Below are 54,775 nucleotides of genomic sequence, written 5' to 3'. Positions count from 1 at the left end.
GTTCCTCAAGGCCGGGTTCGAGCGCAAGTTCTACGACCTGGGCAAGGTCGACTACTGGGGCCCGCAGTCGAAGAAGAAGGTGGACTTCCACTTCGACCGCACTCGCAAGCGCGCACCCGTCGACCAGGTGGAGTGGCAGACCACGCACAACCGCAAGAAGAAGGGCCAGGCGGCCGCGGAGGCGATGGCCTGCGGCGGCGGCAAGGAGCAGATGGAGGACGAGGGTCCCAAGCCCATCCCCGCCAAGGTCATGGCCTGCGGCGGCGGAACGCAGCAGATGACCGAGGCCGACATGGCCGCCATCGCCGCCCGGACCCCGACGGCGCCGGAGGCCCGGCCGCCTGCCTGAGGCGGCATCCGGCGACGCAAGACTGTTTCAGTCCGCACTGGGCGGGATCCGCGTCGTCGCTGGATTCCCTTCCCCCTGCGCGCCTTCGGCGCTGCGGCCGGGGATGACGCCCGGTGTCGGGCCGAAGGAGCGTCATCACGGCGTGTGGAAGAAGGCGCCGCCCCCTCCACCCGTCATCCCCGGCGGCGCGTAGCGCCGGGAAGGGGATCCAGAGCAACCGTTCCGCTGGCGAGCGCGGGACGGTGCCGCGGCATCAGGCCGGCCCGCTCACTCGCCAGGCTTGATGCCTGCCGCCTTCGCGATCTCGGTCCAGACCTCGATCTCCTTCACCTGGTAGGCGCGGAAGGCGTCGGGCTCGATGATCTGGACGGTGAAGCCGATCTTGTCGAGCGCGGCCAGCGTCTCCGGCTTCTTCAGCGCGGCGATGATCTCGCGCGACAGGCGGTCGCGGGCCGCCGGCGGAATGCCGGCCGGGGCGAAGAAGGCGGTCCACGAGGAGGCGTCGGCGCCCATCACGCCCTGCTCCTGCAGCGTCGGGACGTTCGGCAACTTCGGGTTGCGCTGGGCGCTGCCGATGGCGACGCCCTTCAGGTCGCCGGACTGGATCTGCGCGATGACGCTGGAGAGCGTCGAGTTGGCGATGTCGATCCGCCCGCCCATCATGTCCTGCACCAGCGGCGCCGCGCCGCGGTAGGGGACGTGCGTCATCTTCGTGCCGGTGCGGGCCATGAAGAGCTCGGTGGACAGGTGCGAGCCCGAGCCGAGGCCCGTCGACCCGTAGTTGAGCTCGCCCGGCTTCTCCTTCGCCAGCTTGATGACGTCCTGGATGCCGTTCACGGGCAGGTCCTTGCGCGTGACGAACACGTGCTCGAACGCGCCGGTGCCGGCGAGCGGGGCGAAGTCCTTCACCGCGTCGTAGCCCGGCTCCTTCAGCATGAACATGTTGTTGCCATGCGTCTGGTTGTTGCCGAACGTGATGGTGTGCCCGTCGGGCTCTGCCTTGGCGACCTGCCGCGTGCCGAGCGCGCCGGCCGCGCCCGCGACGTTCTCCACGACGACGTTCTGCCCGAGCGGGCCGGAGATTTCCTGCGCGACGACGCGGGCGATGACATCGGTGGGTCCGCCGGCCGGATAGGCCACCACGAGGCGGATCGGCTTCGTCGGCGCCCAGGGCGTCTGCGCCTTCACCCGCCCCGGCAGCGCCAGCGCTGCCGTCGTCACGCCAAGGCCCGCCAACACGTCGCGGCGCGTCGTACCCATTGCATTCCCTCCCGGATTTGGTTCTCCATGATGGCCGAGGGGCGCCCCGGCCCGCAAGGGCCGCGGGCCGCCCCGACCGGCGTTGCGCGCCATCACGGCGTGCAGGCGAACCCTGGAGCATCGGGATGCGACGCCTTCCCTTCGGCCTCGTCCTTCTTGCAGCAGTCCTGGCCATGGCCCCGGCGCGCGCCCATTCGGAGCCGCCGAAGGCCCTGACCCAGGCTGCATGGGTGGTGGAGGACATCGGTGGAAAGGGCATCGTCGACAGGTCGCGTCCCACCATCGCCTTCTCGGCGGAGGGCGCGGTGTCCGGCAGCGGCTCCTGCAACCGCTTCATGGGGGGCTTCGCGCTGCATGACGCGAACCTCAGCTTCACGCCGCTCGCCTCCACCCAGATGGCGTGCCCGGAGGCGCTGATGAAGCAGGAGCAGGCGTACTTCGCCCTGCTCTCGGCCGTCACCCGCTACGAGATCGACGCCACCGGCGCGCTCCGCCTCTTCACCGCCGACGGCCAGAGCATCACGGCTCGCCGCTGACGGGCGCTCAGCTGAACCCGGTGTAGCGCCCCGGACGGTGGTTGAGGGTGATCACGAGGTTCAGCATCAGCGCAGCCAGGGCCGACAGCGCGCCGCGCTCCGGCCCCACCATCCAGACCGCCGCGGCGAGGATGGCGACGTCGATGCCCAACTGCACGTTGCCCGCGCGCCACCCGTGCCGCTCCTGGGCGTAGAGCGCGAGAATGTTGACGCCGCCGAGGCTCGTGCGGTGGCGAAAGAGGATCAGCAGCCCCAGCCCCGCCAGCGTGCCGCCGGCGACGGCGGCGAAGAGCGGATCGATGGCGGACACCGTCATCCACTGCGGCACGAACCGCGCGAACGCCGACACCAGCGTCACCGCGATGACCGTGCGCAGCGTCAGGGTCCACCCCATGCGCGCCACCGAGAGCGCATAGAACGGCAGGTTCAGCAGGAAGAAGACGACGGAGAAGGGGGCTCCGGTGGCGTAGCCCGCCAGCAGCGCGAGCCCCGCCGTGCCGCCGGTGATCAACCCGCCCTTCGCGAGCAGCGTGATGCCGACGGCAACCACCAGCGTGCCGGTGAGCACGGCCGCAATGTCCTCGTAGGGACGGTGGGCATGCGGGGAGGGGGTGTCGCCGGCCAAGACCTGCTCCGGGCTTCGCGGGCCCGGTGGCCGCGTCCGCCACGGCCTTGCCGTACGCGGGCTGGCGATGCAAGGCCCGGCGCCTGCTCCGTCAGCGGGCGACCAGGAGGCCGGGAACCTCGGTCCCCGTCTCGCCGAACATCCGCCGGGCCGTCTCGCAGGCTTCCGTCCGCCGGCCCGCGAGGCGTCCCGCGTCGGCGGCGGCCTGCCACCGCGCAGCGCGCATGGCGTGGCTGTTGGAGGGGCCGATCCGGTAGGTCGCGGAAAGCGCGAGCATGCGGTCGACGTCCATCCGGTAGTCCGGACACTGCTGGACCAGCGCCAAGGCATCGGCAATGGCCTTGATCGCGAACGCCTGTTCTGCCGTCTGGGCCGGTGCGGCCGTGCAGCATGCCGCCAGGGCCATTCCGGCCAACCACGATCGCATCCTGAGAAATCCATGCTGAAACGACAGCAGGACGACACGGGGGCCGGGCTGTTTCAACCGATCGGAAGTTGAACCATTTCCGTGCTCGCTACGTAGAATATGCGGCGAAACAACGCAGGCGGCGGGGATGAAGACCCAGATCGTGGTGGTGGGGGGAGGCGCGGGCGGGCTCGAGCTCGTGCGGCGGCTGGGCGACGCGCTGGGGCGCGACGACTTCGACGTCATCCTCGTCGAGCGCAACCGGACCCATATCTGGAAACCGCTGCTGCACGAGGTGGCCGCCGGCTCCCTCGACGCGAACATGGACGAGGTCGGCTACCGCAGCCACGGCTTCCGCTGGTGCTACCGCTTCTTCTACGGCTCTCTGGAGACCATCGACCGCGCCGCTCGCCAGGTCGTCATCGCGCCCGTGGTGGACGAGGACGGCACGGAGGTGCTGGCCCGCCACCGCATCCGCTACGACTACCTCGTGCTGGCGGTCGGCGCCGTGTCGAACGACTTCGGCACGCCGGGAGCCCGCGAGCACTGCATCTTCCTCGACGACCGGGAGCAGGCCGACCGCTTCCGGCAGAAGCTGCTGAACCAGTGCCTGCGCGTCTCGCGGGTCATGAGCCAGGACCCGCGGGAGGATGCCTACGTCAACATCGCCATCGTCGGCGGCGGGGCGACGGGCGTGGAACTGGCGGCCGAGCTCTACAATGCCGCTGCCGGGCTGCGGCACTACGGACTCGAGGTGTTCGACGAGAGCCGGCTCAAGGTGACGCTCGTCGAGGCGGGTCCGCGCATCCTGCCGGCGCTGCCGGAGAAGCTGGCCGAGGCCGCCCATGCGGAGCTGGAGGCGCTGGGCGTGCGCGTGCTGACGGGAACGGCGATCACCAAGGTCACCCGTGAGGCCATGGTCACGGCGGCTGGCGAGGAGATCCCCGCCGATCTCAAGGTATGGGCCGCCGGCGTCCGCGGGCCCGACCTCCTGCGCGACCTCGACGGGCTCGAGGTCACCCGCAGCAACCAGCTCGTCGTGCGGCCGACCCTGCAGACCACCCTCGACGACCGCGTCTTCGCCATCGGCGACTGCTGCTTCTACAAGCCCGAGGGTGCCGAGCGTCCCATCCCGCCGCGGGCGCAGGCAGCGCACCAGATGGCGTGGACGGCATTCCGCAACATCCTCGCGCTCATCGGCAACAAGCCGCTGGAGCCTTTCGTCTACGAAGACCGCGGCTCGCTGGTGTCGCTGAGCCGCTTCTCGACCGTCGGCAGCCTGATGGGCAACCTCGTGGGCGGGCGCATGGCCATCGAGGGGCGGCTCGCCCGGATGGTCTACATCTCGCTCTACCGCATGCACCTCATCGGCATCCACGGCTGGCTGAAGGGGATCGCGCTCATCGTCGTCGGCCACGTCAACCAGGTCATCCGGCCCCGGCTCAAGCTGCACTAACCGGGTGTCCGTCCGGGACGCGCGTCAGTGCCGGCGCGCCGGCACATGCGCGACACTGCGTATTGCGGTCCGTCGCCGTCCTCATGACGTTGTAGGGGAACCTCGCTCGTGCCGGGAGGGCCCCATGTTCCGCAGTCACCCCTTGGCCTGCCGTCCCTCGGCCCGCATGGCCACGGCCGCGGTGGCCGGCCTGCTGGCCGCATCGCCCCTCTCGGCCCAGCCTGCCGGAGACCCGGTGCAGGGCCGGCGGATCGCCGATCAATCGTGCATGGATTGCCACGGCGCCTCCGTCCTGCCCCGCATGGCAGCGACCTTCGAGGCCATCGCGGCGTTGCCGTCCACGACGGAACTCGCCGTCACGGTCTTCCTGCGTACGTCGCACCCGTCGATGCCGAACCTGATCCTCTCGCCCGCCGAGCAGGCGGACGTGGCGGCCTACATCCTGAGCCTTCGGAAGTGACCCGCTGCATCAGCGCGTCGACATGGCCAGCGTTGCGTTGGCGCTCTCCACGACCACGAGCCGCGTGACCTCGCCCCTCAGGAAGGCGTTGAGGAAGGCATCGTAGTCCCTGAACGACACGCAGCCGTTGGAATCGCCGCGCGGACCCAGCATGTAGCTGTGCGCCAGCATGCCGTCGCGGCCATGCATCTTGCGCTCGTCCTCCGGGATCAGGCGGATCGCGCGGACGCCGTGGAACAGCCGCTCCCGCATCCGCAGGGTGTAGACGTTCGGCGGCGTGACGCCGCGGTTCTTCACCTTCACCGAGCGCACGTCATCCATCAGCTCGCCCAGGCCCGAATGCGCCTCGAGGCGGCGGCCGTCCGGCATCGTGACGGTCTTCGCGCTGATGTCGTAGACGGCGGTGGTCCCGGTCGGCCGGTCGCGCTGCGGCGCCGGTGCCGGCGGAGCCAGGCCCGGCATGCCGCGCAGGCCGCCATCGTCGGAGGGCGCGTAGGCGAGGGCCGGGCCCTTCTCGGCCTCGGACGGCCCGAACAGCCGACGCAGCAGGCCGACAGGGCCGCTTTCCGTCGCCGGAGCCGCGGCGGCCGTGACCGGGCGAGCGGAGACGGACGCGGAAGAACCACTCGCCCTCGTCCGCGCCATCACCTGCGGGCGTGCGGGCGGCACCGGCGCAGCAACCGGCTCGTTTGCCGGCGTGCCGAGGCTGGCAGTCACCTCCGGCGATGCCTGGTGAGGCGCTGGCCGCTCGACAGGCGCCGGCTCGGACGAACCGGCGCGCAGCACGAAGTGCGGGCCGAGGACGGGTGCGAAGGCGGCCGACGCTCCGGGGGCGGCCAGCACGACGGGATCGGTCAGGAGGCTGGCGAGGACGGGATCGGCCTGCACCGCCGGCCGATCCGGCGGGACCGCAGGCATGATGGAGGGCGGGACGGCAGCAAGCGCTGGCGGTGGGGAGGGGGGCGCCGGCGGGACGATGCGTGTGGCGACGACCTCATCCGGCGAACGGAACTCGGGCGTCCATCCGTTCAGCGCCGCGATGATCCCCGCGGTGGCCAATCCTGCGACGAGGACGCCGACGAGGCGCACGCCGATCCCCGCTCCGCGCAAACGGAACGCCTTCACGCCACCCGCACCCGACACAACGCCCACCTGCAACACTGACACCACGCACGCGCCGGCGGCGGGCTCGAGACCCGGGTTCCGTCAGCAACTCGTTCACCATGATGGGCGCGGCGTGGTTAACGGTTTGCCACCTAGGGTGTGCCGGATCGGACCGTTCTCGCCTCATTCAACCGGGATGATCGGAATGCCCGGAGCCGTGAAGACGGGAAGGGGCACGCGCTTCCTTCACCGGCCTGCGTCGTGCGCGATACCCGCTGCGCGACGCCTCACCCAGGGGAGGTCGCCGCGGCGACAGTGCCGAGGACTGGGCCTCCTGCAACCCGTTCAGTCGCGCGGGTGTCCCTCAAACCCATCCTAATGCGCTGAGCGGGGCAGAGCCTTGAGAGACGCAGGGGCGTCCTGTGCGCCCTGGCGTGCGGGCCGGTATTCCTGTGTGCCGACAGGATGTTGCGCGCGAACGCTCCTGAACCGATTCCGGCGAGGGCTGGCTGCCGGGTTGATTCAGGAAGCGTCAGGAAGTCCCTGACCGGGAATCGAAAAGCGGTGTCCGTCCGGCCGTGCGAGGCCGGGTGCCTACCGTTCCGGCGCGGCGTGTGACGCGCAGTGTTTCGGGTCTGCGAAGGGAGCCCTGTCGACTGGCCCAGGAACAGCCCGGTGCGCCCGGCTTGTCCTGGCGGGTCCGCCCTTTGACGGCGCGGCGTCGCCCGCGCATCGTGGCGGGAGCGGAGCCGTCTTCCGGTCAGGTGCGGCTTGGATCGCGACTGGTCCGGGGGCGCGGTCGGGAGAGTGTCCGGGCGGCCCGGACGACGAGGGAGACCGCATGCCCAATCACGTGATCCTCGTGGCGGTGGTCGTGCTGCTCCTGCCGATGTTCTACCTGCTCATCGCCTCGCCCGCCTTCCTGCTGGTGAAGCTCGATGTGCACCCGGTCGGCTGGCTGCTGCGCACCCAGTTCTACGGCTACTTCGCCGCGCTCATCGCGATCAGTGCGGTCGGCGCCGCGGCCATCGCCGTCGAGGGTCATGTGGTGCAGGCCGAGGTCCTCGCCGCCATCGCCGCGGTTGCGCTCGTCTGGCGGTCCTTCCTGCTGCGCCGCCTGGACGCCGCGCTCGCCGACGGCGACGCCGGCATCCCCGGCACCGGCGAGCGCCTGCGCCGCCTGCACGTCATCGGGATGGCCGCCAACGCGGTCCTGCTGGTCACGGTGGTGGCCTTCGTGCCGCGGATGATCGGCACGTGACCGCGAACGGAATGCGACGCCGGGGCCGGGAGGGCGGTGCGGGCTTCGCCTTTTCCGGGCGGGTGCTGCCTCAACTCGCCGTTGCTCTCGCCTTCACCCGTCGCGGCCCGTTCGGCGCGCGCGAACGGCGCTTCCGTCACAAGCTCTTTGGGTCAATCCAGTTGCTGCGATCGAGCTGAAGGAAGTTGATCATCTCGTAGGCGGCACCCGCGTCGAGCGTCATGTTGAGGCGATCGACGATCGGCCTGTTGATGACCCGTTTCGTCCACGCGAGCGCATAGGAAGGACGCTTCAGGAGCTGGGTGACGAGTTCGTCCACCTTGGCGTCAAGCGCTTCAGGTTTCACCGCGTAGTTGATGATCTTGTGTTCGGCGAGCTCGGCCGCAGTCCAGCGCTTCGCCAACATGAGGAATTCCTTGGCGATTGCGGGCGTCATGAAGAGCGGGACGAGTGACGCACCTCCGTCGCCCGGAACGATGCCATAGGCGGGGCCACCCTCCGGGACTTCCCCCATGCCCAGGTGCATGTCCACCACGGGCGCATCCTCGACGGCGACGATGAGGTCGCAAGCGAACACGAGACTGGAGCCAAAGCCGATCGCCGGCCCGTTCACCTTGGCGATAATCGGCTTTTCGAGTTCGGCCATGGCCTGGTGGGTGCGGATCAGTCCGGTAAAGGTCTGCCATGCACCCTTCGGGTTCATGAGGTAGGCGCGCGCGGCCTCGCTCTCATAGAACTCCTTTTCCCGCGGCTTGTAGAACTGCCCGTCCTGACCCGTCAGGATGACGATGCGCACGTCGGTGTTGCCCCGAAGCATGCTGAAGGCTTCGCCAAGTTCCCAATGCAGATCAGCGGTTCCGCGGGTCAACCGGCCGGGGGCCAGAATGGTCACCGTGGCGACTGCCCCATCGATGGTGACTTCGCAGGCCTTGAATTCCTTCATGGTTCATCCGTCCGGGTTGGAGAGCGGGTCAGATCAGAACGACGCGGACTTGAGGGTCAGCCCGCCATCGACGGCAATCACCTGTCCGGTGACATAGGCCGCATCGTCCGAGGCCAGGAACAGGGCCACTTTCGCGACGTCCCAGGCGTCGCCCATGCGGCCGGAGGGGCAAGCCGCGTCACGGCGCCGGATCATGGCTTCCATCTCTTCCGCCGGCAGGCCGGCACCAAGCGTCTTCTCCACCATCGGCGTCCGCATCAGCCCTGGCATGATCGCGTTGGCCCGGATCCCCTGGCCCGCATACTGGATCGCGATGGCCCGCGTGAACTGGTTCACCGCGGCCTTGCTGGAGCTGTACGAGATGTAATGCGGACCCACCGACGTGATCGCCACGACCGAGGACACGTTCACGATCGCCCCGGATTGTCTCGCCGTCATGATCGGCAGGACATATTTCGCGGTCAGGAACATGCTGGTGACGTTGATGGTCATCACCCGGTTCCAGCTTTCCAGGGACGCTTCGACGGGGCCGCCGAGTTCGAGGGTTCCGACATTGTTGTGAAGAATGTCGATCCAGCCGAAGTGCCGGGCGGCCCGAACCACGGACGCTTCGACCGACTCGGCGTTCGTCACGTCACCCTGGATGGCGAGCGCTTCGGCGCCTTCCTGTCTCACCAGAGCAGCCGTTTCTTCGGCAGCGTCGGCGTTGATGTCACAGCAGACGACCTTGGCGCCTTCGCGTGCGAACAGCACCGCGGCGGCCTTGCCATTGCCCCAGCCCGGCCCGATGGAGCCGGCACCGGTGACGAATGCCACCCGTCCTTCGAGTCTTCCCATGGCCTCAGCTCCCCTTGCCGTTGGCGTAGGTCATGGGCGGCCGGTGATGCGCCCATGGCCGCGCTGCTTCGAACGCGGCGGCGAGCCGGAAGATCAGGTGCTCGCCGAGATGCTTCCCGACGATCTGGAGGCCGACCGGAAGCTTCGCTCCGGTAAAGCCGGCGGGGATCGAGGCTGCAGGGAGCCCGGTGAGGTTGAAGGGATAGGTGTAGAAGATCCAGGCGAGGATGTTGTCGTCGTCTGCGAGCCCTGCCGGATAGTCGCGCTCGGCATCGAAAGCCGCTACCGGCAGCGTCGGGGTCAGGAGCGCGTCATACTTCTCGAAGAAGGCGCAGAGCTTGGTGCGCAGGTCGTAGCGCTGAAAGACGGTCGCGTAGTAGCCGTTCATCGTCTGGGACAGGGCCTTGTCCAGCGTCCTGGCCACGGCCGGGTCGAGGAGCTCCCGGCGCTCGAGCAGGACGCTGCGAAGCCTCGTTCCCGCGCCGGCGAAGAATTCGGCCATGAACTGTTCGACGGGATCGTCGAAGACGTGCTCGACGAGTTCGATCTCGCATCCGAAGCTTTCGAACACGCGGGCGGCATTCTCGACGATGGACAGGACTTCGGGATCCGGCCTCGCGTACCCCAGGGTCGGGCTCCAGGCGAGCCTCAGCCCTCTCGGGGACATGTCGCATTCGACCAGGAAGTCAGGGACGGGCTGCGCCACGCTGCCGGGGTCTCGGGGATCGTAGCCGGATATCACCTGAAGCAGGAGGGCTGCATCCCTGACGGTCCGCGCCATCGGGCCAACGTGAGCCAAGGTCGGCGTTGCGCTGGTGGGAAACACGGGGACGCGCCCGAAATGCCCCTTGATGCCGAACAGTCCCGTGAGTGAGGAGGGGAGGCGGATCGAACCGCCACCATCGGTCCCGAGCCCGAACGGTGTGACACCCGCCGCGATGCTGGCCGCAGCCCCGCAACTCGACCCCCCGGGCGTCTTCGAGAGATCCCACGGGTTCCGCGTGATGCCGGTCAGGGGCGAGGAGCCGACACCCTTGCAGCCGAACTCGCTCGTCGTCGTCTTTCCGATGATGGCCCCCTGGTCGAGCCGCACGCGTGCCACCGAGGGAGCGTCAATGCTTGCGACGTTGTCAGCCATGGCTCGCGAGCCGAAGGTGAGCCGTGCGTCCTTGACCGCGATCAGGTCCTTGACGGAAAGCGGCAGGCCCGCGATCCGGCCGACCGGTTCGCCCGCCATGAGCCGTTTCTCGACCTCGCGTGCCGCTCCCCTGGCCTGCTCGTGCGTGACTTCCACGAAGGCGTTGATGTCTCCCTCGACCGCGCCCAGTCGCGCGAGCGACGCCTCGACGACCTCCACGGGGGAGACTTGACGTGTCTCGATGAGCTTTCGCAGGTCCAGCGCGGACGCCCAGTTGAGATCGGACATGACTTCGCTCCAGCAAGAAAGGGGAGCGGCCGGTCCGGACAGACCGGCCGCAGCGCTGCTCTCTGTTCAGACGATCGCGAAGGCGCGGACCGGAGAACCCGAGCCCTTCTTGATCTTCAGCGGAACGCCGGAGAAGAAGAACTCGCCCTTTCCGATGAGTTCCTCGAGGTTCACGAGCCACTCCCAGTGGAAGATCCCACGGTCGCGGCAGACCCGGTGGCTCGGAAATTCTCCCCAGTTCGGACGGTCGGTCGACGGGCCCTCGACGCCATGTGCCTTGGACCCACGGTCCGCGAGCCAGTGCGTGGCCTTGGCAGTCAGCCCCCAGTTGGTCTGGCAGGCCTCGCGGCCGGGATAGTGCTTCTTGGTCAGACCCGAGCACATCAGGACGATCTTGCCGTCGATCTTCACGCCGGCGGCGCGCTCGGCCGCCTCCAGATCTCCGACGTCCACGTCCGCCAGGTCCGGAATGTGGCGCAGGTCCAGACACACCGCCGTACCCATGAAGAGGTCGAGAGGCATCTCGTCCACGCTCGCACCCTTCGGGTTGATGTGGATGTAGGCATCCACGTGCGTGCCGACGTGATCGAGCGTGCTGAGGAAATTCGTCTGGAACGTCATCGGATCGCCCGGCACGCCCAGGTTGTAGCTCGTCGTTTCGCTGTGGAGCTTGTGAGGCACGATGATCGGCGACTGGAACATCTTGTGCGCCGTCATGTTGTCCTCGAGCGTCAGCGTGAGGTCGACGATACGTCCTTGCGGGATGGCAGCCATGGTTCTCTCCTGTGGCGCGTGGTGAACGACAAGGTCTTGGAAGAACTCACATCATGCTGGGCAGCAGGGTCGCGATGCCGGGGACGAGCACGATGAGCACGGCCAGAAGGAACAGCATGATCCAGTAGGGAACCGCCGCCCTGAAAATGGCCCCGAGCGAAACCTGAGGATCATTGATCGTCGACTTGACCGTGAAGACGCTGATGCCGAAGGGCGGCGTGACGAGGCCGGCCTCGATCGCAAGGATGCCGACGATCGCGAAGGCGATCGGATCGATCCCCAGCGCGACGGCGATCGGATGGAAGATCGGCACCGTGAGCAGGATCGTCGACACCGAGTCGATGAACATGCCGAGGATGAACCAGATCAGGAACATCACGGCGAGGACGCCGAACGCACCCAGACCAAGTCCAAGAAGGGTGTCGTGAATGCTGTCGACTATTCCGCCGAAGGCGAGGAGGCGCGAGTAGAGCTGCGCCATGATGAGCAGGAACAGGATCGGCGCCGAGGTCCGGCCCGTCTGCCACACCGCGTCCGCGACCTGGGACCAACTCATCCCCTTGTACAGGGCGAGAGCCAGGGCCATCAGGGCTCCAATGCCCGCCGCTTCGGTGGGCGTGAAGAACCCGAACCAGATCCCGCCAAGGACGAGCACGATGAGGACGGCAACGCCGATGGATCCGCTCACCTGCTCGCGGGTCAGACGCGGGAGCGCATCGCCCTTGTCCCGTGTACCGCCGAACAAATCCGGTCGCCGGACAGCGTAGGCGTACAGGAAGAAGCCGTACATCACGGTCAAGACGAGCCCGGGCAGGATCCCGGCAATGAAGAGCTTGCCGACCGAAAGCTCCGTCAGCACGCCCCACACGATCATGAGGACGCTCGGCGGGATCAGCATGCCGAGTGCGGCGGATCCGGCGATCGAGCCCAGCGAGACGCCCTTGTCGTAGCCGTGGGACACCATCGCCGGGTAGGCGATGCGGGAGAAGGTCGCGGCGGATGCGATGCTGACGCCCGTCACAGCCCCGAACACCGTGTTGCCGCCGACGGTGGCGATGGCGAGCCGGCCCGGCATGCGGCCGAGGGCCCGGTTGACCATCTGGTACAGGTCGCCGGCGGCCCCGCTGCGGGCGACCAGTTCGCCCATCAGGACGAAGAGCGGGATGACCGCGAAGACGTAGTCGCGGATCGACTCGTAGGCGGTGTTCGACAGCAGGTTCAGCGCCGGATCGAGCCCGCCCATCAGGATGGCGATGCCGATGAAGCTGACCACCCCCAGGGCGGTGACGATGTGTATGCCGAGCAGGACCAGCGTGAGAAGCGCGCCGATCATGATGAGGCTGAACAGGTATCCGTCCATCAGAATGGTACCACTCGAGTTCTGGAGGCAGGCTTCAATGTGCCGGTGAATTCTCGGCGGAGCCGGGCCGGGAAACCCCGATGGCCAGCATCAGGAAGTTCAGCGCACCAAGGGCACTGCAGACTACGATGGCCGTGCGGACCGGGTAGGTGACGACCCTGAAGCCGCCTTCGCCCTCGTACTCGCCTGTCGCCCAGGCCCTCATCATCGGCGTCCAACCCGCGTAGGCGACGGCAGCAAACAGCAGGGCTCCAAGAACGAATGCGAGGCGCCTGAGAAAGATCGCAACCGTTGCGGGAACGAAGTCGTCGATGATCTCCGCCCGCAGCATCCCGCCGATCCGCACTGTGTAGGGGAGCTGCAGGAAGGCGATGACCACGATCGAATTGGCGATGACTTCCTTGAGGCCGGCCATCGAGATGTTGGCGAGCCTTGCGAGGACTTCGACCAGAATGAAGATCGAGAGCATGAAGAGCCACACGGCGGCGACGAGCTTCATGGTCCGAGCGATCCAGTCGAGGACGCCGTCGAGCATTCTCATGGTGAACTCCGCATGCCCTGGACGAGAGACGGCGGCCGGTACGCCTGCAGCGGCCGCCGTCGGTGGGCCCGCTACTTCGCGGCCGTGATCTCGTACTTGCAGGGGAACTTGTGCCCCATCTCTTCGATGGTCTTGATGTAGAAGTTCATGACCTCAGGCCCCGGCTGGCCGCGCTTCACGGCTTCCTGGGCCATCGAGTTGGGCCAGGTCTTGATCAACTCGCACCACTTCGCCTTTTCGGCATCCGAGAGCTGCTTCACCGTGACGTTCGCGCTCTTCAGTTGCGCCTCGCCGTCGATGCTGAACTTCTCGCAGATCTTGGCGGTCTCGATCTCGTACTGCTTGACGACGTCGATGAAGATCTGTTGCAGCTCCGGCGACATCTTGTTCCAGGTCGACAGGTTGACCGTCACGGCCTGGATGGCCATCGACCCGAAGTCGACCTTCATGAAGTTCTTGCCGACCTCATGCAGCTTGAAGCCGTACCAGGACCCCGGGAAGATGATGTACCCTTCGTAGACGCCGCTCTGGATGGCGTTGTAGGCCTCGTTCAGATTGGACGCGACGGGGGTCGCGCCGACGATCCAGTTCAGGTTGGCGCCGGCCCCGGCAATCTTCCTGCCCTTGAGATCCTCCACCTTGTCCCAGGCGAAGCTGGTTCCGAGGCCGTAGTTGCCCACGCAGGCCGTGCCCAGCCACTTCTGATTGTGCTTTTCTTCGAAAACCTTGGTGAGCTGCGGGAACTGCTCGAACGTCTTCCGGCTCGCCTGGGTGACCTTGAGCGGATCGGGCGAGTTGAAGGGAAGGTAGAAGTTGAAGCTCTGGAGGAAGGCGTCCGTCGGCTCGAAGGCGTAGGCCCACAGGCCGACGTCGAGAAGACCGTCTCGGGTGGCCTCGAACACCTCGGTGAGCTTCGCGACCGTGCCCCCGTGGAGTTCCTGGATCCGCAGGGTGATGCCCTTTTCCTTCGCCCGCTTGATCAATTCGGGCACCAGGAAGTTGTGGGCTGCCTGCGTGTACTCGACGGCCTGCATCGGGTGTCCCGAGCCGAGGCGAAGGGACAGCGACTGCTGCGCGGTCGCAGTTGAAGCCCCGAGGAATGCGAAGCCACCGATGGCAGCTGCCGTAGCGATCCACTTTGACATGTTGGTCTCCTCCCGTTCTGGTGCTCTCACGACTCGGTGAGTCAGGATTTCATGTCTTTCGATGCGCGTTTCAGGAAATCGATGATCAGTGGAATGGTGATTTCCTTCTTCTCGAGAAGATCTGCGTGTCCTGCATCATCGTACTTCTTCAATTCAAAGCGCTTCAGGTTCTGAACAAGATACTCTGACCCGGCGCCGGATGCTGCGGTTCGCCAGGGCGTCAGGTAGTCGAGCGTTGAGGCGATCACCAGCACGGGTGACTCGATGGCCTTCACTGTTTCCGTCAGGTCCAGTTCCTCCATCATCAGGCAGGCCTGGACGACGGTTTCGACCGAGTTCTGGGTGATGAGGTCCCGGACGTTGGCGATCACGGCATCGGCACGGTCGCTGTCGATGAGGTCGGCGCTCACGGCCTGGGTGACGAGATGGTCCGCGAAGATGTCGCCGCAGCCGAAGATCTGCGCCATGGCGCGCCAGGTCTGGAACATCATGCGGCGCATTCGGTCGGGTTTGACCAAAGGACAGTCGCTGATCACACCCAGGCAGCGCTCGGGGTACTTGCCTGCGAAGGCGAGGGCCACCATGGCGCCCATCGACGTGCCGGCGATGTGCGCCCGCCGGATGTCGAGCGCGTCGAGCAGCGCCGCGATGTCGTCCACCCAGACGTCCATCGTGTACCGCTCCAGCGGACGGTCTGAGCGTCCATATCCCCGCTGATCGTACGAGATCACGTCGAACTCGGCCTTGAACGCATCCCAGGCCATGGCCCAGTTGCGCCTTCCGAAGACCGAACCGCCGATCAGGACCAACGGATCTCCGCTTCCGAAGCGATCGTAGTACGTTCTGATTCCGTTGGTTTCGGCGAAGGGCATGGGGATGCTCCGTTTCAGTGGATATGGAGGCCGCCGTTGACGTCGATCGTCGCTCCGGTGACGTAGGCGGAAAGATCGGAAGCGAGGAAAAGGCAAACGCCCGCAATCTCTTCTGCGGTGGCCATGCGGCCGAGGAGGGCCTGCTTCGCGAGTTGGGCCCGAACGTCGGGGCTCATGAACGGTGCCGTCATGTCCGTGTCGACGAGCCCGGGGCAGACGGCGTTGACCCGGACGTTGCTGGGCCCGAGTTCGCGGGAGAGGCTCTTGACGACACCCAGGACGGCCGCCTTCGAGGCCGTGTAGTGCAGGCCTCCGACGAAGCCGCCGCCGCGCTGGGCTGCAAGGGAGGACAGGCAGATGATCGAGCCGGACCTGCGGGCAGCCATGCCGGGCGCGATCGCCCTGCAGATCTGAAGCGTCCCCCACAGGTTCACGTCGATCATCCGGTCGAAACGACCGCGGTCGAGTTCGGCGAGAAACATCGGTTCAGCGATGCCGGCGCAATGAACGAGGGCATCGCAGCCACCCAGCGCGGCGACGTGTTCCGCCGCCGCCTGGCAGTCACCTTCCTCGGAAAGGTCGCAGCGGAGGGTGTCCCTGAGCCCGGGAAGCTCGCTGCGGATGCTGGTCAGTCCTTCATCGTCGACGTCGAGGGCGATGACATCGGCGCCGTGTTGCGCGCCGAGGCGGCAAACCGCCCTGCCGATGCCCCGCTGGGCTGCCGCGCCCGTCACAAGGATGGTCTTGCCAGAAAGGAGCATCGACGGCCTTTCCACGTGGGGTTGCGTGGGCTGGCACGAACGATGACCGAGCGCGGCCGCGCTTAAAAATACGGAGTTCCGACGTCTGGTATCGGCCTAGCTTATCGCACTTGCCGATGCCTCGCCGGATCGCGGCTCCGTGGGCGTCAGCCAGTCGCCCCGCTCGATCAGGATCCGCATGAGGGACTCGATCGTCGAGACCACTTCGGCGGATCCCGGAAGGCGAAGGAACTTGGCCGAAGGCAGCAGATGCAGGCTCAGCACGCAGTCCGGATCCACGATGGGCCAGTATCTGACCCGGCCGCCGATCCAGTCGCGCAGGAGCGACGTTCTCGGCAGGATGGTGAAACCGCTCCCCTGAAACACCAGGTTCTTGATCTGAGGCAGGGAGTCGATTTCCGCGATGAGGTTGAGGGGTTCCCGGAGTGCCGCGGCTCGCTGATCGAGCAGCTGCCGGAGTTGGTGGCCGCTCGTGGAATGGATCAAGGGGAGCCGCACCAGATCCTGGAACTCGACGGCGTCGAGGTGCTCGACGGCCGGTGTCGCGTGTCCGATCAAGTACAGCTTCTCGTAGCCGAACCGCCGCGAGAGGCTGGCAGCCGGATCGCTCGGTCGACCGAACAGCACGGCGAGGTCCAGGTCGCCGTTGTCCAGCCATCCTTCCAGATGGCCCGTCATGCCCTCGACGATCTTCAGGGAGACACGTGGAAGCTGCTGGCGGCTCTTCTCCAGGAGGGGGATGGCCAGTGCCGCGGTGATCGTGGTTGGCAAACCGAGCCGGACCGAAATCTTGGCGGCGGAGTTCTCCCTGGCCAGCTCCTCCTTCGCAGTCTCAAGAAGTTCCAGGGCCTGCTCGGCGCGTGCGAGAAAGGACAGGCCCTGCGGGGTCGTCATGATGCCGCGGCTGTGGCGGGTGAACAGCTTGACCCCGAGCTCGACCTCGAGCGCCGCGATTTGCTCCGAGATGGCCGGCTGCGAGACGTGCAGGTGCAACGACGCCTTGGAGAAGCTGCCATTCCGCGCGACTGCGACGAAGTATTTCAGCTGCCTAAGGTCCATTGGCGGCTTCCCCCAGGCCAGTGACGCCATAGCCGCCGGAGCATCGACGCTCGCGTGACGTGATGCAAGAATGGACCGCCTTTCAACTGGAGCCTGCGGCCGTCTGTGGTGCCGAGCCCCGCGGGGCGCTGAGCGCGCCTTGGTCCGATGGGATCGGCCGGCCCTGTCGAGCCGCACCCGCACGCAGGCACGCCGGCTCACGAGGGGCGTGTTCTTCCTTGTTCACTCCACGAGATCATCTGCACTCGCGAGCAGCCGCGACGGTATGTCGACGCCGAGCGACTTTGCAGCGCGCATGTCGATGACGAGTTCGAAGCGAACCGGGTTCTCCACCGGTAGCTCGGACACCGGCGTTCCATTCGCGGCTCGGACGAGCTGCCTGGCCGCGCGGTAGAAGCCCTCGCTGATGTCGGGTCCGTAGCTCATCAACCCTCCGCCCGTCAGGTACCGCTTGTTGGACATCATCATCGGCATGCCGTGCTTCAGGGCAGCCTCGCCGAGCTTCACGCGGTTGGTGATGGTCGAGACGTCCGACACGACGAAGATGGCGGCGACGCCGTCCCGCTTCAGTTCTGCGAACGCCTGATCAAGTCCTTCCGGCACCGCTATCCCCTTGAAGACCAGCTCGATCCCCAGCGCCTTCTGCGCCCGCGCCGCCTCGTCGAGCTGGATCTGGGACGGGTAGTAGGTATTGAAGACGACGCCGAACCTGCGGGCGTTCGGGAACGTCTCCCTCATGAACTGGACACGCTTGGCCGAGAGCTCCCCCGCGTGGAACGATTGGCCGGTGACGTTGGCCTCGGGCCGGGCAATGTTCTCCACGAGCCCGTCCTGGACGGCGTCCCGCGTCGCACCGAAAATGATCGGGATGGACTTCGTCGCTGCCCTGGCCGCCAGGGCTCCGCCACGGGTCGAGACGAAGATCGCGTCGACCCTGGTGTCCACGAACGACTTCATGACCTCGCTCAGGTCATGGTCGGGCCTCAGTTGATGATAGTAGACGATCTGCAGGTTTGAGCCGACCGTGTAGCCCTGCTCCTTCATGCCCCGCTCGAACTGCTCTTCAAACACGGACTTCTCGGGCCCGTTGACGATGTAGGCGACCCGCAGCGGCTTCAGGGAATCCGCGAGACCCGGCGTAGCCAGGGCTCCAAGGGTCAGAAGGACGAACGCCGCAAGCTTGATCATGGCTCCTCCACGAGACGCTCGGTCAGGCCTCTTCCAGCGATTGCACATCCGTTGGACTCAACCGGTGATCGGCCGTCGAACATGTGCCATCTCGCACATGACCGCCAATGGGGCATTCGAGCACGGGGCCACGCCCTCGGCGTGCTCTTGGCCCCATCGAATCGGATGTGCGAACCTGGCCCGTCAACGGGGAGGGTTCGGACAATGGGGAAGGGGAAGGACGCGATCGTTCTGACGCTGGCGGCGACCATGTTGGGCGCCTGCGCCAAGAGTCCCGATAGCATCGGTCCGTCTTACGTCAGCGAAGTCACCTATCAGAATTGGTCCTGCAGGCAGCTGGGTGAGGAAAGCCAAAGACTTTCGGCGGCCCTCGCCACGGCGTCTGCCCAACAGGAGAAGGCAAGGACCAACGACATCGTCGGCGTGGTCCTGATCGGACTTCCAGTGTCTTCGATGTCTGGTGACAATATCGCTCCGGAGATCGGTCGGTTGAAGGGAGAGCAGGAAGCGGTCCGCAAGGCGACAATCAGCAAGAACTGTCCCGGCACTTAGTTGGAGCAGCCGACGCTGGGGCCGCCGGACGTGGACGAATTCTTTGCCGTCGCGCCCGGCGCATTCGCGGAGGGACAGGCAGACGCGATTTTGGTTCGGCGGTTCTGGCGCGCCGGTGCCATTGAACGCCGATAGCCTACCTTTCACGCGTTCCGTGGGTCGCGCTCACAACGCTCGCCGCCGCAGCTGGCCGGGCGCTAGTTGTCGCAACCTTCAAGGGAACTGCGTCGCGACCGTCGAGGACGTGCTGCATGCCCGGTGCCTCTCACGCGTCCGACGATTTGCGGACATGACCACCGCGGAGCGGTCCGGAGCCGAAAACGCGAGGTGGCAGCCGGCGTCAAGACAGCGCCTTCGCGTCAGGCCTCGCGCTCGTCGCCCGGGCGCCGGCAACCGTCGATCTGTGGATTTTGAAGGCTTGGCTGGGGGACCTGGATTCGAACCAAGATTAACGGAGTCAGAGTCCGCTGTTCTACCGTTGAACTATCCCCCACCGGGCCTTGCGGCCGCACGCTGGCGTGGCCGGCGGTGGCGGTCATTTAGCGAAGCCGGGCGGCTTTGACAAGATGGTCGGCCGAGGGGCCGGTGCGGTGGCGCCCCGTCCCGCCGGGGTCACGTCCGGGCCGTTCTTCGAGACCCTTGTGCGAAGCCGCCCTGCGAGGCCTTGGGCCAGCACGCGCCGGCGTCTGCGGCCGCGGTCCGGGCCGGCCGTGCAGTGCGTCAATCGTCGGCGCGCTCGCCGACGCTGGGGCGGCGCAGGGCGTGGAGGGCTGCGCCCGGCCGCTGGCGGCGCGGGTGCAGGGGGGCGGCGGCGCGGCCGCGCGCATCCTGCGGGGCGGTCTCGCGCTCGAGGTCGGGCAGGACGGCGATGCGGTGGCCGCGGATGTCGGCGCGGCAGACGACGAGGCCGTACTGCTCCAGCTGCGCCACGGCGCGCCGGCCGCGGCCGGGCGAGTGGCTGCCGAAGGCCTCGGCGATCGCGTCGTCGGTGGGGCAGGGGGCGCCTTCCAGCGCGGCCCGGGCGATTGCGAGGTAGGCGGCCTGCAGGTCCTCGTCGAGCCCGGCCGAGGCCGCCACGGCGGCGTCCCATCCTTCGCCGGCCTCGCCCAGTCCCTCGGCGGCGCGTGCCAGCGTCATGCGGCGGCGGAAGCCGGCGAGGTCGAGCGGCGGCGAATGGAGCCGGCGGATTCGGCAGCGCACGAGGAAGTCCTGGTACAGCAGCCCGGCCGGACGGAAGGCGGTGTCCGGCTCCTCCGCCATCTCGGCGAGCGTCTGCGCGACGATGGCCTCCACCTCCTCGGGCGGCGGCATCGGCGGGGCGTCGGGCAGGGGCGGCGCGGGCCGGGCCACCTCGGCGATGATGTCGTCCATGGGCCGCGGCGGCGGGGGCGGGCGGCGGCGCGGCGCCTCCTCGACCACCGGGGCGAGGATGAGATCCTGCGCGTCCGGCGCCGGGGCCTCGGGCATTGGCATGAGCTTCGGCGATGTCGAGCGCTCGCGCGTCTCCACCGGGCCGATGGCGACGGGCACGGGCCGACGCGACAGGGCGGGGCCCAGGGCGACGAAGCGGCCGCGCTCGAGGTCGCGGAACATTTCGGCCTGCCGCTTCTCGAGGCCGAGGAGGTCGGCGGCGCGGGCCATGTCGATGTCGAGGAAGGTCCGCCCCATGAGGAAGTTCGAGGCCTCGGCCGCGACGTTCTTGGCGAGCTTGGCAAGGCGCTGGGTGGCCACGACCCCCGCGAGGCCGCGCTTGCGGCCGCGGCACATCAGGTTGGTCATGGCGCCGAGCGAAACGCGGCGGGCCTCGTCCGAGACCTCGCCGGCGACGCCCGGCGCGAAGAGCTGCGCCTCGTCCACGACCACGAGCATCGGATACCAGTGGTCGCGCTCCACCTCGAAGAGGCCGTTGAGGAAGGCGGCGGCGGCCTTCATCTGCGCCTCGGCGTCGAGCCCCTCGAGGTCGAGCACCACGGACACGCGGTGGCGGCGCACCCGCTCGGCGATGGCCTCGAGCTCGGCAGCGGGACGAAGCCCGTCGACCACGACATGGCCGTACCGCTCCGCCAGCGTGGTGAAGTCACCCTCCGGGTCGATCACGGCCTGCTGCACGGAGCCGGCGCTCTGCTCCAGCAGGCGCCGCAGGAGGTAGGACTTGCCGGAGCCGGAGTTGCCCTGCACGAGCAGGCGCGTCGCCAGCAGTTCCTCGAGGTCGAGGAGCGCGGGCGCACCGCCGGGGCCGGACCCCAGGACGACCTCTCTGGCGGGCGTGCTCATGCGCGGCGAATCGATCCTCCACGGGAGCGCCGGGCTTAGCATGCCGCGCCGCGGCGGGGAGCGGCCCGCGCCGCCCCCTCCACAGCCGGGGGGAGGACCTCAGGGGTGGCCGACGGGCGGAATGGTGCTGCCGGAGGGGTCCTGCCGGTTGCCCATGTGCCACGCGAGCGCCTCGACCTTGGGCATGATCGCGGCGGTCAGGACATCGTCCTCCACGGTCTCGGTCCATGCCGTGGTGAAGCACAGCAGCCAGCCCTCGATCTCCTCCTTGCCGATCGGGGCATGGAGGTGGCGGGCGCGCAGCATCGGCGGGCCCCGGCGGGTGGTGAACAGCGGCGGGCCGCCCAGCCAGCCCGTCAGGAACTCGAACAGCTTCTGCTGGCTCTCGGCGAGGGACGGCGGGTGGATCGCCCGGCACGCGGCCGCCTCCGGCAGCTCGTCCATCAGCGCGTAGAAGCGCTGCGTGAGGGCGCGGACTCCTGCCTCGCCCCCGATCCTGTCGTAGGGCGTGCGCGGTGTGCCGGGAGCGCTGGTGGTGGTCATTCGGTCTGCCGTCGCTGTTGGCCCGCTTCGCTTAAGCCCTTCCCGGTGCGCGGGGAAGTCCCGCCCGAACCCGCCGGATGGGCGTTCGTTCCGCACCGGACATGACGATAGCACATGGCCGGGTGCCGTCTGGCGTGCTGACGGGGACGCCGGCGTCCTGTATCCCTTCGATCTCGGGACGCTCCGGTCCCGCCGAGGACTGCAATCCGTGAGCACCGGCGCCATCGACCCCGCCCTCGCGGCCGCGAGGCCCGACGCCCGTGCGCTGGACGTGCGGGTCATGGGCACGGTCGGCCTCGCGCATTTCACCAGCCACCTGCTGCAGCTCGTCTTCGCGCCGCTCTTCCCGATCATGCGCGACGAGCTCGGCGTGAGCTTCGTCGAGCTCGGCCTCATCCTCACCGTCTTCTACGGCTGCTCGGGCCTCGGCCAGATCGTCGCGGGCGTCATGGTGGACCGCTTCGGCGCCCACCGGCTTCTCGTGGGCGGGGTCGTGCTGCAGGCCGGCTCCGTCGCCGCCATGGGCTTCGCGCCGAGCTACTTCTGGTTGCTGCCGCTCGCCGGCCTCGCCGGGCTCGGTAACGCCGTCTACCACCCGGCCGACCTCACCATCCTCAGCCATCGCGTGTCGCAGGCACGGCTCGGGCGGGCCTTCGCGGTGCATGTGGTGGGCGGCGCGATCGGCTTCGCGCTGTCGCCGCTGCTCTCGGCGGCGGTCGCCGGCGCCGCCGGCTGGCGGGCCTCGCTCGTCGTCACGGGCCTCGTCGGCCTCGGCGTCGCCGGGGTGCTGGCGGCGAGCCGCTCCGTCATCGCCACCCAGCCGCAGCCCCGGGCGGGGCATGGCGGCGCTCCCGGCGGCATCACCTTCGGCGCGGTGCTCGGCATGCCCGTGGTGCTGCTGGCCTTCGCCTACTTCCTGCTGTCGTCGCTGTCGGGCACCGGCATCCAGGGCTTTGCCATCACCGGGCTCGTCGAGGGCTTCGATGCCAGCCTCGCCACGGCGACGCTGGCGGCGACGCTGTACCAGGCGGGCAATGCGGGCGGCGTCATCGTCGGCGGCATGCTCGCCGACCGCACCCACGACCATCGCGGGGTCGCCGCGGCGGGCATCGTCGGTGCCGGCCTGCTGTGCAGTGCCATCGCCCTGCCGGGCGTGCCCGTGTGGGGGGCGGTGGCGCTGCTGGCCGCGACCGGCGCTGCCGTGGGGCTGACCACGCCGTCGCGCGACGTGCTGGTGCGCCGCGCTGCCCCGCCGCAGGCGGTGGGCAAGGTGTTCGGCGTGGTCTACTCCGGCTTCGACATCGGCGCGCTGCTGGCGCCGCCGCTCTACGGCATGCTGCTCGACCGGCACATGGCCTCGGCCGTCTTCCTGCTGGCCGGCGTGGCGCTGCTCGTATCCGTGCCGAGCGTCCTGCAGTTCGGCAGCCGCGCCGCCCGGGAGCCCGCGCGCTGAAGCGTCAGCCGCGGGCGGCGGCCTTCGCCTCCTGCGCCGCCGCGAGTTCCTTGTCCATCGCACGGACCTTCTGGACAGCCGGCCGGGCAGAGAAACGCTCGACATAGGCGGCGATGGCCGGGTGCTCCGGGATCGCGCGAAAGGCGGTGAGCCAGCTCAGCGCCGAGCCCCACAGCACGTCGGCGGCCGTGAAACGGTCGCCGAACAGCCACGGCCCCGCGGAGAGCTGCTTCACGATGACGCCGAGCAGGGTGTCGAAGTCGCCGTAGACGCTCATCTGGGACGGCGTCGGCTCTCGCTTGAGCGAGCGGTCGATCACGGCCGGCTCGAAGCTCGAGCCGTACATGGCGATCCAGCGGAGATAGGGGCCGCGCAGCGGGTCGCCGACCGCTGGCGCAAGGCCGGCCTGCGGGTAGAGGTCGGCGAGATAGATGTAGACGGCGACCTGCTCAGTGACCACGGCGTCGCCGTGGCGGACGGCGGGAACCTTGCCGACGGGATTGACGGCGAGGAAGTCGGCGCCGCGCTGCTCCCCGGCCTTCATGTCGAGCACGTGCAGGTCGTAGGGCACGCCCAGTTCCTCGAGGAGGGTGCGGGCGCCGCTGGAGCGCGTGTTCGGCGCGTGGAACAGGGTCACGGTGTCGGTCATGGCGTGGTTCCGTCGACGGCAGGGGATCGGCTCACTCTAGGGCCTGCGGCAGCACCGCGCACGCTCGACATCGGCGACCGTCCGTGCCACTCGCGCAAGCAGACCAGACGAAGAGGCAGGCACATGACCGGGGTCATCGACGAGACGCAGCGCATCGCGGCGGTGGAGGAGGCCATCACGTCCCGCCGCGCGATCCGCGCCTTCCTGCCGGATCCGGTGGACCGCGCCCTCGTGGAGCACCTTCTCGACGTCTCCGCGCGGGCGCCGAGCGGCACGAACATGCAGCCCTGGAAGGCGCACGTGCTGACGGGCGAACCGCTGCGCCGCTTCTGCGATGCGGTCTGCGCCGCGCATGACGATCCCGCCTTCAAGCCCGGCACGACGTGGCGGTACTACCCCGAGAGCTTCTTCGAGCCCTACCAGTCGCGGCGGCGCAAGGTGGGCTGGGACCTCTACAACCTGCTCGGGATCGCGCGCGGCGAGCACCAGAAGATGCACGCCCAGCATGGCCGCAACTTCCGCTTCTTCGATGCCCCCGTCGGCATGATCTTCACGATCGACCGACGGTTGGAGATCGGCTCCTGGCTCGATTACGGCATGTTCCTCGCCAACCTCATGACGGCCGCCCGGGCCCACGGGCTCGATACCTGCCCGCAGGCTGCGTTCGCGCCCTTCCACGCGGTGGTGGCTGACCAGCTCGGGCTGGCGGAGGAGGAGGTCACCGTGTGCGGCGTCGCCCTGGGCCGTGCCGATCCGGCGGCGCCCGAGAACGCCCTCGTCACGGAGCGCGAGCCCGCATCGCGCTTCGCGTCATTTCACGGCTGGCATGCGTGAAAATCATCCTGCCGTTAAGAACCTGTTCATTGCCATTCATCAAGAGTCCCGGTCGCACGAAGCAACCGCAAGCTGTGCGGTCGGGGAGGTCGGAGTTGCGCATGGTCTCGAAGCCTTACGTCGTCGACACCGGTGCAGCCTGTTCCGCCAAGGCCCCCGAGACTCCCTTCTCTGCCGACTGCTCGGGCGGGCCGGGCGAGCGCGAAATGCGCGACCTCGTGGGGCGCATGGCCCGCCAGCAGGCCCAGCTCGGCAGCCAGCTCACGGCCACGATGGCGGCGCTGGGCACCCTGACCACCGCGGTGGCGCGGCAGAACGCCACCATCTCGTCGCTGATGGAGGAGGTGCGGCGGCTGCGCGAGCAGGGGGCGCCGGCGTCGCGCCGCCCGCACTGAACTTCCGCACCCCGTGACCCCGCCCGCGGGCGGGGCCACGGAGCCCGCGAATCGGCCCGCCGTCAGTCGATCGCGACGATCGCCTCGATCTCGACGCTGATGCCGTTCGGCAGGGATCCCATGCCGACGGCGGAGCGGGCATGGCGTCCGCGGTCGCCGAACACCTCGACGAACAGGTCCGAGCAGCCGTTGATCACCTTCGGCTGGTCGGCGAACTCCGGCACGCCGTTGACCATGCCGAGCACCTTCACGATGCGCCGGACGCGCCGCAGGTCGCCGAGCGCGGCCTGCATCACGGCGATGAGCTGGAGGCCCGTCACCCGGGCGTGCTCGTAGGCCTCCTCGATGCTCACGTCAGAACCGACCTTGCCGGTGTAGTAGCCGCCCTCGGGCCGGCGCGGGCCCTGGCCGGACAGGAACAGCAGCGACCCCTCGATCACGAACGGAACGTAGTTGGCCACCGGCACCGGCGTCTGCGGCAGCGTGAGTCCGAGGGCGCCGATGCGGGCAAGGGGATGGTCGGGGTGGCTGAGGTCGGTCATGGGGCCTGTCCGGGAAGGGGGCGGGAATGGGCACCGCGAGCGGCACCGCCGCTTTTTTAGCCGGTTTCGGGCCACTTTGACATTGTTTCGGCGCAACTCCATGATGCGGGCACTCGCCACGCCCCCCAAGAGGGGCGGGCTGACCGTCACCTTCGCGGTGGCGGGGGGGATCACCGTGGAGGATACAAATTGACCCTCAGCAGACGTGACTTCGTCCACCTGTCGCTCGCCGGCACCTCGGCGCTCGCGCTCGGGATCGGCCCGGCGGCCGCCCAGGCGATCGACCAGCTCCAGCTCTTCGTGCCGGCCGCGCCGGGCGGCGGCTGGGACCAGACCGCCCGCGCGATCGAGCAGGTGCTGCGCAACGACAAGCTCATCAACACCGCCCAGGTCACGAACGTGCCCGGCGCCGGCGGCGTGGTCGGCCTGCCGCAGTTCCTGAACCAGTGGAAGGGCCGTCCGAACGCGCTGATGGTCGGCGGCATGGTCATGGTCGGGGCGATCATCGCCAACAAGGCGCCGGTCAAGCTGACGCAGACGGTGCCGGTGGCGCGCCTGACGGGCGAGTTCCTCGCCGTCGTGGTGCCCGCCAACTCGCCGATCAAGGACGCCAAGGATCTCGTCGCCGCCATCAAGGCCGATCCCGGCAAGGTTCCGGTGGCCGGCGGCTCGGCCGGCGGTTCGGATCACATCCTGCTCGGCCTCATCGGGCAGGCGGCGGGCGTCCAGCCGAACAAGCTCAGCTACGTCGCGTTCGCCGGCGGCGGCCCCGCCCAGGCGGCGCTGCTCGGCGGCCACGTGGCGGCCGGCATCTCCGGCTACGGCGAGTTCGCCGAGCAGGTGAAGGCGGGCAAGCTGCGCGCCATCGCGATCTCGGCCGACAAGCGCCAGCCGGGCATCGACGTGCCGACGCTGAAGGAGCAGGGCGTCGACGTCGAGCTGTTCAACTGGCGCGGCGTGTTCGCCCCTCCCGGGGTCACGGACGACCAGCGCAAGGCGATGGTCGCGCTCACCGAGAAGCTCGCCGCCAGCAAGGCCTGGCAGGAGGAGTGCGTGAAGCGCGACTGGACCTCGATCCCGCTCTTCGGCGACGCCTACGGCAAGTTCATCGAGACGGAGACGAACCGCATCGAGGGCATCCTCAAGGATCTCGGCCTCGCCTGATCCCGACGGCCAGGGCCGCCCCGACGGGGCGGCCCTCCTGCTTCCGGCGGCCCGTCGCCGCCGCACGACCGCCCGCGAGACCCCCGGCCATGTCAGAGTCCCCGCGCCCGTCCCTGGCCTGGCCAGAGCTGCTGATCTCCCTCGGGCTCCTCGGCTTCGCCGGCCTCGTCTGGTGGCAGACCGCGACCATGGCGGTCTCGCCCATGTACGCGAAGGTCGGTCCCACCGTCTTCCCCTACATGACCGCCGCGGGCCTCGCGGTCCTCGCGGCCTTCCTGTTCGGCTTCGCGCTGCGCGGCGGCTGGCAGCCGGAGGACGAGAAGGAGGTGGCCATTGACTGGCCTCCGGTGGCCTTCGTCACGGCCGGCCTCGTCCTCAACGTCGGCCTCATCCAGTCGCTCGGCTTCACGCTGGCCTCGACCATCCTCTTCGTGCTGGTCTCCTGGGGCTTCGGCAGCCGCAGGCCGCTGCGCGACGCGGCGATCGGGTTCGTGTTCGCGCTCGTGTCCTTCTTCGGCTTCGCCAAGGCGCTCGGCGTCAACATCGGCGGCGGCTGGTTCGAGACGCTGCTGGGAGCCTGAGCGATGGACACCCTTTCCCAGCTCGCCGGCGGCTTCGCCGTCGCCCTGACGCCGCAGAACCTGCTGTGGTGCCTGCTCGGCACCACGCTCGGCACCGCCATCGGCGTGCTGCCCGGCCTCGGGCCGGCGCTCACCATCGCGCTGCTGCTGCCGATCACGTTCAAGGTCGACCCCACGGCTGCCTTCATCCTGTTCGCCGGCATCTACTACGGCGCGATGTACGGCGGCTCGACGACCTCGATCCTGCTGAACACCCCCGGCGAGAGCGCCACCATCGTCACGGCGCTCGAGGGCAACAAGATGGCGCGCTCGGGCCGCGCGGGCGCGGCGCTGGCCACCTCGGCCATCGGCTCCTTCGTCGCCGGCACCATCGGCACCATCGGCATTACGTTCCTGGCGCCCATCGTCGTCGACTTCGCGCTGCGCTTCGGGCCGGCGGAGTATTTCGCGCTGATGGTGCTCGCCTTCGTCACCGTCTCGGCCGTGCTGGGGTCGTCCGCCGTTCGCGGCCTCACCAGCCTGCTGTTCGGCATCTATCTCGGCCTCATCGGCATCGACCTGCAGACCGGGCAGGCGCGCTTCACCTTCGGCCTGCAGGAACTGCTCGACGGCGTCAACGTCGTGGTCGTCGCGGTGGGCCTGTTCGCCGTGGGCGAGACGTTCTACGTCGCGGCCCGGCGCTATTCCGGCAAGGACGAGATCATCCCGCTCAAGGGCTCGCTCTACATGACGCGGGAGGAGTGGTCGCGCTCGTGGAAGCCTTGGCTTCGCGGGACGGCGCTCGGCTTCCCCATCGGCGCAATGCCGGCGGGCGGCGCCGAGGTGCCGACCTTCCTGTCCTACTGGATGGAGAAGCGCCTCTCGAAGAAGCCGGAGGAATTCGGCACGACCGGCGCCATCGAGGGCGTCGCAGGCCCGGAGGCCGCCAACAACGCCTCGGCGGCCGGCGTGCTCGTGCCCATGCTCACCCTCGGCCTGCCGACCTCGGCGACCGCGGCAATCATGCTCTCCGCCTTCCAGAGCTACGGCATCAACCCGGGGCCGATGCTGCTGCAGTCGCAGCCGCAGCTGGTGTGGGGCCTCATTGCCAGCCTCTACATCGGCAACATCATGCTGCTGGTGCTGAACCTGCCGCTGATCGGGCTCTGGGTGCGCATCCTGACGATCCCAGCGCCGCTGCTCTATGCCGGCATCCTCGTCTTCGCGACGATCGGCACCTACGGCATCTCCAACTCGCCCATCGACCTCGTGCTGCTCTACGTCATCGGCGGCATCGGCTTCCTGATGCGCCGCTTCGACTTCCCGACCGCGCCCGTCGTGATCGGCATGATCCTCGGGCCGCTGGCGGAGCAGGAGTTCCGGCGGGCGATGACCATCTCCAACGGCGACTGGTCCGTGTTCATCACCCACCCGCTCGCGGCGGCGCTGCTGTTCATCGCGGCGGCGGCGGTCGTCGGGCCGAAGCTCTACCAGTTCACCCGCCGCCAGACGCCGCGCCCGGAGCACGTTCCGGGCGACGCATGAGCCGTCAGGAGGCGGTCGCGGCCGCCGTGGCCTCCGCGAAATGAAGCGCAGCCGCGGTCGCGAGGCCTTCCAGCGCGACGTGGGCCGGGTCGTCGCTCATCTGCGAGGCCAGGCGGCGCGTGCGCTCCACCGCCACGCGGAGCGTCTCCGGGGTCGCGGTGTCGGCCGCGCGGTCCAGCGCGGCGGGAATGGCGATGCGGTGCGTGGCGACCAGCAGGAATGCCACCCGGTCGTCGTCGTCGAGGCCAAACGGCGCGACGAGGCGCATGTAGTCGTAGACCTGCCCCTTCCACGAGGCGCGCAGCGCCCGGCAGACGGGGCGGCCGAGGTCCGCCGCCTCGCGGTAGTGGCGCGTGACGACCTCCGCGAAGCCCTTGTCGTCATAGTCGAGGGTGGTCAGCCCCGTCATGTCGCGGGCGTCGGGGTTGGTGACCCGCGACCCGTAGTGGAGGAAGCGGAAGCGCGGCCCCGGCTCGACGGCCACCAGGTGGACCCGCCCCGGCTGCACCTGGATCCGCACGGGATCGATGTCGCGCAGGCTCGGAAGCCCTTCGTCGCGCAGGCGGTCCCAGTCGGCACGCATCACCTCCAGCTCCGGAGCGGGGAGGGGGCGTTCCTCGACGACGAAGCTGCAGGCAAGTTCGAACACGGGCGGCGACGGATCTGGGAAAAGAAGGGGGCGCGCGGGCACCACGCCGCCGGCCGCACGCCGACGCGCGCTCACTCAACGCCGCGCAACGCGCGGGGGTTCCCGCCGAAGAGAAATTCCTCGCAACACCGGAGCCGGCCATGACCGAGACCTTCACCGACGTCCTCGTCACCGACGCCGACGGCGTCCGTGAGATCGTGTTCAACCGGCCGGCCAAGAAGAACGCCTTCACCGCTGCCATGTACGCGGCGCTCGCCACCGCGCTTCGCGAGGCGTCCGCCTCGGAGGCGGTGGGCGCCGTCCTGCTGCACGGGGCGGGGGGCGTGTTCACCGCCGGCAATGACATCGGCGACTTCCTGGCCGCCCCGCCGATCGGCCCCGACGCCCCGGTGCTGCGCTTCCTGGCCGCCCTCGTCGACAGCGACAAGCCGCTCGTCGCGGCCGTCGAGGGGCCCGCAGTCGGCGTCGGCACGACGATGCTGCTGCACTGCGACCTCGTCTTCGCGGCGCCGGAGGCCCGGTTCCGGACCCCGTTCGTCGACCTCGGCCTCGTGCCGGAGGCCGCCTCCAGCGTGCTCCTGCCGGCGCTGGTGGGGCCGGTCCGGGCCAATCGCATGCTGCTCGCGGGGGAGGCCATCGACGCGGCGACTGCTCGCGACTGGGGGCTCGTCGGCACGGTCTGCGCCCCCGGCACCGTGGTGGACGACGCGCGGGCGGCGGCGCAGGCGCTCGCCCGCAAGCCGCGCGGGGCGGTGGCGGGCACGCGGGCGCTGATGCGGCCGGACCGGGCCCACCTCCACGCCGTCATGAAGCGTGAGTTCGCGCTGTTCGGGGAGCGGCTGAAGTCGGACGAGGCCAAGGCGGCCTTCGCCGCCTTCCTGAAGCGCTGAGGCCGCTGCTCAGTAGATCCACTGCTCGGGCAGGCGCAGGGAGATCGCGTCCCCCGCCCTGATCGTCCCGGGCCGCTCGATCCAGCCGACAAGGCCGCGCAGCCGCCGGGCCACCTTGACGAAGCCGAGCGGGATGTCGTCGCGGCCGGGATGGCGGGCGGCGATGGCCCGGCCGGGGCCGGGGCAGGGCACGTTCAGCTCCTCCACGGCGATCGTGGCGCGGTCAGGGAAGAACAGCCGGGTGCCGCGCGGCAGCTGCGTCAGGTCGGCGAGGCCTTCCACGACGAGGTTGGCGCCGAGCCACGAGGGGTCGACGGCCGGGATCGAGAGGCCCTCGGCGATGGCAGCCAGCTCCTCCACCGCGACGATCGACACCTGCCGGCTGTTTCGGATGAGGGTGCCGCGGGGGAACCACGGCACCCGCGCATCCGCCTTGCGGGCGTGCCCGCGGTGGCGCTCGCCGCGCAGGCCGGGCACGACGAAGCCCTCGAAATCGACCTCCACCGCGTCCACCGGGCGGGTCTCGAAGCCGTCGCCGTCGGCGATCATGAGGCCCACGAGCCGGGCCTCGAGGGTTCGTGCGGGAACGATGGTGCGGGTCATGGCCGTCAGCCCAGAACGGGCGGCCGGCGGTAGCCGCAGCCGAGCCCTTCCAGCAGTCCCGCCACCGCGATGGCGGTGCGGTCTGCGCCCTCGGCGGCGACGATCTGCACGCCCGTCGGCAGGCCCGCCTCTGTGAGCATCACGGGCGCGACCGCGGCCGGCAGGTGCGACACCGTGGCGAGGCCGCTCCAGTGGAGCATGTCGAAGTAGGGGCGCTCGACGCCGTCGACGACGAGTCGGCGGGCCCTGACATCCGGCGTCTCGGGGTGCGGGATGGCGACGACCGGGGCGGGCGGCATCAGTACCACGTCCCAGCGGGCGAAGAACGCCTCCCAGGCCCGCTTCAGGGCGGCGCGGCGGTCCTGCAGGCTGCGGTAGAGCGGGGCGTCCATCCGGGCCGCGCGGCACTGCAGGGCGCGGTGCGAGAGGTCGCCGGGCGGGTAGGTGTCGGCCTCCGCCGCCAGCTTCTCGCGCACCTTCTCGGGCAGGTCGGCGGCCACGATGGCGTGGTTCAGCAGCGCGTAGACTTCGAAGGACTCGGCGAAGGAGAAGCCGGGCCGGGCCTCGTCGTCCACCTCCGCGCCCGCCTCGGCGAGGAGGGCGGCGGCGCGCCGCACGCCGGCGACGACCGCATGGTCGGCCGGCGCGAACGGATCCTGCGCCCACAGGGCGACGCGCAGGCCCCGCGCGGCGGTCCGGCGCGGCGGGTCGAGCGTCGGGAGGATTCCGTCGAGCGCCTGCGGGCCTGCGATGACCGAGAGCATCAGGTCGAGGTCGCGAGCCGAGCGGGCGAGGGGGCCGGCGACGGCCAGGTCGGCCTCGCGCTTCAGGCCGGGCGGCGGCGGGCGGTGACCGAGCATGGACACGAGCCCCCACGTCGGCTTCAGCCCGAAGAGGCCGGTGCAGTGGGCCGGCCAGCGGATCGATCCGCCGAGGTCCGAGCCCAGTTCCAGCGTGGACATCCCGGTGGCGACCGCGGCGGCCGCTCCGCCGGACGAGCCGCCAGGGCTGCGCTCCGGGTCCCACGGGCTGTTCGTGCGGCCGTAGACCGGGTTCTGCGCCACCCAGTCGCCGGAATAAGGCGGCACGTTGGTCTTGCCGAGGATGACGGCGCCGGCTGCGCGCAGGCGGGCCACGGGCACCGCGTCCTCCTCCGGCACGCGCTGCGCCCAGGCCGGGGCGCCGGCGGTGCTGACGAGGCCCGCGACGTCGTAGGCGTCCTTGATGGTCATCGGCAGGCCGTCGAGCAGGCCGTCGACGCCGGCGGCGCGTCGCGCGTCGCTGGCGCGCGCGGCGGCCCGGGCCGCCTCGGCGTCCATGGCGACGACCGCGTTCAGCGCCGGGTTGACGGCGGCGATGCGCGCCAGCGTGGCGTCGAGGAGTTCCACCGCCGAGACCTCGCGACGCGCGAGGGCGGCGAGCATGGCGGTGGCGGGCTGGCAGAGCAGGTCCATCTCGGTCCTTCCGGGTGGGTTCTTCCGGGCGGTCCTGCGCCGGCACCCCGGGACGCTCGCACGCGGTTCACCGAAAAATCAACGGGGCGCGGCAGCGGCGCGTTCACCCTCGACTTCGGCATCGCCGGATCGCCTTGCTCCCGTCACGGACCGCCCGACATGATGAAGCGGGGGTGCAAACGGCCTAGGGCCGAGCCGGGAGCAACGGATGCCGTCGAGCTTCTTCACCGACATGCTGTCGACCCTGACCGACCGCAGCCGCGCGCTGCTCGGGCTGCCGCGAGGGCCGGTCGCGGGCGGGGACCTGCCCCGCTTCGCCGACCAGCTGCTGTCGCGCCGGGGCGAGGCCTCGGGCGTCGTGCTGGCGCGCACCATCCTCGACGGCTACCGCGCCGCCCCGCCGGCCGCGCGGCTCGCCTTCCTGAAGGCGCTGGCCGAGCGCTTCGGGCCCGACCCGGCGAGGCTCGAGGCCGCCATCGCCGCCTGGCGGGAGACGGGCGACGCCGACGCGGCGTCCGACCTCGCGCTCGCCGCCGAGGCGCGCCGGCAGGAGCTGTTCCGCCGCCTCAACCTCGCGCCCGGCGGCACGGCCGCCCTGGTGCGCATGCGCGCGGACCTGCTGACGCTGCTGCCGGACCATCCGGAGCTCGGCTGCGTCGACCGCGACTTCACCCACCTGTTCTCGTCGTGGTTCAACCGCGGCTTCCTGGTGCTGCGGCACATCGACTGGACGACGCCGGCGAACATCCTCGAGAAGATCATCCGCTACGAGGCGGTGCACGAGATCCGCGACTGGAACGACCTGCGCAACCGGCTGGAGCCGACCGACCGGCGCTGCTTCGCGTTCTTCCACCCGCAGCTCGTCGACGAACCGCTGATCTTCGTCGAGGTGGCGCTGACGACCGAGATCCCCGGCGCCATCGGGCCGCTGCTCGACCTGGAGCGCAAGCCGATTCCGGCGTCGGAGGCCACGACGGCGGTGTTCTACTCCATCTCGAACACGCAGCAGGGGCTAGCGGGCGTATCCTTCGGCAACTTCCTCATCAAGCAGGTGGTCGAGGACCTGAAGCGCGAGCTGCCGAACCTCAAGACCTTCGTCACGCTCTCGCCCGTGCCCGGCTTCGCCGGCTGGGTGAAGGCGCAGCGCGCGGCGCCGGAGACCTCGCTGCTCGACGATGCCGTGCTCGGCGGCCTCGCGGTGCTGGACGATCCCGGCTTCGTGGCCGATCCCGAGCGGGCGGAGGCGGCGCGGCGCGCCATGCTGCCGGCCGCCGCCGCCTACTTCCTGCGGGCGCGCACGCCGAAGGGGCGCCCGGTCGATCCCGTGGCGCGCTTCCACCTCGGCAACGGCGCGCGGCTGGAGCGGCTCAACCCGCTCGGCGACCTCTCGGCCAAGGGGCTGCGGCAGTCCTTCGGCCTCATGGTCAACTACTGCTACGACCTCGACGACATCGAGGAGAACCACGAGGCCTTCGCCGAGAAGGGGACAGTGGCGGCGTCGCGCGCCGTGCAGAAGGCGTTGAAGCCCGACCGGGCCGAGCCTGCGCCGCCCGCATTGCCGTCCCCCGCCTGAGGCCCCTCGACAGGCGCGCCGTTCCGCCCCACACCGGAGGCGGACGGGCGCGCCGACGCCCGCGTCAGGGAGGACGGGCATGACGAGCGGACTGCGCAAGGGGCTGACGAGCTACGGCGACGCCGGCTTCTCCCTGTTCCTGCGCAAGGTGTTCATCAAGGCGGCGGGCTATTCCGACGACGCGCTCGACCGGCCCATCGTCGGCATCGCCGACACGGCGAGCGACTTCAACCCCTGCCACGGCAACGCGCCGCAGTTGATCGAGGCGGTGAAGCGCGGCGTCATGCTGGCGGGCGCGCTGCCGATGACGTTCCCGACCATCTCGATCCACGAATCCTTCGCCCATCCGACCAGCATGGTGCTGCGCAACCTGATGGCGATGGACACGGAGGAGATGATCCGCGCCCAGCCGATGGACGCGGTCGTGCTCATCGGCGGCTGCGACAAGACCATGCCGGCGCAGATCATGGCCGCCGTCAGCGCCGACGTGCCGGCCGTCATCCTGCCCGTCGGGCCGATGGTCGTCGGCCACCACCGCGGCGAGGTGCTCGGCGCCTGCACCGACTGCCGGCGCCTGTGGGGCGAGCACCGCGGCGGGCGCATCGACGCGGCCGAGATGGAGGAGATCGCCGGGCGCCTGGCGCCCTCGGTCGGCACCTGCATGGTGATGGGCACGGCGAGCACCATCGGCGCCATGGCCGAGGCCCTGGGCATGGCGCTGCCGGGCGCCGCCTCGGCCCCGGCCGTCCACGCGGACCGGCTGCGCATCGCCGAGGCGACGGGCCGGGCGGCGGCGGAGATGGCGAAGCGGCACGGCCCACGTCCATCGGAGATCGTCACGGCAGAAGCGATCCGCAACGCCATGGCCGTGCTGCAGGCGACGGGCGGGTCCACCAACGGCCTCGTCCATCTCGCCGCCATCGCCGGGCGGGCCGGAATCGAGCTCGACTACGCGCTGTTCGACCAGCTCGGTCGCGACGTGCCGGTGCTGGTCGACCTGAAGCCGTCCGGCCAGCACTACATGGAGCACTTCCACCATGCCGGCGGCGTGCCGCGGCTGATGCGGGAGATCGCGGCGCACATGGACCTCTCCCGCCCGGTCGTCGGCGGCGGCACGCTGGCCGACGCGGCGCAGGCGGCACCCGACCACCCGACGACCGTGATTCGCCGCATGGACGACCCGGTGAGCGCCACCGGCAGCATGGCGGTGCTCACCGGCAACCTCGCGCCGCGCGGCGCGGTCATCAAGCAGTCGGCGGCGAGCCCGCGGCTGATGCAGCACACGGGCCGTGCCGTGGTGTTCGACGGCGTCGAGGACATGGCGGCGCGCATCGACGACCCCGCCCTCGACGTGTCGGCGGACGACGTGCTCGTGCTGCGCAACACCGGCCCCGTCGGCGCGCCGGGCATGCCGGAGGCCGGCTACCTGCCGATCCCGCGCAAGCTGGCGCAGGCCGGCGTGAAGGACATGGTGCGCCTCTCCGACGCGCGGATGTCGGGCACGGCGTTCGGCACCATCGTCCTGCACGTCACGCCCGAGGCCGCCGTCGGCGGCCCGCTGGCGCTGGTCCGGACCGGCGACCACATCGCCCTCGACGTCGCGGCGCGGCGCATCGACATGCTGGTCGACGATGCCGAGCTCGCCGCCCGCCGCGCCGCGTGGACCCCGCCGCCGCCCCGCCCGCAGGAGAAGCGCGGCTATGCGCGGCTCTACCGCGAGCAGGTGACGCAGGCCGACGAGGGCTGCGACTTCCGCGTGCTGAAGGCCGATCCCGACGCCTGAAGCCGGGAAGCCCTTCTCGCAGCCGCGTCAGGCGCCCGGATCGATCGGCGTCGTGCCGCGCAGGCCGAGCACGTCCTCGATGAAGCGTGCGCGCGCCAGCAGCGCCGCCTCGCCGCGCGGCCGCGCCACCACCTGCAGGCCGACCGGCCGTCCGTCCGCCGTGAAGCCGCAGGGCAGGGACAGCGCCGGGGCCGTCGTGAGGGTGATGGCGTACACGATGGCGAGCCAGTCGATGTAGGTCTCGAACACGTGCCCGTTGCAGGCGGCGAGGTAGCGCTCCTCCACCGGGAAGGCGGCGGTGATCGTCGCGGGGCAGAGCAGCAGGTCGTAGCCGTCGAAGAAGGCGTTCATGCGCTGCAGCATCTGCGCCCGGTGCAGTTCGGCACGGGCGATGTCGTGCATCGAGAGGGCGAGGCCCTTCTCGATGTTCCACACGATCTCGGGCTTCAGCGCGTCGCGGTGGCGCTCCATCAGCGGGCCGAGGCCCACCGCGAAGTTCATGGCGCGCAGCGTCTGGAAGGTCTCGTGCGCGCCGGAGAGGTCCGGGTGCGCCTCCTCGACGACGACGCCTTCGCCGGCGAGGCGCTCGGCCGCCGCGCGGCAGATGGCGGCAACCTCCGGGTCGACCGGCGTCAGGCCGAGGTCGGGGGAGAAGGCGATGCGGGCCGGCTTCGTCCCGCGCCGCGCCGCGTCGCGGAACGACGCCGCCGGACGGGCCTGCGAGATCGGGTCGCCGGGGTGCTCGCCGGTCATGGCGTCGAGCAGCAGCGCGAGGTCCTCCACCGTGCGGGCCATCGGGCCCTCGACGCCGAGCAGCCGGTCGATCTTGTTGCCCGGATTGGCGGCGACGCGGCCGGGGCCCGGTCGGAGGCCGACGACGCCGCAGAAGCTCGCCGGGTTGCGCAGCGAGCCGCCCATGTCGGAGCCGTGGGCGACCCAGGCCATGCCGGTGGCCAGCGCCACGGCGGCGCCGCCCGAGGAGCCGGCGGCGGAGAGCTTCGTGTTCCACGGGTTCAGCGTGGGGCCGAACACGTCGTTGAAGGTGTTGGCGCCGGCGCCGAACTCGGGCGTGTTCGACTTGGCGTAGATGACGCCGCCCTCGGCCTCGAGCGTCCGCACGAGGATGTTGGAGGCCGGCGGGACGAAGTCCTTGAAGATCGTCGAGCCCCACGTGGTGCGCACGCCCTCGACCTCGGTGAGGTCCTTGATCGGCACGGGCAACCCGGCGAGGCGGCCGCGCTCGGCGGCGGGACGCTTCATCAGCGCGTCGGCGTGCGCGCGGGCGCGGTCGAAGCACAGCGTCGGCAGGGCGTTCACGGCGCCGTCCACCTTCGCGATGCGCGCCTCCAGCGCGTCGAGGCAGTCATGGGGGGTGATCTCGCCCGCCTTGAGCCCGTCGACGACCGCGCAGGCGTCCATGCGGATCAGGCTCTCGTCGTGCGGCATGGCTGCTCCTCCCTGTCGTGATGCGCTCGGGCTTTGACGGCGCCTCCGCCGTCCCTACACTGCCGCCAGCGTTCACTCCAGAGCCCCCATCTCATCGAGGCCCGGCCATGCTCTCCAACCTCCAGACCCGCGACGTCGAGACGCTGGTCCACCCCTACACCAACCTCCACGCCATCCGCTCGACCGGACCCCTCGTGCTGGAGCGCGGCAAGGGCGTCTGGGTGTGGGACACGGAGGGCAAGACCTACATCGAGGGCATGGCGGGCCTCTGGTGCACGGCGCTCGGCTACGGCAACGAGGAGCTGGTCGAGACGGCGCGCGAACAGATGGCGAAGCTGCCGTTCACGCACCTCTTCGGCGGCAAGAGCCATGACCCGGCGATCGAGCTGGCCGAGAAGCTCAAGGAAATCGCCCCGATGCAGGTGTCGAAGGTGTTCTTCGGCTGCTCGGGCTCGGACGCCAACGACACGCAGATCAAGCTGCAGTGGTACTACAACAACGCGGTCGGCCGGCCGAAGAAGAAGAAGATCATCGCCCGGCTCAAGGGCTACCACGGCGTCACCATCGCCTCGGCGTCGCTGACGGGCCTGCCCAACAACCACATCGACTTCGACCTGCCGCTGCCCGGCATCCTGCACGTGTCGTGCCCGCACCACTACCGCTTCGGCCTGCCGGGCGAGACGGAGGAGGAGTACGCGACGCGCCTCGCCCAGGAACTCGACGAGCTGATCCAGAAGGAGGGGCCTGACACGGTGGCCGCCTTCATCGCCGAGCCGGTCGGCGGGGCGGGCGGCGTCACGGTGCCGCCGGCGACCTACTACGAGAAGATCCAGGCGGTGCTCGACCGCTACGACATCATGTTGATCGCCGACGAGGTGATCTGCGGCTTCGGCCGGCTCGGCACGCCCTTCGGCTCGTCGGCCATGGGCATGAAGCCGGACACCATGTCCGTCGCCAAGGCCATCACCTCGGCCTACTTCCCGGTCTCGGCGGTGATGATCCCCGAGCGGATGTACGAGGCGATGGTCGACGAGAGCAAGAAGATCGGCACCTTCGCCCACGGCTACACCTATTCCGGCCATCCGGTCGGCGCGGCCATGGGCGTCAAGACGCTGGAGATCTACAAGCGCGACCGCATCTTCGAGCGCGCCGCCGAGAAGATCCCGACCTTATGGAAGCGCCTCGACGCCCTGCGCGACCATCCCCTCGTCGGCGAGGTGCGCGGCAAGGGCCTCGTCGCCGGCCTCGAGCTCGTCGCCGACAAGGCGACGCGGCGGGCCTTCGACGCCAAGGCCGGCGTCGGCAACAAGGCGACGGCCATGGTGCAGGAGGAGGGCCTCATCGTCCGCAACCTCGCCGACACGGTGGCGGTGTGCCCGCCCCTCGTCATCACCGAGGCGGAGATCGAGGACCTGTTCGACCGCCTGCAGCGCGGCCTCGACCGTACCGAGGCGTTCGTGCGGCAGAACAACCTGCGCGGATGAACGGCTCCGCTCGCGGTGTGCGGCATCGCACACCGCGACAACGGCGCGCGCCGTTAACGCCTCGTTCAGCCTGAGTGACGCCCTATCTAAGGGAGGGTTGGTGCAGCGGTCGCGCGGCATCGGCCACGGTGTCAGGGGGTCGCCGCGTGCGACGCCGGGACAGCGAAGCACAGAAGGCGCGCCGGCGGGATCGTCCTGCCGGATCAACGAGAGGAACCCCGTGATGTCCGCCGATGGTCGAGCTCAACGCCCGCACCACAGCCCGCAGCTCCAGCAGTCCGCCTCGATTCCCGACGATGCCGGAACGGGCAACCCCTTCCGCACCATCGGCATCCCTGCCGTGGCCGCCGCAGCCGAGCAGCTGCGCCGCCGGGCCGCGCAGGAGAAGGCCGAGCGCCCCGCGCGCCAGATGCCGCCGGGCGTGAAGGACTTCGACGACGCCTGATCGTCGCGGCGCGCCCTCGGCCGCCGCACCCGAGCCTTTCGCAGCCTCCGCCCCCCGGGCGGGGGCTGTTTTCATGGGTCGCCGGCACGGGGATCGGCTGGTCCCTCGGGGCTCCCCCTCATCCCCCTCCGCTTCGCTCCGGGACCTTCTCCCCGCCTCGCGGGGAGAAGGGGCGCACGCGCCGGGCTTGCCCGGCTCGTGTCTCGGAGAATGCGGGAGTGGGCAACAGCCCGCGCCCGCAGCGCCGGATGAGGGGCGATACCCTCCAACGACAAAGGGCGGCCTCGCGGCCGCCCTCTCGACGTCTGAGGCTCGCCCTCGCGCGTCAGGCCTGCTGGATCGCGGAGAGCATCCACGCGCCGCCGGGCTCGCGGCGGAAGGTCCACACCTCGGTGGCCTCGTGCGGCGTCGTGGCGTCGCCTTCGACGACGCGGCCGGTGACGCGCTCCGTGAGCGCGTTCACGAGCGAGAAGCGCATCGCCACGGTGGCGTAGTCCGTGGTGCCCTCGCGCCAGGCCTCGGCCAGGTCGCCCTGCAGCAGGGTCACGTCCGACACCCGGTCGTGCAGGCCACGGCCGGCATTGCGGGCGAGTTCCTCGCCGAAATAGCCGACCATCTCGGGCGTCGCGAGGCCGCGCAGGGCGGCGAGGTCCTCGCGGTCCCATGCGGCGTTGACGGCCTTCAGCGACGCCTCGAACGCGTCGAAGTCGGCCGGGCCGATCCCCACGGTGTCGGGCTTGCCGCCACCGAGAGGAGCCGAGGCGGTGCGCGCCGCCGTCGTCCCGGCGGTCGCGCCCAGACCCGGAACGCCGCTGCCGAGGCCGCTGCGTGCCATGGGAGCGCCGGCGCCGGCCAGCGCCGGCTGCTGGCGGTTGCGCAGCAGGCGCATCACCAGCATCACAGCACCGACGATCAGGCCGGCCTGCAGCATCAGGCCGAGGATCGAGCCGAGGCCGCCAAGGCCGCCGAGGAAGCCGCCGCCGAAGAGCATGCCGAGGAGACCGGCGCCGAGCAGGCCGCCGAGGAAGCCCGTGCCGAAGCCCGGGCGCCAGCCGGTCGAGGGCTGCGCCATGCCGGGACGCTGCGCGGCCATCCCGGGCGTTGTGTCGGGGCGCGTCACCGAGCGCTCGATGGGCGTGGCCGGACGAGGGGCCGTCGCGGTGGGGGGCGGCGCGCTCCAGGTGCGGGCGCCGCGGCTGCCCATGCTGCCGCCGCCGCCGGGCCGGGCTTCCGCCACGGCGAGGCCGAGAAGCGCGAAGGCCGCGATGGCGGCGAAGAGCGTGCGTCCGGCGCGGGACAGGGACAAGGTGGTCATCGGTCATCCGTTTCGAGGGGGCCCCATGCCCCCATGCTGCCGAAGATATGGGGAGCCCCGCGCGCTGCGGAAGGGGGAGGGGCTTTCGGCCTCAGGCGAGCCGCATCAGGACGAGCGACACGACGACGACGGCAAAGAGGATGGCCAGGACGATCCCGGCTCCGGGCAGGGCGCTGGTATCGCGGCGCGGTTCGTCGGGGATGCGGGTGGGCATGGCGGGCTCCGGGCGAGCGGGAAGGGCCGGTCCCGGAGAAACGTGCGGCCGGGAGCTGCCGTTCCCGTCAGGCCTTGCCGCCGCGCACCAGCCGCAGGCCGCGGGCGGAGGCGGGGAGGTCGGGCGGCTGCGGCGTCGCGAGGTCGGGGTAGTAGGCCTCGCAGCGCCGGCCGGGGTGGCGCTCCCGCGAGCGGGGGCAGGCGGCGGCGATGGCCTCCAGCACGTCCCGCAGGTCCGCCTCCGCCCCGAATCGCTCCGCCAGCACGGCGAGCCGGTACCGCCCGATGCGCGGGCAGTCGCGGCAGGCGATGCGCACGACGACGAACGGATAGTCGCGCAGGCGGTCACGGGAGCGGTGGGTCATTCGGAACAAAAAGAGAACAACCTGTGCGTGAGGTCAAGGGCGGGGACTCGCCTTCCATCGACCTGCGGCGCGGGCTGTTGCCCTCTCCGCCCCTCATCCGCCTCCGCTGGCGCGGAGGCACCTTCTCCCCGCTGGCGGGGCGAAGGGCGCGCGGCGTCACTCGCCATCTGACTGAAGCAAGCCACGACGGCGGGGGCTCCCTTCGCCCCGCTTGCGGGGAGAAGGTGGCGCGACGCGCCGGATGAGGGGACTTCCGCGTGCGAAGCGCCGGATGAGGGGACTTCCACGTGCGAAGCGCCGGATGGCCCGGCGAGCAGGGCTCCCGCGGCCCGCCCCTCAGGCCCGGCCGCCGTCCACCGACAGCACCTGCCCGGTCACCCAGTCGCTCTCCGGCGCGGCGAAGAAGCGCACGGCGTTGGCGATGTCCTGCGGGCGGCCGAGGCGGCGGGTGAAGATGCCCTCGACCATGCGCTTCTGCCCGTCCGCGCCGTAGCTCTCCCACTGGCGCTGGGTGGTGGGGTTCGACAGCACGAAGCCCGGCGCCACGGAGTTCACGGTGATCCCGTGCGGCCCGAGTTCGTGGGCGAGCTGCTTGGTCAGGCCGACCAGCGCGTGCTTGGCGGCGGCATAGGCCTGGATGCCGGTGAGGCTCGGGCGCAGCCCGGCGCCGGAGGAGATGGTGACGATGCGGCCCCAGCCCTGGCGCTTCATCACCGGCGCGGCGTGCTTGGCGAGCAGGAACGCGCCCGTCGCGTTGACCGCCATGATGGCGTGCCAGTCCTCCTCGGGCACGGTCTCGACAGGGCGGCCGACCTGGCCCCGCACACCGCCGGCGGCGTGCACCAGCACGTCGAGCCGCCCGTCCGTGGCGACGACCCGCTCGACCAGCGCGGCCACGGCCGCCTCGTCGGCGAGGTCGAGCGCCGCCGTGCGGACGCGCTCGCCGGACAGGGCGGCGAGGCCGGCGGCGTCGATGTCCACGGCCCAGACCCGGTGCCCGGCGAAGGACGCGACGATGGCCGCGCCGATGCCCTGGGCGGCGCCGGTGACGAGGACGACGGGATCGTCGGGGGCTTGCGCGGTCATGGCGGCTTCCGTCCGGGTCAGGCGAGCATGGCGTCGAGGGTCGACCAGTCGAGCGGCCGGCGGCCGTCCTCGATGTCGTGGATCAGCGAGACGAGGCGCTCCAGCCCCGGCGTGGGAACGCCGACCTCGCGGCCGATGGTGGCGATGATGCCGATCTGGGCGTCCACCTCCGTCTTGCGCTTGCGCACCGCGAGGTCGCGCCAGATGCCGGAGTGGCTCTTCGCCGAGCCGCGATTGAAGGTCACCATGGCGTCGATGGAGGCCTGCAGGGCGGCCGGGTCGCCGCCCGGCGCGAAGGCCTTCGGGTCGAAGCCGTTGAAGCCCATCGGCGTCACGCCCTTCGCCGCCGCCACCGCCATCACCTCGTTGCCGAGCCGGCGGTAGACGGGGAGGTGGCGGGGGGAGGCCAGCGCGTCGGCGATCGACTCGTTGGTCAGCGCCGTTCCGAAGAGCAGCGCGCCGTAACCGAGCTTGCCCCACAGGTAGGCCCAGATGTCGGTGGTCAGCACCGCGTCGGGCTCGAACTCCTGCAGCAGCGCGTGCATGGCGCGAACGCGGTCGGTGAGGCTGCCGTCGGTCTCGCCGACGACGACCGCCGCCCGGTTGCCGCGCAGGATGCGGCCGGGGGCGAGGTAGTCGGCGCCGAAGTTGACGAAGCAGCCCATCACGCGCCGCTCGCCTGCGACGCGGGCGATGACGATCTCGTTGAGGCCGTTCTGGGCCGAGAGGATATAGCCGTCCTCTGCGAGGTGCGGGAGCAGCTGGCGCGTCGCCTCCTCGGTGTGGTGGGCCTTCACGGCCAGCACGACATGACGGAAGGTGCCCTTCACGTCCTGCGGCAGGGCGGCCTTCACCGCCTGCGTGAACGCCTCCACCGGGCCCTCGATCGCGAGGCCCGTGGCGTTCATCGCCGCGACGTGGTCCGCGTCGCGGTCGACGAGCAGCACGTCGTGGCCGTTGCGGGCCCAGTAGGCGCCGAGCGTGCCGCCGATGGCACCTGCACCCCAGATCAGGATCGGTTCGCTCACGTGCGCGCCGGCCATGGGCCCTCCAGCTGTTCGCGGGTTTCCTCGACGCCGGTGCGCCAGAGGTCGAGCATCGTCTCATCGGGCTTCTGGTAGGCGCCGCCGAAGGCGCCGTCGCCGAGGATCCGGCGCACGCCGTGGGGCGGGGAGGCCCGCATGAGGTCGCGGTCGAAGGGCGCCTTCTCCCCGGCCGGCATGGTCACGCCGGCGAGCCGCGTCCAGGGGAAGTTCTCCATCCAGTTGGCGTGCGAGCCCGACGGATCGATCCGCTGGACCTTCGCCCACGTGCGGGGCGCGTTCCACCAGCTGTGGAACTTGATGCAGAGGGTGGGGTGCTCGATCATCATGTCGCCGGCCAGCGCCGCCACCGGCTGGTTCCCGCCGTGGCCGTTGACGATGAGGATCCGCCGGAAGCCGGAGCGGTGCAGCGACTCGATGACGTCGCGCACCACGGCCAGCAGCGTCTCGACGCGCAGCGTGATGCTGCCGGGGTAGGAGGCGAAGTAGGGGGCGATGCCGTAGGGAATCACCGGGTAGACCGGAACGCCGTGCGGCGCGGCGGCCTCGGTCGCGACCCGCTCGGCAAGGATCAGGTCGACGGCCAGCGAGAGGTAGGCGTGCTGCTCCGTCGAGCCGATCGGCAGGACGCAGCGGTCGTCGTCGCGCAGGTAGGCCTCCACCTGCATCCAGTTCATGTCGCGCACATGCATGGCGGTCTCCGTGCCGTTGCGTCGGTGCCGGGGGATCGGCGGATCAGGCGTCGAGCGTCTCGTCGCCGAAGATGGCGACGGCCGCGCGGCCGCCCCGGGCGATGCCGCGGTACATGCCGGGCGTGTTGTGCGGCAGCAGCGCCGTGCCGTCGGCGCCCAGCACGATGAAGCCGCCGGTGCCGCCCAGCGCCTCGAGCTCGCGCAGCGCGCGCTGCGAGGCGTCGGCGAGCGACATCCCTGCGAGTTCGACGAGGCAGGCGATGCGGTGGCCGAGCGCGCCCTTGATGAAGCTCTCGCCGTGCCCGGTGCCGGAGAAGGCGATGGTGGCGTCGTGGGCGTAGGTACCGGCGCCGATGATCGGCGTGTCGCCGACGCGGCCGGGCATCTTGTCGGCGTAGCCGCCGGTCGAGGTGGCCGCGGCAAGGTGGCCCTGCGCATCCCGGGCGACGGCGCCGACGGTGCCGTGCTTGTCCTTCTCGCTGGCCGCGGCCGCCGTGCGCTTGGCCGCCTGCACGCGCTCCAGCGCGGCGAGGCGCTCGGGCGTGAAGAAGTACCAGGGCGCCACGAGCGGCAGGCCGTTCTCGCGGGCGAACTGCTCGGCGCCGGCCGCCGTCAGCATCACGTGCGGGGTCCGCTCCATCACAGCGCGGGCGGCGGAGACCGGGTTGCGGATGCGGGACGTGCCGCTGATGGCGCCGGCGGCCCGGGTGCGCCCGTCCATGATCGAGGCGTCGTGCTCGATGGTGCCCTCGCTCGTCAGCGCCGCGCCGTGGCCGGCGTTGAAGCAGGGGCTGTCCTCCATCACCCGCACGGCCGCCTCGACCGCGTCGAGCGCGGGCCCGCCCTTCGACAGCACGGCCCAGCCGGCCTCGAGCGAGGCCCGGAGGTCGGCGCGGATTCGCGCCTCGCGCTCGGGCGTCGCCTCGGCGCGGGAGATGGCGCCCGCGCCGCCATGGATGAGGAGGACGGGGCCGGTGTCAGGCTGCGGTGCTGTCATGATGGGAGGCGGCCTTGCTGTCGGGGACGACGTCAGGATGGGGGGGCTTGGGAAGGGGCGGCAGGCCGGGGACGTCCTCGGCCGGCCAGGAGAAGGTGTTGAGCACGATCTTGGCGAGAAGCACCGAGAGCGTCTCCCGCTCGCGGGCGGAGAGCGGCTTCAGCATCTCCTCCTGCACGTGGACGAAGCGGGGCAGCGTGGCCTCGAAGAGGGCGCGGCCGGAGTCGGTGAGGCTCAGCAGCCAGCTGCGCCGGTCCGTCGGGTGGCGGGTGCGCAGGATGAGCCCGCGCTTCTCTAGGGACTGGATCGCCCGGCTCAGCGTATTCTTGGGGAAGCCGTAGGAGATGCCGATGTCGCGCGCGGTGACGCCGTCGCGCAGGCCGAGCGAGTAGAGCACCGCCACCTGCGGCCGGACGAGGCCGTACTGGCGCTCGATCGCGCCGTAGAGCGGGATGTTGTAGCGCAGCGACAGGTAGTTGAAGCGGAAGGCGAACCAGCACGGGTTCTCCCACAGCCGGGCGATGGTCACGGCGTCGACGCCGAGCCCGTCGACCGCCTCCGGGCGACCCGGGACGGGTGGCAGTCCACCCGTGCTCTTCGATGCCTGCGACACCGACACGTCTCGTGTCCCCCGACCGCGAAAATAGTGCCATATGGAACTTGACGGGTCACGCGCCGGTGGTCAAGCTGCCCGTCAGGGTCGTCGAGGGATCGGGGACCGGACGCCTGTGTGCGGGTGTCCGAAACTCCGGCTGACGGCCATGCAACCGGGAGACTTTCAGCGATGCAACATGTGTTGAAGCGGTCGCTTGCGGCCGCCGTCCTGTCGACCACGATCCTTGCGGGCATCGGTTTCGCGTCGGCGCAGACGCTGACGGTGGGAACCCGCGCCGGCCCCGAATCCATCGATCCCCACTTCACCGCGTCGGGCACCCACGCCGAGGCGCTGAAGCACGTCTTCGACACGCTGGTGTGGTCGGGCGACAAGCTGCAGCTCGAGCCGCGGCTCGCCGAGAGCTGGAAGCCGCTCGACGCCAACACCTGGGAATTCAAGCTGCGCAAGGGCGTGAAGTTCCACGACGGGTCTGACTTCACGGCCGAGGACGTGAAGTTCTCGATCGAGCGCATCCCGATCGTCTCCGGCCCCAACCCGACCATGATCTACGTGCGCCGGGTGAAGGAGACGAAGATCATCGACCCCCACACGATCCACATCGTGACGGACGGGCCGGCGCCGACCCTGCCGAACGACTTCATCCGCCTGTTCATCGTGTCGTCCAAGGCGGCCGCGGGCCTGACCAAGGACAACGCCAACGAGGCGTTCAACACCGGCAAGGCCGCGGTGGGCACCGGCCCCTACAAGTTCGTCTCGTGGACGCCGAAGGAGCAGCTCGTCCTCGACCGCTTCGACGGCTACTGGGGCGGCGCCCAGCCGTGGGCGAAGGTGATCCGCAAGGAGATCCCGAACGACGCGGCCCGCGTCGCGCAGCTGCGTGCCGGGCAGGTCGACATGATCGTGCGCGTCCCGGCCGCCGACGTGCCGACGCTGGAGCGCGACGCGGCGCTGAGCATCGTCAAGGGCGACACGGTCTACGTGTTCTACGCCGAGTTCGACATGCGCGAGAAGCCGCCGCAGATCACGGCCAAGGACGGCTCGCCGCTGCCGGCGAACCCGTTCCGCGACCAGCGCGTGCGTGACGCCGTCGACCTTGCCATCGACCGCCCGGCGCTCGCCGAAGTGGCGATGGAAGGCCTCGGCAAGCCCGCCAGCCAGCTCGTGACGCCGGGCATCTTCGGCTACAACGACAAGCTGCAGGTCACGAAGCCCGACATCAACAAGGCGAAGGAGCTGCTCGCCGCCGCCGGCTACAAGGACGGCTTCAAGGTGACGTTCAGCTTCACCAACGACCGCCTGCCCGGCGACCGCGCCGTCGGCACCGCCGTGGCGCAGATGCTGGCGCGCATCGGCATCGACGTGGTGGCGAACGGGCAGCCGGGCGCCGTGCTGTTCCCGGCCCGCACGCGCGGCGACCTGTCGTTCGTCATGTCCGGCTGGGGCACGCTGACGGGCGAGGCGAACTACACGCTCTCCTCGCTGATGCACTCCAACGCCCCGAACCTGCGCCTCGGCGCGTTCAACTGGCGCGGCTACAACAACCCGGAGATGGACAAGATGCTCCAGGCGGCGGCCGTGGAGATGGACGAGGCCAAGCGCCGCTCCCTGCTGGAGGAGGCGAACGCCCTCTCCATCAAGGACAAGCCGCTCGTCCCGCTCGCCGCGGTGTCGTCGGCCTGGGCGCTGCGCAAGGACAAGGTGAAGATTGTCCGCACCCGCTCCGACGAGGACAGCCTCGCCATGGACGTGGTGCCGGCGAAGTAAGCCAGGCCCGACGGGTCGCCGCGGCAGCGCGGCGACCCTCGCCGGGCGCCTGCCCGGGGTCCATGCCGCCGGATCCCCTTTCTGGCCTGCCGCGCAGGCCGCCGGGAACGACGGGGGCAGCCTGGTTGCGCGTCTGGCCTGTCGAGCCGAGCTGTTGCGGCATGGCCGGCCTGTCGGCGGAGCCGGTCCCGCGACCCTTCATCCCCGCGTGCGGGGAGAAGATGCCCCGAAGGGGCGGATGAGGGGCCTTGCCGCGTCAGTTGACGCCGAGCGGCCCGCTCCCCTCATCCCCCTTCCGCAGCGGGCGCGGGCGGCCGCCCGCTCCCGCATCCTTCGGAGCACGAGCCGGGCAGGCCCGGCGCGTGCGCTCCGGGACCTTCTCCCCGCAAGCGGGGCGAAGGGAGCGCCTCATTGACGACGACAACGACCACGCACCACCACGAAGACCGGAGTCCATGCTCGGATTCATCATCCAGCGCATCCTGCAGGCCGTGCTCGTCATGCTCGTCATGTCGGCGCTGGTGTTCGTGGGCGTGTACGCGATCGGCAACCCGATCGACGTGATCATCTCGCCGGACGCCACGCAGGACGTGCGGGCGCAGGCGATCGCGCGCTACGGCTTGGACAAGCCGCTCTACGAGCAGTACTTCATCTTCCTGCGCAACCTGCTCTCCGGCGACATGGGCCGCTCCTTCGTGTTCGGCATGCCGGTGGTGCAGCTGATCATGAGTCGTCTGCCGGCGACGCTTGAGCTCACGCTCATCGCCGTGCTCGGGGCGACGCTGGTGGGCGTGCCGCTCGGCATCTACGCCGGCTACCGGCCGAACAGCGTCGCGTCGCGCCTCATCATGACGACCTCGATCCTCGGCTTCTCGGTGCCCACCTTCTGGGTCGGGCTGCTGCTCATCCTCACCTTCGCGGTGTGGCTCGGCCTGCTGCCGGCGGGCGGACGAGGGGCGACGGTGACGGTCCTCGGCGTGGAGTGGAGCTTCCTCACGCTCAACGGCTGGAGCCACCTCGCCCTGCCGGCCTTCAACCTCGCGCTGTTCAAGTTCGCCATGATGGTGCGCCTCGCCCGCGCCGGGACGCGCGAGCTGATGCTCACCGACACGGTGAAGTTCGCGCGCGCCGCCGGCCTCTCCGACGCCGCGATCCTGCGCCATCACGTGCTCAAGCTCATCGCCATCCCGATCGTCACCGTGTTCGGGCTGGAGTTCGGCTCGACGCTGGCCTTCGCCGTGGTCACCGAGACGATCTTCTCGTGGCCGGGGGTGGGCAAGCTCATCATCGACAGCATCAACTCGCTCGACCGGCCGGTTATGGTCGCCTACCTCGTGCTGGTGGCCGCGCTGTTCGTGACGATCAACGTCACCGTCGACCTCGTCTACGCGCTGCTCGACCCGCGGCTGCGGCCGGGAGAGCGCTCATGAAGCCCGCCTCGCCGCTGGCCGCCGCCTGGGCGGAGTTCTGCGAGAACCGCGTCGCGCTCGCGGCGCTGGTCGTCGTCGTCACGGTGGTGGCGGCGGCGGTGCTGGCGCCCTGGATCACGCCGCAGAACCCCTACGACATCGGCAACCTGAGCCTCATGGACGCGCGCCGCCCGCCCGGCTTCGTCGGTTCGGGCGGCTACGTGCACTGGCTCGGCACCGACGCCAACGGCCGCGACCTCTTCTCGGCAATCCTCTACGGCCTGCGCATCTCCATCCAGATGGGCCTCATGGCCGGGCTCGTGGCGCTCGTCATCGGCGGCACGCTCGGCCTCGTCGCCGCCTATGCGGGCGGCCGGGTCGAGACGGCGATCATGCGCATCGTCGACCTGCAGCTCTCCTTCCCGGCGATCCTGCTGGCGCTCGTGCTCGTGGCGCTGCTCGGGCAGGGCAAGACGCAGCTCGTCGCCGCCCTCGTCGCCGCGCAGTACGCCTACTTCGCCCGCACGGCCTACGGGGCGGCCTCGGCGGAGCGGCGCAAGGACTACGTGGAGGCGGCGCTCGCCATCCCGCTGGGAGCACGGCGCATCGTCTTCCGCCACATCCTGCCGAACGTCATGCCGCCGCTGATCGTGGTGGCGACGGTCCAGATCGCCAGCGCCATCGCGCTGGAGGCGACGTTGTCTTTCCTCGGGCTCGGCCTGCCGGTCACGGAGCCCTCGCTCGGCATGCTCATCTCCAACGGCTTCCAGTACATGATGTCCGGGCGCTACTGGATCTCGATCTATCCCGGCGTCGCGCTGATCATCCTGATCGTCGCCATCAACCTCGTCGGCGACCAGATCCGCGACCAGTTCAATCCGAGGTTGAAGCGATGAGCGCGCTGCTCGACGTCGAGAACCTCGCCACGCACTTCTTCACCCGCGCGGGGGTGGTGAAGGCGGTGGACGGCGTGTCCTTCTCGGTCCGCCCGGGGCAGGTGGTGGGGCTCGTCGGCGAATCCGGCTCGGGCAAGTCCGTCACCGGCTACTCGCTGCTTGGCCTCGTCGACCCGCCGGGGCGGGTGGTCGCGGGCTCCATCCGCTTCGAGGGGCAGGATCTCGTCACGCTGCCGCCGGACGCGCTGCGCGCCATCCGTGGCCGCCGCATCTCGATGGTGTTCCAGGACGCGACGGCGACGCTGAACCCGGTGCTCAGCGTCGGCCAGCAGATGCTGCTCGCCGTCAAGGCGCACGAATCCGTCTCCGACAAGGCGGGGCTGGCGCTCGCGCTGCAGAGCCTGTCGCGCGTCGGCATCCCCGACCCCGGGGCGCGCCTCAACGCCTATCCGCACCAGCTGTCGGGCGGCATGCGCCAGCGCGTCGCCATCGCCATCGCGCTGCTTCACCGGCCCGCGCTCGTGATCGCCGACGAGCCGACGACGGCGCTCGACGTGTCGGTGCAGGCGCAGATCATCCACGAGATGCGCGAGCTCGTGCGCACCTCCGGCACGGCGGTCATCTGGATCACGCACGACCTCGCCACGGTCTCCAGCCTCGCCGACGACATCCTTGTGATGTACGCGGGCCGGGTGGTGGAGAGCGGGCCGACGCGCACCATCCTGCGGTCGCCGCGCCATCCCTACACGCTGGGGCTGCTCGACAGCGTGCCGAGCCGCAACCCGCCGGGCGTCGACCTGCCGCAGATTCCCGGATCGACGCCGTCGCTCCTGTCGCTGCCGCCGGGCTGCCCGTTCGCCCCGCGCTGCGGCTTCGCCACCGACGCCTGCCGCGCGATGCCCTCCGTCTCAACGGGGGAGGGGCGGAGCTGGCGCTGCCACCATCCGCAGGGGATGGCCGCATGAGCGCCCCGATCCTCACCCTGGACGCCGTCTCCAAGCGCTTCGACCCGCGGCTGACGCTGGGCGACCGGATCGCGGCGGCCATCGGCGGCGACGTCGAGACGCGCAGCGTGCAGGCGGTGCGCGAGGTCAGCCTGTCGGTCGCGAAGGGCGAGACCCTGGGGCTCGTCGGCGAATCGGGCTGCGGCAAGTCCACCCTCGGGCGGATCGCGGCCGGCATCCTTCCGCCCAGCGCCGGTACGGTGCGGCTCGACGGCGAGCCGGTGATGGATGCCGCCGGGCGCAAGCGCACCACGCGCATCCAGACCGTGTTCCAGGACCCGTTCGCCTCGCTCAATCCGCGCATCAAGATCGGCGAGACGCTGGCCGAGGGTCCGGTGGCGCACGGGCTCGTCACGGCCGACAAGGCGCGCGCCTACGTGGCCGAGTGGCTGGACCTCGTCGGGCTCGACCCGGCCTACGTCAGCCGCTATCCGCACCAGTTCTCCGGCGGGCAGCGCCAGCGCGTCGCCATCGCCCGCGCGCTCGCCATGAAGCCGGACGTGCTCGTCTGCGACGAGCCGGTTGCGTCGCTGGATGTCTCCATCCAGGCGCAGATCGTCAACCTGCTGCTCAAGCTGAAGCGCGAGCTCGGGCTTACCTACCTCTTCATCAGCCACGACCTCGGCGTGGTGCGCCACATCAGCGAGCGCGTCGCGATCATGTATCTCGGCCGCATCGTCGAGATCGGCCCGACGCTGCCGCTCTACGCGGCGCCGGCCCATCCCTACACGCAGGCGCTGCTGGCGAGCGTGCCGCGGCTGGTGACGAGCGACGACGACCTCGCCGAGTTCCGGCCCATCGCCGGGGAGATCCCGTCGCCGCTGGCGCCGCCGCCGGGCTGCCCGTTCCACACGCGCTGCCCGCAGGCCGGCCCGCGCTGCTCCGCCGAGACGCCCGTGCTGGCGGCTGCGGGGGCAGGCCGCGCGGCTGCGTGCCACCTGCTCACCGGCGGCGTCGGGCGTGCCGCCTGACGCCGGCCGCACCGTCGAGAGGAGCCACCCATGAGCGAACCGACCACCCCCGCGCAGGAGCCCTGGCAGTGGGAGGAGGAGACGTGGCGCCGTGCCATCGGCCGCGCCCGGGCCGGCCGCTCGCTCGCGCCGAAGCAGTGGAAGGACGGCGCGCGCTGCGCCGTCGCGCTGTCGTTCGACGCCGACCACGAGACGCTCGAGCTGCGCTTCGGCGGCAAGTCCTCGGGCAAGCTCAGCCAGGGCCAGTACGGCGGCCGGGTCGGTTCGCCGCGCATCCTGCGGCTGCTGGAGCGCGAGGGCGTGCCGGCGACGTTCTTCATGCCCGCCGTCTCGGCGATGATCCACCCGGAGGAGCCGCGCACGGTCGTCGCCGCCGGCCACGAGCTCGGCATCCACAGCTGGATCCACGAGTTCAACTCGACGCTGCCCTACGAGGCGGAGCGCGACCTCGCCTTCCGCGCGCGCGACGTGCTGGCAAAGATCTCGGGCCGCGAGCCTGTGGGCATGCGCACCGCGTCGTGGGACTTCAGCCCCTCGACGCTGAAGATCATCCGCGAGATGGGCCTGCTCTACGACAGTTCGCTGATGGCCGACAGCGAGCCTTACGAGCTTCTCGAGGACGGCGAGCCGACCGGCATCGTCGAGGTGCCGCCGGAGTGGATCCGCGACGACGCGGTCTACTTCAACATGGACCGCATGAGCGCGCTCCGGCCCTACACGTCGCCGGAGGCGGTGTTCGACATCTTCCGCCGCGAGCTGGAGGGCGCGCACGAGGAGGGCGGGCTGTTCGTGCTGACGATGCACCCGCACATCATCGGCCAACGCTCGCGCATCTGGATCGTCGAGGAGATCATCCGCCACGCCCGGGCGCTCGGGAAGGTGTGGTTCGCGACCCACGAGCAGGTGGCCCGCTACTGCCAGGAACAGGCGGCGAAGGGGTAGGGGAGCAGTCGCGCCGGAGGGACGGCCCGACGGCCCTCGTCCCTCCCGCCGGCCGGCCGCTTTCCGACGCGCGCAATGGCGTGCGCCGTTCCCCTGGCCCTCGTGGGCAGGGGTAGGGTGGGGTCTTGCGATGCAGGGCCTTGCTGATCGGCGGCGACTGCCGACGCCCCGGGACGGTGCGACCCCCACCCTCGGTCCCTCCCCACAAGGGGGAGGGAAGGGAGCCAGACGCCCGGCGTGGGTGTGGCGGGCGAATCGCAGTCGTCTGTCGTCAACACTGCAGGGGCCGACCTGATCGTCTGCGGGCTCGCCGACCCCTCCCCCTTGTGGGGAGGGGCAGGGGTGGGGGCTTGCGATGCAGGGCCTTGCTGATCGGCGACCAGTGCCGGCGCCCCGGGACGGCGCGCCCCCACCCTCGGTCCCTCCCCACAAGGGGGAGGGAAGAGAGCAAGGCTCCGGGTGTGGGTGAGGGCGGACTCGGGACGGCCGGGCGGGGGCCCGGTCGCGGAAGGGCGCGGCCCCCGGACGGGGCTTGGATGCATCGTCCTGACGGACATGATCGCATTGTCGCGTCCCCCTCCTTTCGTCGAAGCCGGATGCGGGCGAAAGTGGCGCAACCGCCGCGCCCGTGCCTCAAGAAAACCATGGAGCGGCGGGACATCTCGGGCGGCGCTTCCGGCGTCGTGTCACCAGGGTCCGCTTGCCGATGTTCCTCCTCCGGCGTGCCGTCGCGATCGTCCTCGCGCTGCTTGTTCTCGCTCCCGCCCTTCGCTCCGAAGCACAGACCCCGCAGGGTCCGCTCGAGACGCGCCTCGCCTTCGTCGTCGGCAACGACGGCTACGAGGGTGCCGACCTGCCGACCGCGGCGAACGACGCCGCGCTGATCGCCGACACGCTGAAGGAGGCGGGGTTCGAGGTCACCGGCGCGCGCAACCTCAGCCTCGACATGCTGCGCAGCTCGTTCCGCGAGTTCCTCGACAAGGTCGCGGCGGCGGGGCCCGAGACGGTGGCCATGGTCTACCTGTCCGGCCACGGGCTGCAGCTCGACGGCGAGAACTACCTCGTGCCGCCCGGCGTGCGCCTGCAGCGGCCGGCCGACCTCGCCTTCAATGCGGTGCGGCTCAGCGACTTCAGCCGGGCTCTCGCCGGCCTGCCGGCCAAGGCCCGCATCGCGGTGTTCGACGTCGGCCATCCGGCGCCCTTCGCCGCCAACTGGCCGGAGACCCTGCCGGGCCTGGCGCTGATGGAGCCCGATGCCGGTTCGCTCATCGCCTTCAACACCGCGCCCGGCGCCGTCGCGCCGCCGGCGCAGCCGCCCTACGGCCCTTACGCGCAGGCCCTCTCGGAGATGGCGCGCGAGCCGGGCCTGCCGATGGCCGAGGTGTTCAACCGCGCCCGCGTGCGCACGGCGGAACTCACCCGCGGTGCGCAGGTGCCGTGGCACCAGTCGCGGCTGGAGACGGATCCGGTGCTCTTCGAGCCGACGCCCGGCGCACCCGCGCCGGTGCTGAGCCTCGACGAGGCGCAGGCGCGCCGCGCCCGGCCGCTGCGCGAGCTCGCCGAGGCGGAGGCCTACGCCGCCACCCTCGACCGCGACACCATCCCGGCCTACCAGGAGTTCCTCGTCGCCTATCCTTCGGGACGCTATGCCCGCAACGTGCGCGAGCTGCTGGCGACGCGACGCGAGGCCGTGACGTGGCGCCAGACCGTGCGTCGCGGCACGCCCGACGCCTACTGGTCCTACCTGCAGCGCTACCCGCGCGGCCCGCACGCGGCGACGGCCCGGGCGCGGCTGGCGCGGCTGTCGGCCCCGCCGGCCCCGCCGCCGGGCTTCGCCATGATCCCCTATGACGTGCTGCCGCCGCCGGAGGAGGAACTCGTCTTCTTCGCCGATCCGGGCCCGCGCTACTTCGAGATCGTCGACGAGCCGATCGAGGTGGTCTACGTGGCACCGCCGCCGCGCTGGTGGCGGCCACCGCCGCCGCCCGTGTACCGCGACGAGGACTTCTACTTCCTGCGCGAACCCGCTCCGGTGATCGACCGGCCGCGCTGGGTCGCCCCGCCGATCTACGTCGCGGCTCCGCCGCCGCCGCTCGCCCCGCAGGGCGGGCCGGCCGTGGGCGTCGTGAACCCCTACATCGCCATCCCCGCCGCGCTCGCCGCGGGCATCGTGGCCGGCCGGGTCCTGCAGCCGCGGCCGCGCCGCGACGCGCCGCCCGTGGCGCCGCCGCCCGGCCCCCCGCCGACCCCGGGTCAGGCCG

Annotated in this window: 55 protein-coding genes and 1 tRNA gene (1 of these 56 cut by a window edge); 24 read left to right on the top strand and 32 right to left on the bottom strand. The window is 70.4% G+C overall.

Going from position 1 to position 54,775, the window contains the following annotated elements; all coding sequences use genetic code 11:
• Positions 1–349, top strand: partial view of a magnesium-protoporphyrin IX monomethyl ester anaerobic oxidative cyclase gene (gene bchE, locus ACX9GQ_RS17515; RefSeq protein ID WP_459630862.1) — the 3' portion only. Its footprint begins 1,361 nt before the window's first position; only the last 349 of its 1,710 coding nucleotides appear in the window; its start codon lies off the left edge, out of view; the stop codon is at positions 347–349.
• 267 nt (positions 350–616) lie between these two features.
• Here the strand turns inward: bchE and ACX9GQ_RS17510 are convergent, their stop codons facing one another.
• On the bottom strand, positions 617–1,609 hold the full coding sequence (locus tag ACX9GQ_RS17510; protein ID WP_459630861.1) for a Bug family tripartite tricarboxylate transporter substrate binding protein: 993 nt from the start codon (positions 1,607–1,609) through the stop codon (positions 617–619).
• 125 nt (positions 1,610–1,734) lie between these two features.
• Between ACX9GQ_RS17510 and ACX9GQ_RS17505 the strand changes: the two genes are divergently transcribed.
• Positions 1,735–2,145, top strand: a complete 411-nt coding sequence (locus ACX9GQ_RS17505; RefSeq protein WP_459630860.1) for an META domain-containing protein — start codon at positions 1,735–1,737, stop codon at positions 2,143–2,145.
• 7 nt (positions 2,146–2,152) lie between these two features.
• On the opposite strand, the gene ACX9GQ_RS17500 is transcribed toward ACX9GQ_RS17505, so the two are convergent.
• Positions 2,153–2,770 (bottom strand): YitT family protein, encoded by a 618-nt coding sequence (locus ACX9GQ_RS17500; protein WP_459630859.1) that lies wholly within the window; start codon positions 2,768–2,770, stop codon positions 2,153–2,155.
• Between the two features lie 91 nt (positions 2,771–2,861).
• Entirely contained in the window at positions 2,862–3,176 is a 315-nt protein-coding gene (locus ACX9GQ_RS17495) for a hypothetical protein (RefSeq protein WP_459630858.1), read from the bottom strand.
• A gap of 148 nt (positions 3,177–3,324) precedes the next feature.
• On the opposite strand from ACX9GQ_RS17495, the gene ACX9GQ_RS17490 reads away from it, so the two are divergent.
• Together ACX9GQ_RS17490 and ACX9GQ_RS17485 are read left to right on the top strand one after the other, a co-directional pair.
• On the top strand, positions 3,325–4,632 hold the full coding sequence (locus ACX9GQ_RS17490; protein ID WP_459630857.1) for an NAD(P)/FAD-dependent oxidoreductase: 1,308 nt from the start codon (positions 3,325–3,327) through the stop codon (positions 4,630–4,632).
• Between the two features lie 124 nt (positions 4,633–4,756).
• On the top strand, positions 4,757–5,092 hold the full coding sequence (locus tag ACX9GQ_RS17485; RefSeq protein WP_459630856.1) for a c-type cytochrome: 336 nt from the start codon (positions 4,757–4,759) through the stop codon (positions 5,090–5,092).
• A 9-nt stretch (positions 5,093–5,101) separates the two neighbouring features.
• Here ACX9GQ_RS17485 and ACX9GQ_RS17480 read toward each other — a convergent pair whose 3' ends face one another.
• Positions 5,102–6,217: a DUF2778 domain-containing protein gene (locus tag ACX9GQ_RS17480; protein ID WP_459630855.1), complete on the bottom strand. Its 1,116-nt coding sequence runs from the start codon at positions 6,215–6,217 to the stop codon at positions 5,102–5,104.
• Positions 6,218–7,037: 820 nt separating this feature from the next.
• Between ACX9GQ_RS17480 and ACX9GQ_RS17475 the strand changes: the two genes are divergently transcribed.
• Positions 7,038–7,457: a hypothetical protein gene (locus tag ACX9GQ_RS17475; RefSeq protein WP_459630854.1), complete on the top strand. Its 420-nt coding sequence runs from the start codon at positions 7,038–7,040 to the stop codon at positions 7,455–7,457.
• A gap of 136 nt (positions 7,458–7,593) precedes the next feature.
• Here the strand turns inward: ACX9GQ_RS17475 and ACX9GQ_RS17470 are convergent, their stop codons facing one another.
• The 11 genes from ACX9GQ_RS17470 to ACX9GQ_RS17420 all read right to left on the bottom strand — a co-directional run bounded on the left by ACX9GQ_RS17470 (position 7,594) and on the right by ACX9GQ_RS17420 (position 18,363).
• Positions 7,594–8,400: an enoyl-CoA hydratase/isomerase family protein gene (locus tag ACX9GQ_RS17470; RefSeq protein ID WP_459630853.1), complete on the bottom strand. Its 807-nt coding sequence runs from the start codon at positions 8,398–8,400 to the stop codon at positions 7,594–7,596.
• A gap of 33 nt (positions 8,401–8,433) precedes the next feature.
• Positions 8,434–9,237, bottom strand: coding sequence for an SDR family NAD(P)-dependent oxidoreductase (locus ACX9GQ_RS17465; protein ID WP_459630852.1), 804 nt, complete (start codon positions 9,235–9,237; stop codon positions 8,434–8,436).
• 4 nt (positions 9,238–9,241) lie between these two features.
• Positions 9,242–10,663 carry an amidase gene (locus ACX9GQ_RS17460; protein ID WP_459630851.1) on the bottom strand — a complete coding sequence of 474 codons (1,422 nt, stop codon included), beginning with the start codon at positions 10,661–10,663 and terminating at the stop codon, positions 9,242–9,244.
• Between the two features lie 66 nt (positions 10,664–10,729).
• Positions 10,730–11,437, bottom strand: coding sequence for a cyclase family protein (locus ACX9GQ_RS17455; RefSeq protein WP_459630850.1), 708 nt, complete (start codon positions 11,435–11,437; stop codon positions 10,730–10,732).
• Positions 11,438–11,483: 46 nt separating this feature from the next.
• Positions 11,484–12,797, bottom strand: coding sequence for a TRAP transporter large permease (locus tag ACX9GQ_RS17450; RefSeq protein ID WP_459630849.1), 1,314 nt, complete (start codon positions 12,795–12,797; stop codon positions 11,484–11,486).
• A 34-nt stretch (positions 12,798–12,831) separates the two neighbouring features.
• A complete protein-coding gene (locus ACX9GQ_RS17445; protein ID WP_459630848.1) occupies positions 12,832–13,338 on the bottom strand; it encodes a TRAP transporter small permease subunit in 507 nt (168 codons plus the stop codon).
• A 71-nt stretch (positions 13,339–13,409) separates the two neighbouring features.
• Positions 13,410–14,483, bottom strand: coding sequence for a TRAP transporter substrate-binding protein DctP (dctP, locus tag ACX9GQ_RS17440; RefSeq protein ID WP_459630847.1), 1,074 nt, complete (start codon positions 14,481–14,483; stop codon positions 13,410–13,412).
• Between the two features lie 41 nt (positions 14,484–14,524).
• Positions 14,525–15,355 carry an alpha/beta fold hydrolase gene (locus tag ACX9GQ_RS17435; RefSeq protein ID WP_459630846.1) on the bottom strand — a complete coding sequence of 277 codons (831 nt, stop codon included), beginning with the start codon at positions 15,353–15,355 and terminating at the stop codon, positions 14,525–14,527.
• 14 nt (positions 15,356–15,369) lie between these two features.
• Entirely contained in the window at positions 15,370–16,116 is a 747-nt protein-coding gene (locus ACX9GQ_RS17430) for an SDR family NAD(P)-dependent oxidoreductase (protein ID WP_459630845.1), read from the bottom strand.
• Between the two features lie 96 nt (positions 16,117–16,212).
• Entirely contained in the window at positions 16,213–17,175 is a 963-nt protein-coding gene (locus tag ACX9GQ_RS17425) for a LysR family transcriptional regulator (RefSeq protein WP_459630844.1), read from the bottom strand.
• A 222-nt stretch (positions 17,176–17,397) separates the two neighbouring features.
• On the bottom strand, positions 17,398–18,363 hold the full coding sequence (locus tag ACX9GQ_RS17420) for an ABC transporter substrate-binding protein (protein WP_459630843.1): 966 nt from the start codon (positions 18,361–18,363) through the stop codon (positions 17,398–17,400).
• Between the two features lie 204 nt (positions 18,364–18,567).
• Between ACX9GQ_RS17420 and ACX9GQ_RS17415 the strand changes: the two genes are divergently transcribed.
• Positions 18,568–18,915, top strand: coding sequence for a hypothetical protein (locus tag ACX9GQ_RS17415; protein ID WP_459630842.1), 348 nt, complete (start codon positions 18,568–18,570; stop codon positions 18,913–18,915).
• Between the two features lie 419 nt (positions 18,916–19,334).
• Here ACX9GQ_RS17415 and ACX9GQ_RS17410 read toward each other — a convergent pair.
• The 3 genes from ACX9GQ_RS17410 to ACX9GQ_RS17400 form a co-directional block, all read right to left on the bottom strand.
• Positions 19,335–19,408: transfer RNA gene (locus tag ACX9GQ_RS17410), tRNA-Gln, on the bottom strand.
• Positions 19,409–19,635: 227 nt separating this feature from the next.
• Complete coding sequence (locus ACX9GQ_RS17405) at positions 19,636–21,189, bottom strand: helicase HerA domain-containing protein (protein WP_459630841.1); 1,554 nt, start codon at positions 21,187–21,189, stop codon at positions 19,636–19,638.
• 99 nt (positions 21,190–21,288) lie between these two features.
• Positions 21,289–21,732: a group II truncated hemoglobin gene (locus tag ACX9GQ_RS17400; protein ID WP_459630840.1), complete on the bottom strand. Its 444-nt coding sequence runs from the start codon at positions 21,730–21,732 to the stop codon at positions 21,289–21,291.
• Positions 21,733–21,940: 208 nt separating this feature from the next.
• Between ACX9GQ_RS17400 and ACX9GQ_RS17395 the strand changes: the two genes are divergently transcribed.
• Complete coding sequence (locus ACX9GQ_RS17395; protein WP_459630839.1) at positions 21,941–23,185, top strand: MFS transporter; 1,245 nt, start codon at positions 21,941–21,943, stop codon at positions 23,183–23,185.
• A 4-nt stretch (positions 23,186–23,189) separates the two neighbouring features.
• On the opposite strand, the gene ACX9GQ_RS17390 is transcribed toward ACX9GQ_RS17395, so the two are convergent.
• Positions 23,190–23,834 carry a glutathione S-transferase family protein gene (locus ACX9GQ_RS17390; protein WP_459630838.1) on the bottom strand — a complete coding sequence of 215 codons (645 nt, stop codon included), beginning with the start codon at positions 23,832–23,834 and terminating at the stop codon, positions 23,190–23,192.
• 123 nt (positions 23,835–23,957) lie between these two features.
• On the opposite strand from ACX9GQ_RS17390, the gene ACX9GQ_RS17385 reads away from it, so the two are divergent.
• Together ACX9GQ_RS17385 and ACX9GQ_RS17380 are read left to right on the top strand one after the other, a co-directional pair.
• The gene (locus ACX9GQ_RS17385) at positions 23,958–24,668 is read left to right on the top strand and encodes a nitroreductase (protein ID WP_459630837.1); all 711 of its coding nucleotides are present in this window, start codon (positions 23,958–23,960) and stop codon (positions 24,666–24,668) included.
• A 101-nt stretch (positions 24,669–24,769) separates the two neighbouring features.
• On the top strand, positions 24,770–25,063 hold the full coding sequence (locus tag ACX9GQ_RS17380; protein ID WP_459630836.1) for a hypothetical protein: 294 nt from the start codon (positions 24,770–24,772) through the stop codon (positions 25,061–25,063).
• A gap of 62 nt (positions 25,064–25,125) precedes the next feature.
• Here ACX9GQ_RS17380 and ACX9GQ_RS17375 read toward each other — a convergent pair whose 3' ends face one another.
• Positions 25,126–25,605: a RidA family protein gene (locus ACX9GQ_RS17375; RefSeq protein WP_459630835.1), complete on the bottom strand. Its 480-nt coding sequence runs from the start codon at positions 25,603–25,605 to the stop codon at positions 25,126–25,128.
• Positions 25,606–25,794: 189 nt separating this feature from the next.
• On the opposite strand from ACX9GQ_RS17375, the gene ACX9GQ_RS17370 reads away from it, so the two are divergent.
• The 3 genes from ACX9GQ_RS17370 (at position 25,795) to ACX9GQ_RS17360 (ending at position 28,874) form a co-directional block, all read left to right on the top strand.
• Positions 25,795–26,769, top strand: coding sequence for a Bug family tripartite tricarboxylate transporter substrate binding protein (locus ACX9GQ_RS17370; RefSeq protein WP_459630834.1), 975 nt, complete (start codon positions 25,795–25,797; stop codon positions 26,767–26,769).
• A gap of 89 nt (positions 26,770–26,858) precedes the next feature.
• Positions 26,859–27,350 (top strand): tripartite tricarboxylate transporter TctB family protein, encoded by a 492-nt coding sequence (locus ACX9GQ_RS17365; protein WP_459630833.1) that lies wholly within the window; start codon positions 26,859–26,861, stop codon positions 27,348–27,350.
• 3 nt (positions 27,351–27,353) lie between these two features.
• Positions 27,354–28,874, top strand: coding sequence for a tripartite tricarboxylate transporter permease (locus ACX9GQ_RS17360; RefSeq protein WP_459630832.1), 1,521 nt, complete (start codon positions 27,354–27,356; stop codon positions 28,872–28,874).
• A gap of 4 nt (positions 28,875–28,878) precedes the next feature.
• Here the strand turns inward: ACX9GQ_RS17360 and ACX9GQ_RS17355 are convergent, their stop codons facing one another.
• Positions 28,879–29,523, bottom strand: coding sequence for a PAS domain-containing protein (locus ACX9GQ_RS17355; protein WP_459630831.1), 645 nt, complete (start codon positions 29,521–29,523; stop codon positions 28,879–28,881).
• A gap of 140 nt (positions 29,524–29,663) precedes the next feature.
• Here ACX9GQ_RS17355 and ACX9GQ_RS17350 point away from each other — a divergent pair, with 140 nt between their 5' ends.
• Positions 29,664–30,413 carry an enoyl-CoA hydratase-related protein gene (locus ACX9GQ_RS17350; protein WP_459630830.1) on the top strand — a complete coding sequence of 250 codons (750 nt, stop codon included), beginning with the start codon at positions 29,664–29,666 and terminating at the stop codon, positions 30,411–30,413.
• A gap of 9 nt (positions 30,414–30,422) precedes the next feature.
• On the opposite strand, the gene ACX9GQ_RS17345 is transcribed toward ACX9GQ_RS17350, so the two are convergent.
• Positions 30,423–31,016: an MOSC domain-containing protein gene (locus ACX9GQ_RS17345; RefSeq protein WP_459630829.1), complete on the bottom strand. Its 594-nt coding sequence runs from the start codon at positions 31,014–31,016 to the stop codon at positions 30,423–30,425.
• 5 nt (positions 31,017–31,021) lie between these two features.
• The gene (locus ACX9GQ_RS17340) at positions 31,022–32,470 is read right to left on the bottom strand and encodes an amidase (RefSeq protein WP_459630828.1); all 1,449 of its coding nucleotides are present in this window, start codon (positions 32,468–32,470) and stop codon (positions 31,022–31,024) included.
• 208 nt (positions 32,471–32,678) lie between these two features.
• Here ACX9GQ_RS17340 and ACX9GQ_RS17335 point away from each other — a divergent pair, with 208 nt between their 5' ends.
• Both ACX9GQ_RS17335 and ACX9GQ_RS17330 read left to right on the top strand, forming a co-directional pair.
• Entirely contained in the window at positions 32,679–34,043 is a 1,365-nt protein-coding gene (locus ACX9GQ_RS17335; RefSeq protein WP_459630827.1) for a malonyl-CoA decarboxylase, read from the top strand.
• A gap of 79 nt (positions 34,044–34,122) precedes the next feature.
• On the top strand, positions 34,123–35,826 hold the full coding sequence (locus ACX9GQ_RS17330; protein ID WP_459630826.1) for an IlvD/Edd family dehydratase: 1,704 nt from the start codon (positions 34,123–34,125) through the stop codon (positions 35,824–35,826).
• Positions 35,827–35,853: 27 nt separating this feature from the next.
• Here the strand turns inward: ACX9GQ_RS17330 and ACX9GQ_RS17325 are convergent, their stop codons facing one another.
• On the bottom strand, positions 35,854–37,272 hold the full coding sequence (locus ACX9GQ_RS17325) for an amidase (RefSeq protein ID WP_459630825.1): 1,419 nt from the start codon (positions 37,270–37,272) through the stop codon (positions 35,854–35,856).
• A 107-nt stretch (positions 37,273–37,379) separates the two neighbouring features.
• Here ACX9GQ_RS17325 and ACX9GQ_RS17320 point away from each other — a divergent pair, with 107 nt between their 5' ends.
• Together ACX9GQ_RS17320 and ACX9GQ_RS17315 are read left to right on the top strand one after the other, a co-directional pair.
• Complete coding sequence (locus ACX9GQ_RS17320; RefSeq protein WP_459630824.1) at positions 37,380–38,756, top strand: aminotransferase; 1,377 nt, start codon at positions 37,380–37,382, stop codon at positions 38,754–38,756.
• A gap of 223 nt (positions 38,757–38,979) precedes the next feature.
• Complete coding sequence (locus ACX9GQ_RS17315) at positions 38,980–39,201, top strand: hypothetical protein (protein WP_459630823.1); 222 nt, start codon at positions 38,980–38,982, stop codon at positions 39,199–39,201.
• Between the two features lie 325 nt (positions 39,202–39,526).
• Here ACX9GQ_RS17315 and ACX9GQ_RS17310 read toward each other — a convergent pair whose 3' ends face one another.
• From ACX9GQ_RS17310 to ACX9GQ_RS17275, 8 genes are all read right to left on the bottom strand, one after another.
• On the bottom strand, positions 39,527–40,516 hold the full coding sequence (locus ACX9GQ_RS17310; protein ID WP_459630822.1) for a Tim44 domain-containing protein: 990 nt from the start codon (positions 40,514–40,516) through the stop codon (positions 39,527–39,529).
• Between the two features lie 91 nt (positions 40,517–40,607).
• On the bottom strand, positions 40,608–40,730 hold the full coding sequence (locus tag ACX9GQ_RS17305) for a hypothetical protein (RefSeq protein ID WP_459630821.1): 123 nt from the start codon (positions 40,728–40,730) through the stop codon (positions 40,608–40,610).
• Positions 40,731–40,797: 67 nt separating this feature from the next.
• The gene (locus ACX9GQ_RS17300; RefSeq protein WP_459630820.1) at positions 40,798–41,094 is read right to left on the bottom strand and encodes a hypothetical protein; all 297 of its coding nucleotides are present in this window, start codon (positions 41,092–41,094) and stop codon (positions 40,798–40,800) included.
• Between the two features lie 336 nt (positions 41,095–41,430).
• Positions 41,431–42,180: an SDR family NAD(P)-dependent oxidoreductase gene (locus tag ACX9GQ_RS17295; protein ID WP_459630819.1), complete on the bottom strand. Its 750-nt coding sequence runs from the start codon at positions 42,178–42,180 to the stop codon at positions 41,431–41,433.
• A gap of 17 nt (positions 42,181–42,197) precedes the next feature.
• Complete coding sequence (locus tag ACX9GQ_RS17290) at positions 42,198–43,223, bottom strand: ketopantoate reductase family protein (protein ID WP_459630818.1); 1,026 nt, start codon at positions 43,221–43,223, stop codon at positions 42,198–42,200.
• Complete coding sequence (locus ACX9GQ_RS17285) at positions 43,205–43,915, bottom strand: creatininase family protein (RefSeq protein WP_459630817.1); 711 nt, start codon at positions 43,913–43,915, stop codon at positions 43,205–43,207. Before ACX9GQ_RS17285 ends, ACX9GQ_RS17290 begins: the two co-directional genes overlap by 19 nt.
• A 43-nt stretch (positions 43,916–43,958) precedes the next feature.
• On the bottom strand, positions 43,959–44,912 hold the full coding sequence (locus ACX9GQ_RS17280; protein WP_459630816.1) for an isoaspartyl peptidase/L-asparaginase family protein: 954 nt from the start codon (positions 44,910–44,912) through the stop codon (positions 43,959–43,961).
• Complete coding sequence (locus ACX9GQ_RS17275; RefSeq protein ID WP_459630815.1) at positions 44,893–45,525, bottom strand: MarR family winged helix-turn-helix transcriptional regulator; 633 nt, start codon at positions 45,523–45,525, stop codon at positions 44,893–44,895. Before ACX9GQ_RS17275 ends, ACX9GQ_RS17280 begins: the two co-directional genes overlap by 20 nt.
• 171 nt (positions 45,526–45,696) lie before the next feature.
• On the opposite strand from ACX9GQ_RS17275, the gene ACX9GQ_RS17270 reads away from it, so the two are divergent.
• From ACX9GQ_RS17270 to ACX9GQ_RS17240, 7 genes are all read left to right on the top strand, one after another.
• Positions 45,697–47,292, top strand: a complete 1,596-nt coding sequence (locus tag ACX9GQ_RS17270) for an ABC transporter substrate-binding protein (protein WP_459630814.1) — start codon at positions 45,697–45,699, stop codon at positions 47,290–47,292.
• 455 nt (positions 47,293–47,747) lie between these two features.
• Positions 47,748–48,722 carry an ABC transporter permease gene (locus ACX9GQ_RS17265; RefSeq protein WP_459630813.1) on the top strand — a complete coding sequence of 325 codons (975 nt, stop codon included), beginning with the start codon at positions 47,748–47,750 and terminating at the stop codon, positions 48,720–48,722.
• Complete coding sequence (locus tag ACX9GQ_RS17260; protein ID WP_459630812.1) at positions 48,719–49,597, top strand: ABC transporter permease; 879 nt, start codon at positions 48,719–48,721, stop codon at positions 49,595–49,597. The genes ACX9GQ_RS17265 and ACX9GQ_RS17260 overlap by 4 nt, the downstream gene beginning before the upstream one ends.
• Positions 49,594–50,562: an ABC transporter ATP-binding protein gene (locus ACX9GQ_RS17255; RefSeq protein WP_459630811.1), complete on the top strand. Its 969-nt coding sequence runs from the start codon at positions 49,594–49,596 to the stop codon at positions 50,560–50,562. Before ACX9GQ_RS17260 ends, ACX9GQ_RS17255 begins: the two co-directional genes overlap by 4 nt.
• On the top strand, positions 50,559–51,572 hold the full coding sequence (locus ACX9GQ_RS17250) for an ABC transporter ATP-binding protein (protein ID WP_459630810.1): 1,014 nt from the start codon (positions 50,559–50,561) through the stop codon (positions 51,570–51,572). The genes ACX9GQ_RS17255 and ACX9GQ_RS17250 overlap by 4 nt, the downstream gene beginning before the upstream one ends.
• A gap of 30 nt (positions 51,573–51,602) precedes the next feature.
• On the top strand, positions 51,603–52,514 hold the full coding sequence (locus tag ACX9GQ_RS17245; protein WP_459630809.1) for a polysaccharide deacetylase family protein: 912 nt from the start codon (positions 51,603–51,605) through the stop codon (positions 52,512–52,514).
• Positions 52,515–53,220: 706 nt separating this feature from the next.
• Positions 53,221–54,775, top strand: a 1,555-nt coding sequence (locus ACX9GQ_RS17240; protein ID WP_459630808.1) for a caspase family protein, incomplete at its 3' end; no start/stop codon positions are given.

Source organism: Alsobacter sp. R-9 (assembly GCF_054612375.1).
Note: the sequence above shows the minus strand (reverse complement) of the source record. Positions and strands in the feature narration are given on the sequence as shown.

Bases quoted from the DNA above. Each gene is read 5' to 3' on its own strand.
- ACX9GQ_RS17510 (WP_459630861.1), bottom strand. From the start codon at position 1,609: ATGGGTACGACGCGCCGCGACGTGTTGGCGGGCCTTGGCGTGACGACG.
- ACX9GQ_RS17505 (WP_459630860.1), top strand. From the start codon at position 1,735: ATGCGACGCCTTCCCTTCGGCCTCGTCCTTCTTGCAGCAGTCCTGGCC.
- ACX9GQ_RS17495 (WP_459630858.1), bottom strand. From the start codon at position 3,176: ATGGCCCTGGCGGCATGCTGCACGGCCGCACCGGCCCAGACGGCAGAA.
- ACX9GQ_RS17490 (WP_459630857.1), top strand. From the start codon at position 3,325: ATGAAGACCCAGATCGTGGTGGTGGGGGGAGGCGCGGGCGGGCTCGAG.
- ACX9GQ_RS17485 (WP_459630856.1), top strand. From the start codon at position 4,757: ATGTTCCGCAGTCACCCCTTGGCCTGCCGTCCCTCGGCCCGCATGGCC.
- ACX9GQ_RS17475 (WP_459630854.1), top strand. From the start codon at position 7,038: ATGCCCAATCACGTGATCCTCGTGGCGGTGGTCGTGCTGCTCCTGCCG.
- ACX9GQ_RS17470 (WP_459630853.1), bottom strand. From the start codon at position 8,400: ATGAAGGAATTCAAGGCCTGCGAAGTCACCATCGATGGGGCAGTCGCC.
- ACX9GQ_RS17465 (WP_459630852.1), bottom strand. From the start codon at position 9,237: ATGGGAAGACTCGAAGGACGGGTGGCATTCGTCACCGGTGCCGGCTCC.
- ACX9GQ_RS17460 (WP_459630851.1), bottom strand. From the start codon at position 10,663: ATGTCCGATCTCAACTGGGCGTCCGCGCTGGACCTGCGAAAGCTCATC.
- ACX9GQ_RS17455 (WP_459630850.1), bottom strand. From the start codon at position 11,437: ATGGCTGCCATCCCGCAAGGACGTATCGTCGACCTCACGCTGACGCTC.
- ACX9GQ_RS17450 (WP_459630849.1), bottom strand. From the start codon at position 12,797: ATGGACGGATACCTGTTCAGCCTCATCATGATCGGCGCGCTTCTCACG.
- ACX9GQ_RS17445 (WP_459630848.1), bottom strand. From the start codon at position 13,338: ATGAGAATGCTCGACGGCGTCCTCGACTGGATCGCTCGGACCATGAAG.
- dctP (WP_459630847.1), bottom strand. From the start codon at position 14,483: ATGTCAAAGTGGATCGCTACGGCAGCTGCCATCGGTGGCTTCGCATTC.
- ACX9GQ_RS17435 (WP_459630846.1), bottom strand. From the start codon at position 15,355: ATGCCCTTCGCCGAAACCAACGGAATCAGAACGTACTACGATCGCTTC.
- ACX9GQ_RS17430 (WP_459630845.1), bottom strand. From the start codon at position 16,116: ATGCTCCTTTCTGGCAAGACCATCCTTGTGACGGGCGCGGCAGCCCAG.
- ACX9GQ_RS17425 (WP_459630844.1), bottom strand. From the start codon at position 17,175: ATGGACCTTAGGCAGCTGAAATACTTCGTCGCAGTCGCGCGGAATGGC.
- ACX9GQ_RS17420 (WP_459630843.1), bottom strand. From the start codon at position 18,363: ATGATCAAGCTTGCGGCGTTCGTCCTTCTGACCCTTGGAGCCCTGGCT.
- ACX9GQ_RS17415 (WP_459630842.1), top strand. From the start codon at position 18,568: ATGGGGAAGGGGAAGGACGCGATCGTTCTGACGCTGGCGGCGACCATG.
- ACX9GQ_RS17405 (WP_459630841.1), bottom strand. From the start codon at position 21,189: ATGAGCACGCCCGCCAGAGAGGTCGTCCTGGGGTCCGGCCCCGGCGGT.
- ACX9GQ_RS17400 (WP_459630840.1), bottom strand. From the start codon at position 21,732: ATGACCACCACCAGCGCTCCCGGCACACCGCGCACGCCCTACGACAGG.
- ACX9GQ_RS17390 (WP_459630838.1), bottom strand. From the start codon at position 23,834: ATGACCGACACCGTGACCCTGTTCCACGCGCCGAACACGCGCTCCAGC.
- ACX9GQ_RS17385 (WP_459630837.1), top strand. From the start codon at position 23,958: ATGACCGGGGTCATCGACGAGACGCAGCGCATCGCGGCGGTGGAGGAG.
- ACX9GQ_RS17380 (WP_459630836.1), top strand. From the start codon at position 24,770: ATGGTCTCGAAGCCTTACGTCGTCGACACCGGTGCAGCCTGTTCCGCC.
- ACX9GQ_RS17375 (WP_459630835.1), bottom strand. From the start codon at position 25,605: ATGACCGACCTCAGCCACCCCGACCATCCCCTTGCCCGCATCGGCGCC.
- ACX9GQ_RS17365 (WP_459630833.1), top strand. From the start codon at position 26,859: ATGTCAGAGTCCCCGCGCCCGTCCCTGGCCTGGCCAGAGCTGCTGATC.
- ACX9GQ_RS17360 (WP_459630832.1), top strand. From the start codon at position 27,354: ATGGACACCCTTTCCCAGCTCGCCGGCGGCTTCGCCGTCGCCCTGACG.
- ACX9GQ_RS17350 (WP_459630830.1), top strand. From the start codon at position 29,664: ATGACCGAGACCTTCACCGACGTCCTCGTCACCGACGCCGACGGCGTC.
- ACX9GQ_RS17345 (WP_459630829.1), bottom strand. From the start codon at position 31,016: ATGACCCGCACCATCGTTCCCGCACGAACCCTCGAGGCCCGGCTCGTG.
- ACX9GQ_RS17340 (WP_459630828.1), bottom strand. From the start codon at position 32,470: ATGGACCTGCTCTGCCAGCCCGCCACCGCCATGCTCGCCGCCCTCGCG.
- ACX9GQ_RS17335 (WP_459630827.1), top strand. From the start codon at position 32,679: ATGCCGTCGAGCTTCTTCACCGACATGCTGTCGACCCTGACCGACCGC.
- ACX9GQ_RS17330 (WP_459630826.1), top strand. From the start codon at position 34,123: ATGACGAGCGGACTGCGCAAGGGGCTGACGAGCTACGGCGACGCCGGC.
- ACX9GQ_RS17325 (WP_459630825.1), bottom strand. From the start codon at position 37,272: ATGCCGCACGACGAGAGCCTGATCCGCATGGACGCCTGCGCGGTCGTC.
- ACX9GQ_RS17320 (WP_459630824.1), top strand. From the start codon at position 37,380: ATGCTCTCCAACCTCCAGACCCGCGACGTCGAGACGCTGGTCCACCCC.
- ACX9GQ_RS17315 (WP_459630823.1), top strand. From the start codon at position 38,980: ATGTCCGCCGATGGTCGAGCTCAACGCCCGCACCACAGCCCGCAGCTC.
- ACX9GQ_RS17310 (WP_459630822.1), bottom strand. From the start codon at position 40,516: ATGACCACCTTGTCCCTGTCCCGCGCCGGACGCACGCTCTTCGCCGCC.
- ACX9GQ_RS17305 (WP_459630821.1), bottom strand. From the start codon at position 40,730: ATGCCCACCCGCATCCCCGACGAACCGCGCCGCGATACCAGCGCCCTG.
- ACX9GQ_RS17300 (WP_459630820.1), bottom strand. From the start codon at position 41,094: ATGACCCACCGCTCCCGTGACCGCCTGCGCGACTATCCGTTCGTCGTC.
- ACX9GQ_RS17295 (WP_459630819.1), bottom strand. From the start codon at position 42,180: ATGACCGCGCAAGCCCCCGACGATCCCGTCGTCCTCGTCACCGGCGCC.
- ACX9GQ_RS17290 (WP_459630818.1), bottom strand. From the start codon at position 43,223: ATGGCCGGCGCGCACGTGAGCGAACCGATCCTGATCTGGGGTGCAGGT.
- ACX9GQ_RS17285 (WP_459630817.1), bottom strand. From the start codon at position 43,915: ATGCATGTGCGCGACATGAACTGGATGCAGGTGGAGGCCTACCTGCGC.
- ACX9GQ_RS17280 (WP_459630816.1), bottom strand. From the start codon at position 44,912: ATGACAGCACCGCAGCCTGACACCGGCCCCGTCCTCCTCATCCATGGC.
- ACX9GQ_RS17270 (WP_459630814.1), top strand. From the start codon at position 45,697: ATGCAACATGTGTTGAAGCGGTCGCTTGCGGCCGCCGTCCTGTCGACC.
- ACX9GQ_RS17265 (WP_459630813.1), top strand. From the start codon at position 47,748: ATGCTCGGATTCATCATCCAGCGCATCCTGCAGGCCGTGCTCGTCATG.
- ACX9GQ_RS17260 (WP_459630812.1), top strand. From the start codon at position 48,719: ATGAAGCCCGCCTCGCCGCTGGCCGCCGCCTGGGCGGAGTTCTGCGAG.
- ACX9GQ_RS17255 (WP_459630811.1), top strand. From the start codon at position 49,594: ATGAGCGCGCTGCTCGACGTCGAGAACCTCGCCACGCACTTCTTCACC.
- ACX9GQ_RS17250 (WP_459630810.1), top strand. From the start codon at position 50,559: ATGAGCGCCCCGATCCTCACCCTGGACGCCGTCTCCAAGCGCTTCGAC.
- ACX9GQ_RS17245 (WP_459630809.1), top strand. From the start codon at position 51,603: ATGAGCGAACCGACCACCCCCGCGCAGGAGCCCTGGCAGTGGGAGGAG.